Annotated in this window: 51 protein-coding genes (1 of these 51 only partly in view); 25 read left to right on the top strand and 26 right to left on the bottom strand. The window is 64.5% G+C overall.

The genetic code is table 11. The annotated features are described in order from the left end of the window. Nucleotides 1-730, bottom strand: partial view of an ADP-forming succinate--CoA ligase subunit beta gene (gene sucC, locus AADJ04_RS00775; protein ID WP_341238423.1) — the 5' portion only. It extends 431 nt beyond the left edge of the window; the window shows 730 of its 1,161 coding nt (coding positions 1-730); it begins with the start codon at nt 728-730; the stop codon falls past the left edge of the window. Between the two features lie 206 nt (nt 731-936). Between sucC and argC the strand changes: the two genes are divergently transcribed. Then, nucleotides 937-1,869 (top strand): N-acetyl-gamma-glutamyl-phosphate reductase, encoded by a 933-nt coding sequence (argC, locus tag AADJ04_RS00770; protein WP_341238422.1) that lies wholly within the window; start codon nt 937-939, stop codon nt 1,867-1,869. 45 nt (nt 1,870-1,914) lie between these two features. On the opposite strand, the gene recX is transcribed toward argC, so the two are convergent. Next, complete coding sequence (recX, locus tag AADJ04_RS00765; RefSeq protein ID WP_341238421.1) at nt 1,915-2,373, bottom strand: recombination regulator RecX; 459 nt, start codon at nt 2,371-2,373, stop codon at nt 1,915-1,917. 303 nt (nt 2,374-2,676) lie between these two features. Continuing rightward, nucleotides 2,677-3,747: a recombinase RecA gene (gene recA, locus AADJ04_RS00760; protein ID WP_044395078.1), complete on the bottom strand. Its 1,071-nt coding sequence runs from the start codon at nt 3,745-3,747 to the stop codon at nt 2,677-2,679. Between the two features lie 169 nt (nt 3,748-3,916). Between recA and AADJ04_RS00755 the strand changes: the two genes are divergently transcribed. After that, nucleotides 3,917-4,414: a MarR family winged helix-turn-helix transcriptional regulator gene (locus AADJ04_RS00755; protein ID WP_341238420.1), complete on the top strand. Its 498-nt coding sequence runs from the start codon at nt 3,917-3,919 to the stop codon at nt 4,412-4,414. Between the two features lie 206 nt (nt 4,415-4,620). Continuing rightward, entirely contained in the window at nt 4,621-5,487 is an 867-nt protein-coding gene (locus AADJ04_RS00750) for an N-formylglutamate amidohydrolase (protein ID WP_341238458.1), read from the top strand. 93 nt (nt 5,488-5,580) lie between these two features. Here AADJ04_RS00750 and AADJ04_RS00745 read toward each other — a convergent pair whose 3' ends face one another. Beyond that, nucleotides 5,581-6,075 (bottom strand): hypothetical protein, encoded by a 495-nt coding sequence (locus AADJ04_RS00745; protein ID WP_341238419.1) that lies wholly within the window; start codon nt 6,073-6,075, stop codon nt 5,581-5,583. Between the two features lie 465 nt (nt 6,076-6,540). Here AADJ04_RS00745 and AADJ04_RS00740 point away from each other — a divergent pair, with 465 nt between their 5' ends. Further along, nucleotides 6,541-7,215, top strand: coding sequence for a response regulator transcription factor (locus AADJ04_RS00740; RefSeq protein ID WP_198846067.1), 675 nt, complete (start codon nt 6,541-6,543; stop codon nt 7,213-7,215). A 98-nt stretch (nt 7,216-7,313) separates the two neighbouring features. Further along, nucleotides 7,314-8,774, top strand: coding sequence for a sensor histidine kinase N-terminal domain-containing protein (locus AADJ04_RS00735; protein WP_341238418.1), 1,461 nt, complete (start codon nt 7,314-7,316; stop codon nt 8,772-8,774). A gap of 9 nt (nt 8,775-8,783) precedes the next feature. Here the strand turns inward: AADJ04_RS00735 and AADJ04_RS00730 are convergent, their stop codons facing one another. The 5 genes from AADJ04_RS00730 to AADJ04_RS00710 form a co-directional block, all read right to left on the bottom strand. Further along, nucleotides 8,784-9,530, bottom strand: coding sequence for a DUF6882 domain-containing protein (locus tag AADJ04_RS00730; protein WP_341238417.1), 747 nt, complete (start codon nt 9,528-9,530; stop codon nt 8,784-8,786). A 103-nt stretch (nt 9,531-9,633) separates the two neighbouring features. Beyond that, nucleotides 9,634-10,095 (bottom strand): GGDEF domain-containing protein, encoded by a 462-nt coding sequence (locus AADJ04_RS00725; RefSeq protein WP_341238416.1) that lies wholly within the window; start codon nt 10,093-10,095, stop codon nt 9,634-9,636. 23 nt (nt 10,096-10,118) lie between these two features. Further along, complete coding sequence (locus AADJ04_RS00720) at nt 10,119-10,763, bottom strand: hypothetical protein (protein ID WP_341238415.1); 645 nt, start codon at nt 10,761-10,763, stop codon at nt 10,119-10,121. 186 nt (nt 10,764-10,949) lie between these two features. After that, on the bottom strand, nt 10,950-11,693 hold the full coding sequence (locus tag AADJ04_RS00715; protein WP_341238414.1) for a 16S rRNA (uracil(1498)-N(3))-methyltransferase: 744 nt from the start codon (nt 11,691-11,693) through the stop codon (nt 10,950-10,952). 79 nt (nt 11,694-11,772) lie between these two features. After that, nucleotides 11,773-12,918, bottom strand: coding sequence for a phosphotransferase (locus tag AADJ04_RS00710; protein ID WP_341238413.1), 1,146 nt, complete (start codon nt 12,916-12,918; stop codon nt 11,773-11,775). On the opposite strand from AADJ04_RS00710, the gene AADJ04_RS00705 reads away from it, so the two are divergent. The 3 genes from AADJ04_RS00705 to rsmA all read left to right on the top strand — a co-directional run bounded on the left by AADJ04_RS00705 (nt 12,917) and on the right by rsmA (nt 17,777). Beyond that, on the top strand, nt 12,917-15,436 hold the full coding sequence (locus AADJ04_RS00705; protein WP_341238412.1) for an LPS-assembly protein LptD: 2,520 nt from the start codon (nt 12,917-12,919) through the stop codon (nt 15,434-15,436). The two genes, AADJ04_RS00710 and AADJ04_RS00705, sit on opposite strands and share 2 nt — an antisense overlap. 12 nt (nt 15,437-15,448) lie before the next feature. Further along, nucleotides 15,449-16,882, top strand: coding sequence for a peptidylprolyl isomerase (locus AADJ04_RS00700; RefSeq protein WP_341238411.1), 1,434 nt, complete (start codon nt 15,449-15,451; stop codon nt 16,880-16,882). Between the two features lie 118 nt (nt 16,883-17,000). Beyond that, complete coding sequence (gene rsmA, locus AADJ04_RS00695) at nt 17,001-17,777, top strand: 16S rRNA (adenine(1518)-N(6)/adenine(1519)-N(6))-dimethyltransferase RsmA (RefSeq protein ID WP_341238410.1); 777 nt, start codon at nt 17,001-17,003, stop codon at nt 17,775-17,777. Nucleotides 17,778-18,252: 475 nt separating this feature from the next. On the opposite strand, the gene AADJ04_RS00690 is transcribed toward rsmA, so the two are convergent. The 5 genes from AADJ04_RS00690 to AADJ04_RS00670 all read right to left on the bottom strand — a co-directional run bounded on the left by AADJ04_RS00690 (nt 18,253) and on the right by AADJ04_RS00670 (nt 24,953). Continuing rightward, entirely contained in the window at nt 18,253-18,678 is a 426-nt protein-coding gene (locus AADJ04_RS00690) for a barstar family protein (protein WP_044395098.1), read from the bottom strand. Nucleotides 18,679-18,817: 139 nt separating this feature from the next. Next, nucleotides 18,818-19,228 (bottom strand): ribonuclease, encoded by a 411-nt coding sequence (locus AADJ04_RS00685; RefSeq protein WP_044395099.1) that lies wholly within the window; start codon nt 19,226-19,228, stop codon nt 18,818-18,820. A gap of 155 nt (nt 19,229-19,383) precedes the next feature. Continuing rightward, on the bottom strand, nt 19,384-21,699 hold the full coding sequence (locus AADJ04_RS00680) for an NADP-dependent malic enzyme (RefSeq protein ID WP_044395100.1): 2,316 nt from the start codon (nt 21,697-21,699) through the stop codon (nt 19,384-19,386). A 312-nt stretch (nt 21,700-22,011) separates the two neighbouring features. After that, nucleotides 22,012-23,529 (bottom strand): CoA-acylating methylmalonate-semialdehyde dehydrogenase, encoded by a 1,518-nt coding sequence (locus tag AADJ04_RS00675; protein WP_341238409.1) that lies wholly within the window; start codon nt 23,527-23,529, stop codon nt 22,012-22,014. Nucleotides 23,530-23,597: 68 nt separating this feature from the next. Next, nucleotides 23,598-24,953: an aspartate aminotransferase family protein gene (locus AADJ04_RS00670; protein WP_341238408.1), complete on the bottom strand. Its 1,356-nt coding sequence runs from the start codon at nt 24,951-24,953 to the stop codon at nt 23,598-23,600. A gap of 121 nt (nt 24,954-25,074) precedes the next feature. On the opposite strand from AADJ04_RS00670, the gene AADJ04_RS00665 reads away from it, so the two are divergent. Next, nucleotides 25,075-26,043, top strand: coding sequence for a LysR family transcriptional regulator (locus tag AADJ04_RS00665; protein WP_341238407.1), 969 nt, complete (start codon nt 25,075-25,077; stop codon nt 26,041-26,043). A gap of 73 nt (nt 26,044-26,116) precedes the next feature. Continuing rightward, on the top strand, nt 26,117-26,419 hold the full coding sequence (locus tag AADJ04_RS00660) for a flagellar basal body protein (RefSeq protein WP_044399549.1): 303 nt from the start codon (nt 26,117-26,119) through the stop codon (nt 26,417-26,419). Between the two features lie 92 nt (nt 26,420-26,511). Here AADJ04_RS00660 and AADJ04_RS00655 read toward each other — a convergent pair whose 3' ends face one another. The 7 genes from AADJ04_RS00655 to rpmH form a co-directional block, all read right to left on the bottom strand. Then, nucleotides 26,512-27,468: a hypothetical protein gene (locus AADJ04_RS00655; RefSeq protein WP_341238406.1), complete on the bottom strand. Its 957-nt coding sequence runs from the start codon at nt 27,466-27,468 to the stop codon at nt 26,512-26,514. A 111-nt stretch (nt 27,469-27,579) separates the two neighbouring features. Continuing rightward, nucleotides 27,580-28,071, bottom strand: coding sequence for a cyclic nucleotide-binding domain-containing protein (locus AADJ04_RS00650; protein ID WP_341238405.1), 492 nt, complete (start codon nt 28,069-28,071; stop codon nt 27,580-27,582). Nucleotides 28,072-28,155: 84 nt separating this feature from the next. Continuing rightward, nucleotides 28,156-29,583 (bottom strand): tRNA uridine-5-carboxymethylaminomethyl(34) synthesis GTPase MnmE, encoded by a 1,428-nt coding sequence (gene mnmE / locus AADJ04_RS00645; protein WP_341238404.1) that lies wholly within the window; start codon nt 29,581-29,583, stop codon nt 28,156-28,158. 122 nt (nt 29,584-29,705) lie between these two features. Continuing rightward, entirely contained in the window at nt 29,706-31,409 is a 1,704-nt protein-coding gene (yidC, locus tag AADJ04_RS00640; RefSeq protein WP_341238403.1) for a membrane protein insertase YidC, read from the bottom strand. Beyond that, nucleotides 31,406-31,699: a membrane protein insertion efficiency factor YidD gene (yidD, locus tag AADJ04_RS00635; RefSeq protein ID WP_084601360.1), complete on the bottom strand. Its 294-nt coding sequence runs from the start codon at nt 31,697-31,699 to the stop codon at nt 31,406-31,408. The genes yidC and yidD overlap by 4 nt, the downstream gene beginning before the upstream one ends. Next, entirely contained in the window at nt 31,696-32,184 is a 489-nt protein-coding gene (locus AADJ04_RS00630) for a ribonuclease P protein component (RefSeq protein WP_341238402.1), read from the bottom strand. Before AADJ04_RS00630 ends, yidD begins: the two co-directional genes overlap by 4 nt. Before the next feature lie 63 nt (nt 32,185-32,247). Beyond that, the gene (rpmH, locus tag AADJ04_RS00625; RefSeq protein WP_005798102.1) at nt 32,248-32,382 is read right to left on the bottom strand and encodes a 50S ribosomal protein L34; all 135 of its coding nucleotides are present in this window, start codon (nt 32,380-32,382) and stop codon (nt 32,248-32,250) included. Between the two features lie 420 nt (nt 32,383-32,802). Between rpmH and dnaA the strand changes: the two genes are divergently transcribed. The 3 genes from dnaA to gyrB all read left to right on the top strand — a co-directional run bounded on the left by dnaA (nt 32,803) and on the right by gyrB (nt 38,340). After that, nucleotides 32,803-34,278, top strand: coding sequence for a chromosomal replication initiator protein DnaA (gene dnaA / locus AADJ04_RS00620; RefSeq protein WP_341238401.1), 1,476 nt, complete (start codon nt 32,803-32,805; stop codon nt 34,276-34,278). A 142-nt stretch (nt 34,279-34,420) separates the two neighbouring features. Further along, nucleotides 34,421-35,539, top strand: coding sequence for a DNA polymerase III subunit beta (gene dnaN, locus AADJ04_RS00615; protein ID WP_341238400.1), 1,119 nt, complete (start codon nt 34,421-34,423; stop codon nt 35,537-35,539). 176 nt (nt 35,540-35,715) lie between these two features. Beyond that, nucleotides 35,716-38,340 (top strand): DNA topoisomerase (ATP-hydrolyzing) subunit B, encoded by a 2,625-nt coding sequence (gene gyrB, locus AADJ04_RS00610; protein WP_341238399.1) that lies wholly within the window; start codon nt 35,716-35,718, stop codon nt 38,338-38,340. A 62-nt stretch (nt 38,341-38,402) separates the two neighbouring features. Here gyrB and AADJ04_RS00605 read toward each other — a convergent pair whose 3' ends face one another. Beyond that, nucleotides 38,403-39,164, bottom strand: coding sequence for an NYN domain-containing protein (locus tag AADJ04_RS00605; RefSeq protein WP_341238398.1), 762 nt, complete (start codon nt 39,162-39,164; stop codon nt 38,403-38,405). Nucleotides 39,165-39,235: 71 nt separating this feature from the next. Between AADJ04_RS00605 and AADJ04_RS00600 the strand changes: the two genes are divergently transcribed. The 9 genes from AADJ04_RS00600 (at nt 39,236) to AADJ04_RS00560 (ending at nt 49,119) form a co-directional block, all read left to right on the top strand. Next, nucleotides 39,236-40,732 carry a DUF3375 domain-containing protein gene (locus AADJ04_RS00600; RefSeq protein ID WP_341238397.1) on the top strand — a complete coding sequence of 499 codons (1,497 nt, stop codon included), beginning with the start codon at nt 39,236-39,238 and terminating at the stop codon, nt 40,730-40,732. Further along, nucleotides 40,732-41,514 carry a DUF4194 domain-containing protein gene (locus AADJ04_RS00595; RefSeq protein ID WP_341238396.1) on the top strand — a complete coding sequence of 261 codons (783 nt, stop codon included), beginning with the start codon at nt 40,732-40,734 and terminating at the stop codon, nt 41,512-41,514. Before AADJ04_RS00600 ends, AADJ04_RS00595 begins: the two co-directional genes overlap by 1 nt. Beyond that, nucleotides 41,511-44,828, top strand: a complete 3,318-nt coding sequence (locus AADJ04_RS00590) for an SbcC/MukB-like Walker B domain-containing protein (protein WP_341238395.1) — start codon at nt 41,511-41,513, stop codon at nt 44,826-44,828. Before AADJ04_RS00595 ends, AADJ04_RS00590 begins: the two co-directional genes overlap by 4 nt. Continuing rightward, nucleotides 44,825-46,018, top strand: a complete 1,194-nt coding sequence (locus AADJ04_RS00585; protein ID WP_341238394.1) for a Wadjet anti-phage system protein JetD domain-containing protein — start codon at nt 44,825-44,827, stop codon at nt 46,016-46,018. The genes AADJ04_RS00590 and AADJ04_RS00585 overlap by 4 nt, the downstream gene beginning before the upstream one ends. 116 nt (nt 46,019-46,134) lie before the next feature. Continuing rightward, nucleotides 46,135-46,536, top strand: a complete 402-nt coding sequence (locus tag AADJ04_RS00580; RefSeq protein ID WP_341238393.1) for a YkgJ family cysteine cluster protein — start codon at nt 46,135-46,137, stop codon at nt 46,534-46,536. A 27-nt stretch (nt 46,537-46,563) separates the two neighbouring features. Next, on the top strand, nt 46,564-46,806 hold the full coding sequence (locus AADJ04_RS00575) for a 4Fe-4S binding protein (RefSeq protein WP_207373541.1): 243 nt from the start codon (nt 46,564-46,566) through the stop codon (nt 46,804-46,806). Nucleotides 46,807-46,858: 52 nt separating this feature from the next. After that, complete coding sequence (locus AADJ04_RS00570; protein WP_207373540.1) at nt 46,859-47,296, top strand: OsmC family protein; 438 nt, start codon at nt 46,859-46,861, stop codon at nt 47,294-47,296. Nucleotides 47,297-47,453: 157 nt separating this feature from the next. After that, nucleotides 47,454-47,582 (top strand): hypothetical protein, encoded by a 129-nt coding sequence (locus AADJ04_RS00565; protein WP_276490502.1) that lies wholly within the window; start codon nt 47,454-47,456, stop codon nt 47,580-47,582. A 133-nt stretch (nt 47,583-47,715) separates the two neighbouring features. Further along, nucleotides 47,716-49,119 (top strand): homoserine dehydrogenase, encoded by a 1,404-nt coding sequence (locus AADJ04_RS00560; protein WP_341238392.1) that lies wholly within the window; start codon nt 47,716-47,718, stop codon nt 49,117-49,119. Nucleotides 49,120-49,232: 113 nt separating this feature from the next. Here the strand turns inward: AADJ04_RS00560 and AADJ04_RS00555 are convergent, their stop codons facing one another. Both AADJ04_RS00555 and AADJ04_RS00550 read right to left on the bottom strand, forming a co-directional pair. Beyond that, nucleotides 49,233-49,868 (bottom strand): FMN-binding negative transcriptional regulator, encoded by a 636-nt coding sequence (locus tag AADJ04_RS00555; RefSeq protein ID WP_207373538.1) that lies wholly within the window; start codon nt 49,866-49,868, stop codon nt 49,233-49,235. Nucleotide 49,869: 1 nt separating this feature from the next. Then, entirely contained in the window at nt 49,870-50,352 is a 483-nt protein-coding gene (locus tag AADJ04_RS00550; protein WP_341238391.1) for an OsmC family protein, read from the bottom strand. Nucleotides 50,353-50,428: 76 nt separating this feature from the next. Here AADJ04_RS00550 and AADJ04_RS00545 point away from each other — a divergent pair, with 76 nt between their 5' ends. Beyond that, complete coding sequence (locus AADJ04_RS00545) at nt 50,429-51,901, top strand: PLP-dependent aminotransferase family protein (RefSeq protein ID WP_341238390.1); 1,473 nt, start codon at nt 50,429-50,431, stop codon at nt 51,899-51,901. 11 nt (nt 51,902-51,912) lie between these two features. Here the strand turns inward: AADJ04_RS00545 and AADJ04_RS00540 are convergent, their stop codons facing one another. Beyond that, a complete protein-coding gene (locus AADJ04_RS00540) occupies nt 51,913-52,770 on the bottom strand; it encodes a Sir2 family NAD-dependent protein deacetylase (RefSeq protein ID WP_341238389.1) in 858 nt (285 codons plus the stop codon). Between the two features lie 120 nt (nt 52,771-52,890). Here AADJ04_RS00540 and AADJ04_RS00535 point away from each other — a divergent pair, with 120 nt between their 5' ends. Next, the gene (locus AADJ04_RS00535) at nt 52,891-53,478 is read left to right on the top strand and encodes a gamma carbonic anhydrase family protein (RefSeq protein ID WP_341238388.1); all 588 of its coding nucleotides are present in this window, start codon (nt 52,891-52,893) and stop codon (nt 53,476-53,478) included. A 55-nt stretch (nt 53,479-53,533) separates the two neighbouring features. After that, a complete protein-coding gene (locus AADJ04_RS00530) occupies nt 53,534-55,456 on the top strand; it encodes a radical SAM protein (RefSeq protein ID WP_341238387.1) in 1,923 nt (640 codons plus the stop codon). 134 nt (nt 55,457-55,590) lie between these two features. Here the strand turns inward: AADJ04_RS00530 and AADJ04_RS00525 are convergent, their stop codons facing one another. Further along, complete coding sequence (locus tag AADJ04_RS00525; RefSeq protein ID WP_244939043.1) at nt 55,591-55,941, bottom strand: hypothetical protein; 351 nt, start codon at nt 55,939-55,941, stop codon at nt 55,591-55,593. Nucleotides 55,942-56,364: the final 423 nt, after the last annotated feature.

The raw sequence follows: 56,364 nt of genomic DNA, 5'->3' as shown, positions 1-56,364 counted from the left end.
CCACTTCGGCGGGATCTTCTTCGTCCAGATCGCGGTAGGCCACGATTTCGGGGTGGCGGAACAGGGCGTTGGCGTCAAAGTTGAACTTCGCGTCCAGGGCCATCAGGTTGCCCTTGGAGTCGCAGTTCAGCGGGTTGATTTCCACCAGCGACGCATCGGTGTCCATGTAGCACTTGTAGATCTTGGCGAAGATGTCTACGGCTTGGTCGATGGAAGCGCCAGTCAGGCCGATGGCGGCTGCCACCTTCTTGCTCTGCTCGGCAGTGATGCCGACCAGCGGGTCGATCATCTCGGTGACGATCTTCTCGGGAGTGGAGTGAGCCACTTCTTCGATGTCCATGCCGCCTTCGCTCGAAGCGATCAGGGCCACCTTCTGCGTGGCGCGGTCGGTCACCAGGGACACGTACAGTTCGTTCTTGATGTCGGCGCCGTCTTCGATGTACAGGCGTCGAACCTTCTGGCCTTCGGGGCCGGTCTGGTGCGTGACCAGTTGCATGCCCAGAATTTGCTCGGCCAGCTTCTTGACGTCGTCGATATTCTTGGCAACCTTCACGCCGCCGCCCTTGCCACGGCCACCGGCGTGGATCTGGGCCTTGACCACCCACACGGGGCCGCCGAGCTTTTGTGCAGCTTCCACGGCTTCTTGCACCGTGAAAGCGGGAATGCCGCGCGGAACGGGCACACCAAATTGACGCAAGATTTCCTTGCCTTGGTATTCGTGAATCTTCATGAGGTCTCTCTCAGGGAAGGATGGTAGTTACCCGTTTGCCATGAACAGATTGTCTGGCCGCGGGCTTGGGACATGGCAACCCGCGACTGTATCATGCTGCAACGCACCATCCTTGTGGGAAACTTACGGCCCCCACGCACCCGGGCAAGTCATACAGGGCAAGCGCCTGTCGCAGCCCCCTCTCTTTTTCGCAGGAGCACACCCCCATGTCCAAAGTCTTTATCGATGGCGAAGCCGGCACCACGGGCCTGCAGATCCGTGAACGCCTGCAAGCCATGCCGCAAATCGAGCTGGTGAGCATTGCCCCCGAACTGCGCAAAGACCCCGCCGCCAAGCGCGACCTGATTGCGGGCGTGGACCTGGTGGTGCTGTGCCTGCACGACGACGCAGCCCGCGAGACCGTGGCCATGGTCGATGAGATTGAGCGCAGCACGGGCCGCACGGTGAAAGTGATTGATGCCAGCACCGCGCACCGCACGGCCGATGGCTGGGTGTACGGCTTTCCAGAACTGGCCGCTGCACAGGCCCAGGCTGTGCGCGAAGCCTCGCGCGTTTCCAACCCTGGCTGCTATGCCACTGGCGCCATCGCACTGCTGCGCCCCTTGGTGGATGCAGGCTTGATTCCTGCCGACTACCCCCTGAGCCTGCCCTCGGTGTCGGGCTACTCGGGCGGCGGCCGCACCATGATCGAAGCCTACGAGGCAGGCACGGCCGCGCCGTACGAAGCCTATGCCCTGGGTCTGGCACACAAGCACATCCCAGAGATCCTGCGCTACACCGGCCTCACACGCCGCCCTGTGTTCATCCCGGCGGTGGGCAACTTCCGCCAGGGCATGCTGGTGCAACTGCCGCTGCAGTTGGACTTGCTGCCCGGCGCGCCCAAGGCCAGCGACCTGCACGACGCACTCGCCAGCCACTACAGCCGTACCAACACACCCGAGCAGTGGGTCAGCGTGCTGCCCCCTACCGATGACTTGAAACTGGCCGCCGACACGCTGGCTGACACCAACAAGCTGGAATTGCGCGTGTTTGCCAACGAGCAGTACCGCCAGGCCGTGGCCGTGGCGCGCCTGGACAACCTGGGCAAAGGCGCCAGCGGCGCTGCTGTGCAGAACCTGCAATTGATGCTGGGCGTTTAAAACGCCCCTTGGCGCCGGGCGTGGATGCATTGCGCATTCACGGACTCAATCCTCGTCGCCACCCCTAGCGCCCTGCACCGCACGGCGCACCACGTCGCCAGAAAACCCCCGGGCCAGCAAAAACCGCATGTGCTTGGCTCGGGTTTGCGGGTCTGCTGCAGGCTCGCCAAACTTGCGGCGCCACACCTCGCGGGCACGTTCCAGCTCAGTATCTTGCAGCCGGGCCACGGCTTGCTGCACCGCCTCTGCACCCAAGCCCTTGGCATGCAGCTCTTGCCGGATGCGCGCAGCGCCCAGGCGACTCGCGCGCCGGTTCAGCACCGAATCGACCACCCGCTCCTCGCTGATGAAGCCCTTGGCCTGCAAGCCATCGAGTACCGCGTTCAAGTCCTCGCCCTCTTGCACATGGGGGCCGAGCTTGCGCTGCAACTCGGCCCGTGAATGCTCCCGCTGGCTCAGCAAGCGCAGCGCGCGACCCGTGAGCGATAGCGTGGTGAAACCCATGGCAGATGAAATGCTTCTGTTTTGATAGCTGCCAGCGCTTACAAATCAAGCGCTAGCGGGCTATTTTTCTTAAAACTCAGGCGCAGCCGCACACTCACCGGCTGCGGCAGGGGCCTGCAGCGCGCCGGGCAGCAGGGCGATGCCCAGGCCTTCGCGCACCTTGTTCTATTGATCCGGCACGGTTTATTGCAGAGTCCCGATGCCGTTCAACTTGAGCCCGTCGAGGGGCTTCGACACCTCAGCCCGAGCAAGGTTTACGAATAAAGCCTGCCGGATCAATAGTGAAACTGCGGTCCACTCGGCTTACGCCTCGTCTGCAGCACTGGCTGCCGCCAATGCCGCAGGCAACAGGGCGATGCCCAGTTGCTCACGGACCTTGTTTTCAATCTCATGCGCCAAGTCGGGGTTCTCGCGCAGAAACTCGCGGGCGTTGTCGCGGCCCTGGCCGATCTTCTCGCCGTTGTAGGCATACCAGGCACCGCTCTTTTCGATGATCTTGGCGCTCACGCCCATGTCGATGATCTCGCCCTCGCGGCTGATGCCCTCGCCAAACAGGATGTCGAACTCCGCCGTCTTGAAGGGGGGGCTGACCTTGTTCTTCACCACCTTCACCTTGGTTTCGTTGCCGATGGCTTCATCGCCCTTCTTGATGGTGCCGGTGCGGCGAATGTCCAGACGCACCGAGGCGTAGAACTTCAGCGCGTTACCGCCCGTGGTGGTTTCGGGGCTGCCGAACATCACGCCGATCTTCATGCGGATCTGGTTGATGAAGATGACCGTGCAGTTGGTCTTCTTGATCGTGGCCGTGAGCTTGCGCAGCGCCTGGCTCATCAGGCGGGCCTGCAGGCCGGGCAGGGCGTCGCCCATTTCGCCTTCGATTTCGGCCTTGGGGGTGAGCGCTGCCACCGAATCCACCACGATCAGGTCCACAGCGCCCGAGCGCACCAGGCTGTCCACAATCTCCAGCGCTTGCTCGCCGGTGTCGGGCTGGCTGATGAGCAGGTCAGACAGTTGCACGCCCAGCTTCTGGGCGTATTGCACATCCAGCGCATGTTCGGCATCGACAAACGCGCAGGTGCCGCCCTGCTTTTGCATCTCGGCAATCACCTGCAGCGTCAGGGTGGTCTTGCCCGACGACTCAGGGCCATAGATTTCGATGACACGGCCACGGGGCAGGCCGCCCACGCCCAGCGCAATGTCCAGGCCCAGCGAGCCGGTGGAAACCACCTGGATGTCCTCAATGGCCTCGCCTTCGCCCAGGCGCATGATGGTGCCCTTGCCAAACTGCTTCTCAATCTGCGCCAGCGCTGCGGCCAAGGCCTTGGCCTTTTCGGTGTTCACGGGCAGGGCGGGGTTGGTACCTTTGACGTCCATGGAAGGGCTCCTGAATAAAACGAAGTGATCGGGTGGGCCAGTGATCAAAATACTGTTATTAACAACAGCACTGGCTGCTTGACCAGTAATGTAGATGCGCAAAATGACTAAGTAAACAATTTTTTAGTCAGTTTACCTTACCATCTACCAACCACTCCTTTAGCCCACCATGCACCCCACACCCCCCTGCACCACCCCACCCGACGATGCCTGGCGCCAGACCCACCTGGGCCGCCTGCTGGGCCACGCCATGCGGCGCTTTGATACACGGGTGCTGCAGCTCATGGCGCGCAATGTGGAAGTGCCCCTGGCCCTGTCCAACCTGGCCGCACGCGACCAGGTGGGCGCCGCGCACATCCACCTCACGCGGCACTTGTCCCTGGGGGGCGACCGGCTGACCGACCTGGCCCAGCGCGCGGGCATGACCAAGCAATCCATGGCGCAGCTGGTAGACCAATGCGAGGCCTGGGGCCTGGTCACCCGCGGGCCCGACCCGCACGATGCCCGGGCGCGCCGCGTGCTGTTCACCCCCACCGGGCTGGCGTGGCTGCAAGGGTTTCGGGATGCCGTAACGCAGGCCGAAGCAGAGTTCCGCGCCGAAGTGGGCAACGACGTTGCCACCGTGGTGGCGATTGGACTGGAGGCCTATGCGGGGGGCAGCGACTGACCCATGCCCCCCAACTAACCCCATCACCCCCCTGGCCACAAACCGGCATACTGGGCAACACAGTTCATGCCCCAATGCCGGTCCGGGCGGCCCGGCCAGCCGCCCCCACCCACACAGCCTTGCCTATGCATGCAGCCTTCCCGTTGATTCACCCACCCCTCCAGCAAGCCCAGCCCGGTGCCACCGGCACGCCTGGGCAGCCCGCCATGGTCAGCACCGTGCCCGGCACCACACCGCTGGTGTTTGACTCCCCCCACAGCGGTACGCACTACCCGCCGGACTTCCGCTCCGCCTGCAGCCTGCCCACCCTGCGCCGCGCCGAAGACACGCACGTCGAAAAAATCTACGCCTTCGCCCCCGCCTTGGGCGTGGCCTGGGTCGAAGCCCACTTCCCCCGCATCTACCTGGACGCCAACCGCGACACCCTGGAGCTGGACACCACCCTGCTCGACGCCCCCTGGCCCGACGCAGTCGCAACAGACCCCGCCGTGCTGAACAAAGTGCGCCTGGGCAAGGGCCTGATCTGGAAGTTCACCGACGAAGGCGAGGCCATCTATAACCGCCTGCTCAGCGTGGAAGAGGTGCGCGCCCGCATCGACCGCTGCTGGCGCCCCTACCACGCCGCCGTGGCCCAGGCCATTGACGCCGCCCACGCCCGCCACGGTTACAGCATTCACATCAACTGCCACTCCATGCCCGCCATATCGGCCAGCCACGCCACCGACTTTCCGGGCCTGGTGCACGCCGACTTTGTGGTGGGCGACCGCGACGGCACCACCGCCAGCCCCGCCCTGTCGGCCCTGGTGTGCGAGCACCTGCGAGAGCGGGGCTACAGCGTGGAATACAACCACCCCTACAAAGGCGTGGAACTGGTGCGCCGCTACAGCGCCCCCGCCCAGCACCGCCACAGCATCCAGCTCGAAATCAACCGCAAGCTCTACATGGACGAAGGCACGCTGGCGATCCACCCGGAGGGCATGGCGCGGCTGCAGGCGGATTTGAAGGCGTTGACGGAGAAGTTGTTGGGGACCGATCCGCGGGGGTATACCGCAAGGCGTAGACCGAGCAGGTGAAATCATTCACTCGAAGTACTATCTCAGCCTACGGGAAATTGCAAATCTTTTTGGCAGTAGGCTGAAGCGTCGATTTAGAATTTAGATGGAAAATTACTGCTTTACAAACTCGTTATTGACAAGTTTGAGCGAGTATGAAACTACTTTGGTAGGGGCGTTCTGCTGATCCTTTGGGCCATAGGTAATACCCTTAACCAGCAGCTGCCCATTCTTCCCAGAAATGCTAGTTAATCGAACGAGATCCATTTCAGGAAATTTGTAATCGGTTCTTACAACAGGTGCTGCGGAGGAGAAGCCACTGTGTTCTACAACAGTGAAGTTGGGGACAATCGTGCCACTGCCTCCCGCGCAACCTACATCCCCTTCCCAATAAACAACAAAAATGGCTCCCAAGCCACCGAAATCGGCCATCCCCGATTTAATTTTGACCGCTTTATATTGGTTTTTTTGATAATCACCAATCTCTTCCAACTGACAGGCTACCACTTCACTATATTTTTTTGCTATACGTGACGCATCGCGCTCGTCCGCAGCATATGCATTAATGGCGATTGCGGCAAAAGACAAGAAAGCAACAGACTTCTTCATTGAAATTTCCTGATTAAAAATGTGCACAAAGCAGTGTAGACGCGAAAAATCCATAGGATAACCAGAGCGCCTTAAATATTCCGGATATAAAATTCACCTAAAAATGTCTTGCAGCAATATTTTGCACACAGGCACGATTATAAAAATCTAGGCATAAACTATCGAAACCCGGCGAGCGTCAGGCTTCGCAGACTATAGCGTGCTAATAGGCTGCGCCGAGCGCGACTTCTGTACGCTTGTGGCGCCGATTAATCTGAGTCAAGGACTGGGTTTGATAGGGCAAACCTCTGAAGACTCAAGGCCGGTCACAACCCGTGCGCATTGCCTTGTCCTACGCACGCAAGGTTTTTTGCAACCCAGAACCAGCCCACTTGCACGTCCTTCGCCACCCTAGAATCTGTGGCAGTAAATGCCGCCTCGGAGCCATCGGCGGCGCCGCCCCAGACACCCCCAGGAGACCCTTTCATGCGCATCCTTATCGCCGAAGACGACCAAGTGCTGGCCGATGGCCTGTTGCGCACGCTGCGAGCCTCGGGGGCGGTGGTGGACCATGTGGCCAGTGGCAGTGAGGCCGATGCGGCGCTGCTGACCAACAACGAGTTTGACCTGCTGATTCTGGACCTGGGCCTGCCCAAGATGCATGGACTGGAGGTGCTCAAGAAGCTGCGCAGTCGCGGCTCGGCGTTGCCGGTGCTGATCCTCACGGCGGCCGACAGCGTGGAAGAGCGCGTGAAGGGGCTGGACTATGGCGCGGACGACTACATGGCCAAACCGTTCAGCCTGCAGGAGCTGGAGGCCCGCGTGCGCGCCCTCACGCGCCGGGGCATGGGCGGGGCCAGTAGCGCCATCAAGCACGGGCCGCTGGTGTACGATCAGGCGGGGCGCGTAGCCACCATTGACGGCAAGATGGTGGAGCTATCGGCCCGCGAACTGGGCCTGCTGGAAGTGCTGCTGCAGCGCGCTGGCCGCCTGGTGAGCAAGGAGCAACTGGTGGAGCGCCTGTGCGAGTGGGGCGAAGAGGTGAGCAACAACGCGATTGAGGTCTACATCCACCGCCTGCGCAAGAAGATCGAGAAGGGCCCGATCCGCATTGCCACGGTGCGCGGGCTGGGCTATTGCCTGGAAAAGATCCCGGGCTAGCCGCATTCACCCAGAGCGCATTTAACTATGAAATTGATAGCTGCTAGCGCTTTCCCAATAAGCGCTAGAGCCGTATTTCACTACAAACCGGGCGTGCGGTGAAGATTTTCCAGCGCGAGCAGCGCTCCCTCTTCGGCGAAATCCTCGACTGGATGCTGACGCCGCTGCTGCTGCTGTGGCCGGTGAGCCTGGCGCTGACCTGGCTGGTGGCGCAGGGCCTGGCCAACAAGCCGTTTGACCGCGCGCTGGAATACAACGCACACGCCCTGGCCCAACTGGTGGGCGTGCCCGCGGACGGCGGCAAGGGCGGGGTGCAGTTCAACCTGCCGCAGCCGGCCAGCGAGATCTTGCGCGCAGATGATTCCGACATCGTTTACTACCAGGTGATGGGGCCGGGGGGTGAATTCCTCTCGGGCGAGCGCGAGTTGCCCGAGCCCCCCGCCGAAGAAACCCCCTTGCCCGGCGAGGTGCGCCTGCGCGATGCGGAGCTGCGCGGGGTGGAGATTCGCGTGGCCTACATCTGGGTGCGGCTGCCGCTGCAGGGCGGGCCGCTGGCGCTGGTGCAGGTGGCCGAGACGCGCGAGAAGCGCAGCGTGCTGGCCACCGAAATCATCAAGGGCGTGATGCTGCCGCAGTTCGTCATCTTGCCGCTGGCGGTGCTGCTGGTGTGGCTGGCGCTGGCGCGGGGCATTCAGCCGCTGAACCAGCTGGAACAGCGCATTCGCGCGCGCAGCCCGGACGACCTTTCGCCCCTGGACGACCGCACCGTGCCGCTGGAGGTGGCGCCGCTGGTGTCGTCGGTGAATGACCTGCTCACGCGGCTGAACGAATCGCTGGCCACGCAAAAGCGCTTTCTGGCCGACGCCGCCCACCAGCTGAAAACGCCGCTAGCGGGCCTGCGCATGCAGGCTGATCTGGCGCAGCGCGAGGGCACGAGCACGGAAGAACTCAAGCGCTCGCTGCAGCACATCGGGCGCTCCAGCATCCGCGCCACGCACACCGTGAACCAGTTGCTGGCGCTGGCGCGGGCCGAAGGCAGCAGCGCGGGCATTGCACGCCAACCGTGTGATCTGGCCGAACTGACGATTGAGGTGGTGCGCGATTCCGTGCCCCGCGCGATGGACAAGCACATCGACCTGGGCTACGACGGTGCCGAGCCTGGCTCGCCCGGCGTGCAGCTCAGCGGCAACCCCACGCTGCTCAAGGAGCTGGTGCGCAATCTGGTGGACAACGCGATCAACTACACGCCGTCTACCGCCGACAAGCCGGGGGTGGTCACGGCCCGCGTGCTGGCCGACACCTTTGGCCATGTGCTGATGCTGCAGGTGGAAGACTCCGGCCCCGGCGTGCCCGAGGCCGAGCGTGAGCTGGTCTTCCAGCCCTTTTACCGGGTGCTGGGCAGCGAGGCCGATGGCTCGGGCCTGGGCCTGCCCATCGTGATGGAGATTGCGGCCAAACACCATGCCGAGGTGCTGCTGGAAGACGCCCACCCCGGCCAGAACCCGCCAGGGGCGCGCTTCAGCGTGCGGTTTCCGGCGGACGCGGAAGATGCGGGCTGACCCGCCCGCCTACGCAGCGCTGCGGATGCCCATGATGGCCATGAACAGGTAGCCGTTGTCGGTGGGCGCGCGGTACACGCCCTGGGCCTCGAGCACATAGGCCGCCACGCCTGCCAGCTCCCAGGCATCGACCACGTCGGCCTTCCACTGCGGCACCACCAACGGGGCAAAGTGGTGTTCCCGCCCGTATTCGCGTACGGCGCTGATGCGTCCCACCACGTTGGGGTGCAGGTGGAAGTTGGCCCACGACCAGCGCCAGGTGCCGCTGGTGTTCGAGATGGAGCCGATGAACTCCACATCAGCCACCACCGCTGGCACGCCCGCGTTGGAGAAGGTGAGCGTGGCGCTTTCCTGGTCGTAATCCCAGCGCTCGTGGGTGGCCAGCTTGTGCACGGCGGTGAGCAGCGCCTGGCGTTCGGAGAGCCTTTCATGGCAGGCGGTGACGGCATCCACCCACAGCGCCTGGGTTTCGGAGGACATGGCCTTCACGCTGGCGGCGCGGGCATCTTCGTAGCAGTGGTGGCACACGGCGCGGATGTCGAGCCCGCCTTCGTTGCGCTCGTTCCATTCGCCTTCTTGCTGGAACAGCCGTTCGCACGCGGCGCACCAGGCATCGGGGTGGGGCTTGTCGGCAGAAGGTGGGTCGCAATACCAGGTCTGCACCGGCTGCTCCAGCAGGTGGGCGCACAGGTAGGTGGCCTCGGCAGGGCCGTGGGTGTCGCACTGGAATTCAGACGGAGAGGTGCTTTCGGTCATGGGAGCGAAGGTGAAAACGGCCAGGGGATAGGTGAGGCGCTGCGAGGCGGCATTGTGGCCCAGCGCCACAGGGGCCCACGCTACCGCATGCCGATGACAGGCATCAACGCAGGCAAGGTGCAGGCACCACGCGGTTGCGCCCCCCGGCCTTGGCAGCGTAGAGCGCCTGGTCGGCACGCTCCAGGGTGCCCGCCAAGGGATCGGCAGGGGTGTGCCGCGCCAGGCCAATGGACACCGTCACGGTGATGGGCCCATCGCCCTGCGGCACTGGCACCTGCATGGCTTGCACGGCCTGGCGCAGGCGCTCCATCAGGGCCACGGCTGCTGCGGCGGGGGTGTCGCACAGCAGCAGCACAAACTCTTCGCCACCCCAGCGGGCCAGCTCATCGGTGTCGCGCACATTGCGGCGCACGGTGTCGGCAAAGCTCTGCAGCACCAGGTCGCCAGCGGCGTGCCCGTGGGTGTCGTTGACGACTTTGAAGTGGTCAATGTCCAGCTGGGCAATCAGCAGCGGCGAGCCGCTGCGCAGGCTGCGGCGCTGCTCGAGCTGCATGCGATCGAGCATGGCGCGGCGGTTGAGCAGGCCGGTCAGGCATCGTGCGTGGCCAGCTGGCGGATTTGCTCCAGCGCCCGCGCCAGCTCGGCCTTCTGGCGGCGCAGGTGCTGGCGGGTGGATTGCACGCGGGTGGTGAGGAAGGTGCTGCTGAGCAGCACCACGACCACCATGCCCACGTAGGCTGCAGCGACCACGGTGGGGTAATCAGGCTCGTCGCGCGCGGCCACCACGCCCGATGCCACGCCAAACGCCACCAGGCTGTAGACCAGCACGCCCAGCATCTGCCGGGTGGTGAGCCCGAAGATGCCGAACATGAGGATGATGGCCAGGATGGGGAGCGTGACGCCCCGCGCAGGCCCGGCGATCACAAACGCTGCCGCACAGCAGGTGATGGCGTAGAGGATCTGCGCCAGGGTGAGGGCCGGGTCTTTGAAGCGGCGCGACCAGCCGCTGCGAATGGCTGCGTACACGGCAATCAGCCCCAGAACCGAGCACGCCGTCCACACGCGCACCTCGGACGTGGATGCCAGGCCGGCAGCGGCCACGGAGTTCATCACCACCAGGCAGAACACCATCAGCAACGCCGCGAGCCCCGACATGGCCAGGCGGATGCGCTGGCGCTTGTCGGTGGTCAGCATCCAGTCGGCCCAACGGCGGAAATAGGGGCGCAGCTGCAAAGGGGTGTCTCCGTCGCGTGGTCGATAGCGGCCCGGGGCTTGGCTGCGCGCGGCACGCTGCAGCACTATCGGTGCTTCGGGCAAATTCTACGGAGCACGACTCCTAGGGCAAGCAGGGCTTACACCCTGGCGCAACGCCATTCCATGACCGCCTGCGCCGCTGCAAGCGCCAGGTCGATGGACGAATCAGGCCAGCGTGAGGGCCGCGAGGGCGGCCAGCGGTGCGGTTTCGGCCCGCAGAACGCGGGGGCCCAGCGTGGTGGGCGCAAAGCTGTGCTGCACGGCCAGGGCTTCTTCAGCGGCACTCAGGCCGCCTTCAGGGCCCGAGAGGAACCACACCGGGCTCGCTCCGGCCGCCGCCTGCAGCAGGGGGCGCGTGCCTTCGCGCAGCGACAGCAGCAGGCGCAGGGCCGCTGCAGGGTCTGCAGGCGGCTGCGGGTGGGCGCGCACCCAGCCCGCCAAATCCACCGCATCGTGCACCACGGGCACGCGGTTGCGCCCGCATTGTTCGCACGCGGCCACGGCCACGGCCTGCCAGTGGGCGAGCTTCTTGTCGGCCCGTTCACCTTTGAGCTTGAGCACGCTGCGCTCGGCCACCAGCGGGGTGATGCTGGCCACGCCCAGTTCGGTGGCTTTTTCGACCAGCCAGTCCATGCGCTCGTTGGCCGTGATGCCTGCCAGCAAGTGGATGGCGCGGGGCGCCTCGCGTTCGATGGCGTGGTGGGTGCCCACCTGCACGCGCACGTCGCTGCGGCCCATGCGCAGCACAGTGGCCTCGAATTCGCCGCCCGGGCCGTCGGCCCCGCCGTTAAAGAGGGTGATGCCATCGCCCGGCTGCAGGCGCAGAACCTGCACATGGCGCGCAGCGCCGGGGGGCAGGTCGATTTCGGCACCGGGGGCCAGGTCAGCGGGGCAGTGGAAGCGGGGCATCTACTATTACTTTCATAGCTGCCACCGCTTGCTCAATAAGCGCTGGAGGCCAATTTGACTCAAAACCAGAAGGGCAGCCTCACATGCGGCCGTACGCGAAGCCGGTGACGGGCGTGGTGCCCTCGATCTCATCCACCAGCTGCAGCAGCGGGCCCAGCTGGCGGTAGCGGTTGGCGGTGGAGCGGATGTAATGCAAAAAGCGCGGGGCGTCGGCCAGGTACTTGGGCTTGCCGTCGCGCAAGGTGAGGCGGGCGAAGATGCCGGCCACCTTCAAGTGGCGCTGCAGGCCCATCCATTCGACCGCGCGGTAGAACTCGCCAAAGTCCGCACCCCAGCCGCTGGCGCTGTTGGCCCCTAGCAGCCCGGCCTTGCGGGCTTTTTCCCAGTAACGCACGGTAACGTCGATGACGAATTCCTCTTCCCAGCTGATGAAGGCGTCGCGCAGCAGGCTGGCGATGTCATAGGTGATGGGGCCGTAGACGGCGTCCTGGAAGTCAAGCACCGCCAAGGGGCCGCCCTCTTGCAACGGCACCATCAAGTTTCGGGTCATGAAATCGCGGTGCACAAACACGCTGGGCGCGGCCAGGTTGTGCGCCACGATGAGGTTGAAGGCGTTGTCCAGCGTGGCCTGCTGCTTGTCGGTCAGCGTCACACCGCGGTGGCGGGCCAGGTACCAATCAGGGAACAGCGACAGCTCGCGGCGCAGCAAGGGCTCGTCGTACGCAGGCAGCACGCCGGGGCGCGAGGCCTTTTGCCAGTCCAGCAGCACATCGGTGGCTTGCAGATACCACTTCAGCGCGGCCTGGGGTTTCTCGGGCTGCAGCAGCTCGATCAGGGTCTGCTTGCCCAGGTCGGTCAGCAGCATGAAACCACCGGCTTCGTCCCAGGCCAGGATCTGCGGCACGTTCAGCCCGGCCTCGGCCATCAGGGCCTGCACCTGCACGAAGGGGCGGCAGTTTTCCTTGTCGGGCGGGGCGTCCATGACGATGCAGCTGGCGCCCTGGGCCGTGTCGATGCGCAGGTAGCGGCGAAAGCTCGCGTCGGCCGAGGCGGGGCGCAGCGTGGCTGGCAGCAGCTGGTGGCTGGCCACCAGCGGGGCCAGCCAGGCCTCAAAAGCCGCACGGCGGGCAGGGTCGGCCCAGACCACCGGGGCAGGCGCAGCAGCGCTGCCAGCGGCAGAAGAATCAGGGCGGGAAGGAGAAAGGGGGGAAGAGGGGTGGCTCATGGATAATCGGATTTTAAAACCCGCCTCGCGGCCCCTGCGGCCGGCGCGGGTGATTCCATCTGCCCTCGCCCCCAACGCCCACGTGCCACGCAGCCAGTCCATCACCGCGCAGACCTCCACCCCCCGGACCCGGCCCGCTGCGGCAGCCGCTTTGCGGTTGCGCCCGCCTGTTCCCCGGGCCCTGGCGTATTGCATCGCGCTGGCCTGGTGCGGGCTGCCGCTGGCCGCGCAGGCGCAGGCCGCTGCCCCCAGCGCCTGGGACGAGCCACTGACGCTGCGCAAGTCGCCCGCGCTGCAGGAAACCATTCCCGAATCAGTGCGCACGCAACTGCCGGTGTTCGTCACCGGTGACCGCATCAGCGGCCAGACGGATCTGAACGCCACCATCGAAGGCAACGCCGAACTGCGCCGGGGCGATACCGTCATCCGCGCCGACCGGCTCGACTACAACGTGCCTGAAGACTTGGCCAAGGCGCGCGGCAACGTGCGCATCAACCGCGCAGGCAACAGCTACGAAGGCTCGGCCCTGGATTTGCGGGTGGATGCGTTTGAAGGCTTCTTCACCGACGCGCGCTACCGCCTGCTGGCCACCCAGGCCCACGGCGAGGCGAACCGGGTCGATTTCATTGACCGCGACCGCGCGCTGGTGCACAGCGCCACCTACACCACCTGCCAGCGCGATAACGAAGCCAGCTGGAGCCCCGCCTGGGTGCTGCGCGCCGACAAGATCCGCATCGACAACGAGGAAGAGGTGGGCACAGCCGAGGGCGCGGTGCTGGAGTTCCAGGGCGTGCCGGTGCTGCCCATTCCGTACATCACCTTCCCGCTGTCGGACAAGCGCAAGTCCGGCCTGCTGCCGCCCACCATCGGGCTGGACAGCCGCGACGGGCTGGACTACACGCAGCCCTATTACTGGAACATTGCCCCCAACCGCGACGCCACGCTGCGCGCGGCGCTCATGTCCAAGCGCGGCGCCAACCTGGGCGGCGAGTTCCGCTACCTGGAGCCCACCTACCAGGGCGAGATCAACGCCGACGTGATGCCCAGCGACCGCCTGCGCGACCGCGAACGCTGGGGCATCACCGCCAAGCACCAGGGCGTGATTGATTCGAGCATTGGCGGGCTGGGTTTGAACCTGAACCTCAACCGGGTGAGCGACGACAACTACTGGCGCGACTTTGGCCGCGCCTCAGAGCCGCTGCGCCAGCGCCTGCTGCCCAACGACGCCATGCTGAGCTGGGGCTCGGGCGATTTCTCGGCCCAGGTGCGCACCCTGAAGTGGCAAACCCTGCAGGATGTCACCTCGCCCATCGTCCCGCCGTATGACCGCATGCCGCAGCTGAGCTGGCGCTACACGCCATCCGCCCTGCCCGGCGGGCTGGACGCCAGTGTGGAGCTGGACACCACGCGCTTTGAAGCGGCACGCGCGCTGACCGGCCAGCCTAACGCAGACCGCTCGTATGCACTGGCCCAGATCAGCCGCCCCTTCCTGTCGCCCGGCGGCTTCGTCACGCCCAAGCTGCAGCTGCACACCACGCAGTACCAGTTCGACAGCGCCCTGTCCAACGGCTCGCGCTCGGCCAGCCGCACCCTGCCTACGTTCAGTGTGGACAGCGGGCTGGTGTTTGAACGCGACGCGAATTTCTTCGGCCGCTCGTTCCTGCAAACGCTGGAGCCCCGGGCCTTCTACACCTACACGCCCTTCAGCGACCAGAGCCGCCTGCCGGTGTATGACACCGCCGCCAACGACTTCAACTTTGCCACGGTCTACACCGAGAACGCCTACGGCGGCAATGACCGCATCGCCGACAACAACCTGCTGACGCTGGGCGTGACCACCCGCCTGCTCGACCCCGACACCGGGGCCGAGAACGTGCGCTTTGGGGTCGCTCAGCGCCTGCGCTTTTCCGACCAGGACGTGACCCTGCCGGGCATGGCACCGGTGAGCGAGCGCCTGTCGGACGTGCTGGTGGGCGCGGGCATCAACTGGACGCAGAAGTGGGCGTTTGACTCGCTGGTGCAGTACAACCCCAAGACGCAGCGCTCCATCCGCTCCACCCTCAGCGCCCGCTACAGCCCCGGCAATTACCGCACCGTCAGCGCCGCCTACCGCTTCCAGCGCGGCACCAGCGAGCAGATCGATATCGGATGGCAATGGCCTCTGAACGACCTGTGGGGCGACAAGGGCCAGGACCTGGGAGCCGGGCGCGGGCAAGGCGGCGGCCGCTGGTACAGCGTGGCGCGCCTGAACTACAGCATGCAGGACCGCAAGCTGGTGGACACCGTGGTGGGCCTGGAATACGACAGCTGCTGCTGGATTGGCCGCGTGGTGCTCGAACGCCTGCAAAACAGCACCTCCACCTCCAACACCCGGCTGCTCTTCCAGATCGAATTCGTGGGCTTCTCTCGCCTGAGCCTGGGCTCCAGCACGCTGGAAACCTTCAAGCAACACGTGCCGCGCTACCAGTACCTGCGAGACCAGGTCAGTGCGCCCAGCCGTTTCAGCAACTACGACTAAACCAACACAGCCATGAACCACCGCGTGATGACCTTGGCCCTGGCGGCCAGCCTGGCCTGCCTCGCATCCCAAAGCGCCTTGGCGCAGGGGCTGCGCCCCTCCAGTGGAGCCAGCAAGGGCCTGGCACAAACCCCGGGTGCCGCCGCGCCAGCCGGCACGGCGCCCCTGGCACTGCCCACCCCTTCTGCGGCAGACACCGGCCCCCGCTCGGCCGACTTCATCGTGGCCATCGTCAACTCCGAGCCCGTCACCAACTACGAAGTGCGTTCGCGCGTGGCCCGCATCGAGCAGCAACTGGCACAGCAGGGTGGCAACGCCCCCCGCCCCTCACGCGAACTGATCGCCCGCGAGGTGCTGGAACGCATCATTCAGGAAAAGGTCCAGCTGCAACTGGCCCGCGAAATGAACCTCAAGGTGGACGACTACGCCGTCAACCAGGCCGAGGCGGCCGTGGCCCAGCAAAACGGCCTGACGGTGAGCGAGCTGCAACGCCGCCTGGTCAGTGAAGGCCTGAACCGCGACCGTTTCCGTGAAGAGCTGCGCAACCAGCTGCTGCTTCAGCGCGTGCGCGAGCGCGAGGTGGACGCCAAGGTTCGCGTGAGCGACCGCGACATTGACCAGTTCATCCGCGAGCAGCAGGGCAGCGAAGTCAGCGCGGCAGAAATCAACCTGGCCCATGTGCTGGTGCGCGTGCCCGAAGACGCCAGCCCCGACGTGGTGGCCGAGCGGCAGGCGCGCGCCCAGCAGGCGGCCGACAAGGTGCGCGCGGGCGAAGACTTTGCCAAGGTGGCCCGGGAATATTCCGACGCCCCCGAAGGCCGACGCGATGGCGGCCTGCTGGGCCTGCGGCCGACCGACCGCTACCCCGAGCTGTTCGTCACCTCCACCCAGAACCTGCCCGTGGGCGGCGTGGTGGGCCCCGTGCGCTCGCCCGCCGGGTTCCACATCCTCAAGGTGGTGGAACGCTCCGCTGCGGGCTCCGGGCCTACGGTCGTGCAGACCAACGCCCGCCACATCCTGCTGCGCACCGGTCCCCAGCTCTCTGAAGCAGCGGCTGCAGAGCGCCTGAACGAATACCGCCGCCGCATCCAGGCCGGTCAGGCCGACTTTGCGACGCTGGCACGCGAACATTCGCAAGACGGCAGCGCCAAGCAGGGCGGTGACCTGGGCTGGGCCAACCCCGGCCGCTACGTGCCTGAGTTTGAACAGGCCCTGAGCACCCTGCGCCCCGGTGAAATCAGCGAACCCCTGGTGTCGCGCTTTGGCGTGCACCTGATCCAGCTGGTGGACCGCCGCGAGGCCAAGCTGAACCAGCGCGAGCAGCGCGAGCAGCGCGACATGATGCGCGACGCCGTGCGCGAGAAGAAGCTGGAAGAAGCCTACGCCACCTGGGCGCAGGAACTGCGTGGCCGCGCCTACGTGGAATACCGCGAGCCCCCCCAATGAACGTGACCCCCACTGTCGCCCACTGCGTGTGGCTCCATGCCCCCACACGCAGGCGTTCCCTGCGCTTTGCGAGTGCCTGGGGCTGGTTTTTGCCTTGGGACAGCCCGGCGACAAAACCATGAAACACATCCCACGCAAGCGCTTCGGGCAGCACTTCCTGTCCGACCAGGGCATCATCGACGGCATCGTCCAGGAGATTGCCCCCCAGCCGGGCGACCCCATGGTCGAGATCGGCCCCGGTCTTGCCGCCCTCACGCAGCCCCTGGTGGAACGCCTTGGCCGCCTCACCGTGATCGAGCTGGATCGGGATCTGGCTGCGCGGCTGCGTTCGCACGGGCAGTTGGATGTGATCGAGTCGGATGTACTCAAGGTCGATTTCACCGCGCTCGCCCAAACCTTTCGCGAGCGCCTGAACCAACCGACCCTGCGCCTGCGCGTGGTGGGCAATCTGCCGTACAACATCTCCACACCCATCCTGTTCCACTTGCTGGAGCATGTGGACGCCATCCAGGACCAGCACTTCATGCTGCAAAAGGAAGTGATCGACCGCATGGTGGCCAGCCCCGCCACGGGCGACTACGGCCGGCTGTCGGTGATGCTGCAGTGGCGCTACGCGATGGAAAACGTGCTGTTCGTGCCGCCAGAGAGCTTCGACCCGCCCCCGCGCGTGGACAGCGCAGTGGTGCGCATGGTGCCGCGCGAGGCACCCGCGCCGGTGAACGTCGCGCTGCTGGAAGAACTGGTGCAAGTCGCCTTCAGCCAGCGCCGCAAGCTGCTGCGCCACACCCTGGGCCGCTGGCTGGAAGAGCGCCAGTTCACCGGAACCTTCGACACGCAACGCCGCGCCGAAGAAGTGCCTGTGGACGAATACGTGGCACTGGCGCAGCAGGCGTGAATTTGCTCTTAAATTGATAGCTGCTAGCGCTTGAAGGATAAGCGCTAGTGGCATATTTGACTAAAACAGGTGCGACCTCAGACACCAGTCGCATTGGGCCAGGGTTTTGGCAAGCGCAATGCCAAAGAAGGACACCGGCACTGAGCCCCCAGTGCACTCAGCAAGGCGGGTTCAGTGATGCCAAGCAAGGGCCGCCCCGCAGCGAGGGCATCGTCCCCCTTCCCGGAGCGCGAAGCGCGCAGAGAGAAGGGGGAAGGCGCAAAGCGCCTCAGGGGGAAGTACCAAATTCAGGCTGCGCTCAGCCAATACCCCGCATTGAACGGACTGCTCATGCGCAATGCCAGGGGCGACACATCGACCAGTTTGTCGGTAGGCATCTTCTCTTCGGGCTCTGCTGCAATTTCAATCCGTTGGACCTTGGGTGCTTCACTAGCCTCGTTCGCCCGTTCTGCCTGGCTGTTGGATGCAGAACGGGCTACAGAAAAGAATAGAAACACCGGAAGGGAATTTTCCGGTCGCTCCAGTAGTCCGCCGCGTCGCGGAAGATGTCCAGCAGCTGCTCGCGCGCTTCCTTGTCGAACTTGGCGGTCGTAGGAATCTGTTCCAGCACCACGATGAAACCAGGCTGCGGGCCCGATTTGTGCAAAGGGTCTGTCATGCAGTCATACAACGCATCAAAGTTCTTGCCAAAGTGCGCTGGAAAGGTGAACTGCGTGGCAATCAGGTCCAGCACATCCTGCTTGGTCTGTGCATGGGCCAAATTGGCATACAGAAAATGGTGACCGATGGAAGTGGCGGCATCCTGCAGGTCTTGCACGCGAAAGGCGCGAATCGACTGCACGATGTTGGGTCGCACGCCACGCAGGGGCGTTTCCAGGTCTTTACGAAGTGGCGTTTGCATCTCCGCTACTCTTTCTTAATAAAGTCCACAAACTTCTGGCATTCCGCAAAGCCGTGCAGGCACCTGGCGGTCGGGGGAAATCAAAGGTCACGCCGCGCACCGCCAAAAACTGGCTGGCACACACCGCTGCGGGGGAGGGTCAATTGACGATCACGCGGAAACTGGCATAGTGGTCGCTGGTGTAGTAGCAGGCGTCCGGCATCCGGGGCTGCTGGCCTCCACACACTATGCGGCGTGCACCCCGGTTACGCGCACCTGGCGTTTTGACGGTGTACTCGCGGTAATAACCGCGCTTTTGTGCCGGCAAGATGCGTTCGCGGTTACCAAACACTGTGCCGTCTTTCTCGTAGGGAAAGGGCCCACCCTCGTGGATGAGGGCATAGGTGGCCCTCCCTTGTGCAGGCAGATCGGCCAACGCAATGGAGGAGAGCGAACCAGCATCCGACGGATTTTGGCGGGCCTGACCCGCCACCGGAGCCAACACAAACGCAGCACCAAGAACCCACAAAACTCCAGCCTTGCGAACCCGTGCGGCAATAGCCTTCAGCATCAACGACACCTTTCAGAAACCACGGGTAAACCCCGAAATTTCGAGACCGTAGTGTGACGCAATACCCCCCAAAAAGCAAGCGCCTGCCCAAATATTGGGCAGGCGCTGCAGGGGGCAAGACCAAACAAAGTTGGTCTTTACTATCTTTTAATGCGTTATCGCGACGCGTTGGCGTCCGCAACGGTCAAAGCCGTCATATTCACGATCCGGCGCACCGTGGTGCTGGCGGTGAGAATGTGCACGGGCTGTGCGGCACCCAGCAGCACGGGGCCAATGGCGATGTTGCCGCCCGCCGCGGTCTTGAGCAGGTTGTAGGAGATGTTGGCCGCGTCGATGTTGGGCAGCACCAGCAGGTTGGCATCGCCAATCAGGTCGCTGTTGGGCATGAGCGCCGCGCGGGCCTTGCTGTCCAGCGCCACGTCGCCGTGCATCTCGCCATCCACTTCCAGCCAGGGGGCCTGCACACGCAGCAGTTCCAGCGTCTGGCGCATCTTGACGGCGCTTGGCTGGTTGCTGGAGCCGAAGTTGGAGTGCGACAGCAGTGCCGCCTTAGGCTTGATACCGAAGCGCATCATTTCCTCGGCTGCCATCACGGTGATTTCGGCCAGCTGCTCGGCGGTGGGGTCATAGTTGACGTGCGTATCGACCAGGAAGACCTGGCGGTCAGGCAGCATCAGGCCGTTCATGCAGGCGTAGGTGGTCACGCCTGCGCGCTTGCCAATCACCTGATCGATGTAGTTCAAATGCAGGCTGGTGTGGCCCCAGGTACCGGCGATCAGGCCATCGACCTCGCCCTTGTGCAGCAGCATGGCACCGATCAGTGACAGGCGGCGGCGCATTTCGATCTTGGCAATCGGCACCGTGACGCCCTTGCGTTCGGTCATGCGGTGGTAGGTTTGCCAGAAATCGCGGTAGCGGTGGTCGTTCTCGACGTTGACCACGTCGTAGTCGCGCCCTTCCTGCAGGCGCAGGCCAAATTTTTCGACGCGCTCGGCGATTACCTTGGGGCGGCCAATCAGCGTGGGGCGGGCAATTTTTTCGTCCACCACGATTTGCGCGGCGCGCAGAACGCGCTCTTCCTCGCCCTCGGCATAGGCCACACGCTTTTTGGCGGCGCTCTTGGCGGCGGTGAAGATGGGCTTCATCGTGGTGCCGGAGGCATACACGAAGGTCTGCAGATGCTCGCGGTAAGCGTCCATGTCGGCGATGGGGCGCAGCGCCACACCGCTGTCGGCAGCCGCCTGGGCCACGGCCGGGGCAATCATCATCATCAGGCGCGGGTCAAACGGCTTGGGGATGAGGTATTCGGGGCCAAACGCCAGGGGCTCGCCCACGTAGGCGGCTGCCACCACTTCGCTTTGCTCGGCCTGGGCCAGCTCGGCGATGGCGTGCACGGCGGCAATTTCCATCTCCAGCGTGATGGTGGTGGCGCCGCTGTCGAGTGCGCCGCGGAAGATGTACGGGAAACACAGGACGTTGTTGACCTGGTTGGGGTAGTCCGTGCGGCCCGTGGCGATGATGGCGTCGTCGCGCACGGCCTTCACGTCTTCAGGCTGGATTTCTGGATTCGGGTTGGCCAGGGCGAAGATCAGGGGGCGCGTGGCCATTTTCTTGACCATGTCCTGCTTGAGCACGCCACCCGCAGACAGGCCGAGGAACACATCGGCACCGTCGATCACTTCACTCAGGGTGCGCAGGTCGGTTTTTTGCGCAAACTGGCGCTTGTCCTCGTCCATCAGCTCGGTGCGGCCTTCGTACACCACACCCGCCAGATCGGTCACCCAGATGTTTTCACGCGGAATGCCCAGCTTGACCAGCAAGCCCAGGCAGGCCAGGGCGGCTGCGCCAGCGCCCGAAGTGACCAGTTTCACTTTCTTGGGGTCTTTGCCCGCGACCTTCAGGCCGTTGAGGATGGCCGCACCCACCACGATGGCGGTACCGTGCTGGTCGTCGTGGAAGACCGGAATCTTCATGCGCTCGCGCAGCTTGCGTTCGATGTAGAAGCAGTCGGGGGCCTTGATGTCTTCGAGGTTGATGCCACCGAACGTGGGCTCCAGGCTGGCGATGATTTCGACCAGCTTTTCGGGGTCCTTCTCGTTGATTTCGATGTCGAACACATCGATACCCGAGAACTTCTTGAACAGAACGCCCTTGCCCTCCATCACTGGCTTGCCGGCCAGCGGGCCAATGTCGCCCAGCCCCAGCACGGCAGTGCCATTGGTGACCACGCCCACCAAGTTGCCGCGGCTGGTGTACTTGAAGGCGGCGTTGGGGTCCTTGACAATTTCTTCACACGGCGCTGCGACACCCGGCGAGTAGGCCAGTGCCAGATCGTGCTGGTTAACCATCTGCTTGGTGGCAGCGATGGCGATCTTGCCGGGCTTGGGGAACTCGTGGTATTCGAGTGCCGCGCGGCGCAGCTGGGCACGTTTGTCTGGGTTGTTGTTCTGGGCCGTGGTGTTCTCGGGCATGCAGTGTCTCCAGCTTGGGGATAAGGCGCAGCAACCACCGGACACATGCCCGGCGAAGGCTGTCAGCTCTGTAAGGGTCTGCGATTGTAGGCGTCGTTACGTGAAAACCCTAGTAAGCGTATCTGCTTACGGGGTTAGCGCCAGCTCAAAGGGCAGGGCACGCATTGTGCTCCTGTGCAGGCGGGTTTTCGGGTGGGGCCAATGCATAAAAGCTATGGACCGCCGCCGCCAGCGCATAGGGCCCCAGCGCCCCACCAATCAGCCATGAAAAAACGGCCCGCGAGGGGCCGTTCGTGCTGGCGACCAGCGTGCTCAGCGGCTGCTGGGGAAGCTGAACACCGCGCCTTCGCGCACGCCCGCCGAGGGCCAGCGCTGGGTGATCGTCTTGCGCTTGGTGTAGAAGCGCACGGCGTCCGGCCCGTAGGCGTGTAGGTCGCCGAACAGGCTGCGCTTCCAGCCGCCGAACGAGTGGTAGGCCACGGGCACCGGCAGGGGCACGTTCACGCCCACCATGCCGACCTGGATGTGGTCGGTGAAGTAGCGGGCAGCTTCGCCGTCGCGCGTAAAGATGCAGGTGCCGTTGCCGTATTCGTGGTCGTTGATCAGCTGCATGGCTTCCTGCAGTGTTTTCACGCGCACCACGCCCAGCACGGGGCCGAAGATTTCTTCCTGGTAGATCTTCATGCCGGGCTTGACGTTGTCGAACAGGCAGGCGCCCAGGAAGTAGCCTTCCTCGTGGCCCGCCACCTTCACGCCACGGCCGTCCACGACCAGCGTGGCGCCTTCGGCCACGCCGCTGTCCACATAGGCCTTCACCTTCTCGAAGTGCGGCTTGGTGACCAGCGGGCCCATGTCGTTTCTGTTGTCGGTGCCGGGGCCCACCTTCATCTTGGCGATCTCGGTTTTGAGGCCCGCGATCACGGCGTCACCCACCGCGTCGCCCACGGCCACCAGCAGCGGGATGGCCATGCAGCGCTCGCCGCACGATCCGTACGCTGCACCCATCAGGGCGCTCACGGCGTTGTCCACATCGGCGTCGGGCATGAGCACGGCGTGGTTCTTGGCGCCACCCAGGGCCTGCACGCGCTTGCCGTGCTTGCAACCTTCGCTGTAGATGTATTCGGCAATGGGGGTGGAGCCCACAAAGCTCACAGCCTTGACGCGCGGGTCTTGCAGCAGCGTGTCCACGGCCAGCTTGTCGCCGTTGACCACGTTGAGCACGCCGGGCGGCAGGCCCGCTTCCAACGCGAGCTGGGCAATGAACAGCGTGGAGGAGGGGTCGCGCTCCGACGGCTTGAGCACGAACGTGTTGCCACAGGCCACGGCCATGGGCCACATCCACAGCGGCACCATTGCCGGGAAGTTGAACGGCGTGATGCCTGCCGTCACCCCCAGCGCCTGGAATTCGCTCCACGAGTCGATGCTGGGGCCCACATTGCGGCTGTGCTCGCCCTTGAGCAGCTCGGGCGCGTAGCTGGCGTATTCCACGTTTTCAATGCCGCGCTGCAGCTCGCCATGTGCATCGGCCAGCACCTTGCCGTGCTCGGCGGTGATCAGGGCGGCGATCTTTTCCGCGTTTTCTTCCAGCAGCACCTTCAGCTTGCTCATCACCCGCGCACGCTTGAGCGGAGGCGTGTTGCGCCAGGCGGGGAAAGCGGCCTCGGCAGAGGCAATCGCGGCCTCCACCGTGGCCTTGCTCGCCAGCGCCACACTGGTGGTCGACTGGCCGGTGGCGGGGTTGAACACGGGTTGCGTGCGCTCAGTGTCTGCAACGAGCTTGCCGTCGATCAGGTGGCCAATGGTGTTGGTGACGTTCTTGTCGTGGTTCATAGTGATTTCAAGTAAAAATTGCCTCTGGCGCTTATCTATCAAGCGCCAGCAGCTATCAAATCAGGAGTTCAGGCGGTTTCGTGCAGGGCGTCGCCCAGGGCGCTGACCAGGCGGTCGATTTCGGCCTGGGTGCTGATGAACGGTGGCGCCAGCTGGATGGTGTCGCCACCGTAGCGCACGTAAAAGCCCTTCTTCCAGCAGTTCATGGCAATTTCATAAGGGCGGCGGGCAGGCTCGCCGGGAAGCGCTGCGATGGTGAAGCCAGCAGCCAGGCCAAAGTTGCGGATGTCGGCCACATGCTTGGCGCCCTTCAAGCTGTGCACGGCGTTCTCAAAGTACGGGGCCAGCGCCTTGACGCGGCCGATCATGTCTTCCTTTTGCAGGATGTCGAGCGCCGCAATGCCTGCAGCGCACGCCACGGGGTGGGCTGAGTAGGTATAGCCGTGCGGGAATTCGAGCATGTACTCGGGGCCGCCTGCCGCCATAAAGGTGTCGTAGATCTCCTTGCTGGCAATCACGCCACCCAGGGGCTGCGCGCCGTTGGTGACCTGCTTGGCAAAGTTCAGGATGTCAGGCGTCACGCCAAAAGCCTCAGCCCCGGTGAACGCACCCGAGCGGCCAAAACCACTGATCACCTCATCAAAAATCAGCAAGATGTTGTTTTGCGTGCAGATCTCGCGCAGACGCTGCAGGTAGCCCACGGGCGGAATCACCACGCCGGCCGAGCCGGAGAAGGGCTCGACGATCACGGCAGCGATGTTGCTGGCGTCGTGCAGCCCGATCACTTCCAGCAAGCGGTCGGCCAGCTCCTTGCCCGTGGGCGGCATGCCCTTGTGGAACGAACCTGCGGGCGGCTGGGTGTGGGGCAGGTGGTCGGCCTCCACGCCCTGGCCAAACAGCTTGCGGTTGGCCACGATGCCGCCCACCGAGATGCCGCCGAAGTTCACGCCGTGGTAGCCCTTTTCGCGGCCGATCAGGCGCGTCTTGGTGCCCTGGCCCTTGGCGCGCCAGTAGGCGCGCGCCATCTTGAGAGACGTGTCGGCCGACTCGGAGCCCGAGCCGGTGAAGAACACATAGTCCAGACCCGCAGGCGTCAGCTCTTTGACGCGGTTGGCCAGCTCAAACGACAGCGGGTGGCCAAACTGGAAGGCGGGCGCGTAATCGAGCTTCATCGCCTGCTTGCCAATGGCCTCGGCGATCTCGCGGCGGCCATGGCCCAGGCCCGCGCACCACAGGCCCGAGAGGCCGTCAAAAATCTTGCGGCCTTCGGAGTCGGTGTAGTAGGCACCGCTGCCCTCCACGATCATGCGCGGGTTGGCCTTGAACTGGCGGTTGCCGGTGTAGGGCATCCAGTGGGCGTCTAGCCAGGCGGCGTCGGTGCGCACGGGGGCTGTGGGGGTAGGGTCGGTGACGGCGAAGCTCATGGCTCTCTCCTGGCAATATCCTGGCAATAGAAACGGTCGGACACGGTGGTCACGAAGCGCCATTGTTGGGGGCGGTGTTAATCTCTCAAATGAAGCAATATCCATGTTTACTTGAGGATTTATGCAAGTAAAAACCCCGACCGCACTGCCCGTGGCAGCCCCCGCCAAACACCGCGCCGTGCTGGGCCAGCTCAGCGACATGGACCTGCGCCTGCTGCAGGTCTTCAAAAGCGTGGCCGAGTGCGGCGGCATGGCTGCGGCCGAGCTGGAATTGAACATTGGCACCAGCACCGTAAGCCGCCACATGAAAGACCTGGAAACGCGGCTGGGCCTGACGCTGTGCCGGCGCGGGCGCGCGGGGTTTGCCCTGACAGCCGAGGGCCAGCGGGTGTACGACGAGACCCTGCGCCTGCTCAGCGCGGTGGACGCTTTTCGCAGCAGCATCGACGACATCCATTCGCGCATGGGGGGGCAACTGGCGGTAGCGGTGTTTGACAAAACCGCCAGCAACCCGGCCGCGCGCATCAGTGAAGCGATTGCGGCCTTTGCCGAGCAGGCACCGGGGGTCAACCTGCAATTGCATGTGGGCTCCATCAACACCATTGAGCGGGGCGTGATGGACGGCAGCTACCACGTGGGCATCATCCCGGCCCACCGCAGCTCCCAAAGCCTGATCTACACCGACCTGTTCACCGAAACCATGCTGCTGTATTGCGGTGCGGGCCACCCCCTGTATGGCGCGCAACATCCGGCCCTGGATTGGGACAGCCTGCGCAGCTATCCGTTTGCGGGGCTGGGCTACCACTCGCCCAACATGGAGCTGAGCCACCGCGCAGAACTGACCCGCACCGCCACCGGGTTTGACCAGGAGTCGATTGCCACGCTGATCCTGTCGGGCCGTTTTCTCGGCTTTCTGCCAGACCATTACGCAGAAGCTTTTGAGCGCACCGGCCGCATGCAGGCCGTGCAGCCCGACCAGTTCCATTACGAGTGCAAGTTCGTGAGCATGGTGCGGCGCTCTCCCACCCCCTCGCGGGCCACGCAAGCATTTCAGGACTGCCTGGCCCGTGCCCATGCCGCTCAGCGCTAGTGCAGCAGCCGCTTGCCAGCGCCCGTGAGGGGGCGGACAATCCAGGTTCTATACACCCTTTGCGAGTCACACCGTGGCAAGTCTTTCATCGATTGGCAATTCTGGCCTGCAGGCAGCACAGTTGCGGCTGGATGCGTCGGCACACAACGTCGCCAACCTGAACACGCCCGGCTTTCGCCGCCAGGTGGTTGAGCAAACCGAAAGCCCTGGCGGCGCTGGCGTGCAAGCCAGCGTGCAGCGGTCGCCGCAGGAAGGCTCAGCCCTGGAACAGGATGCGGTTGAGCAGATGGCCGCTACTTATGCCTTCAAGGCCAATGTGCAAGTGCTCAAGACCAATGACCGGATGATGGGCGCGTTGCTCGACACCAAGGCTTGAGCACCTCGCCACATCACTGAAGCACGACTAATAAAAAAGGGAGCCCGTGGGCTCCCTTTTTTACTGGCACAGCAGGCAAGGAACGCAACCGTTCAGTTCAACTCACCGTACTGGGTAGTGCTCAGCGCGGTACTCTGCCCATCCGATCCTGGCATCTCCGTGTCTGCAAAATCAGTGGAATGGGACGGAGGCAGCAAGGGGCCTGAGCGTACGGCCACACCAGGGCGCGCAGCGGCCGCAGGCGCTACTGGCGCACGGCCTGCAGCGTCAGCCAATGCCCGTTTGAAGGCGGCCACCTCGTCAGCCTCGATCGGCTCAAACCGCGCTGGCGCACTGGCGGGCGCCAAAGGAGCAGGACCGGTATTGGACGCGGGCAGCAGCGGGGCGGGCGCAGTGGTGCCCGAGGGCGTACGGCCAAGCGCCGTGGGCGTGGTGGGGAAACGGGCAGCGGGCTCGGCCGGAAACAGCAGCGACGATGCTGGCGCGGCCACCGGTGCGGGTGCTGCAGGGACGGGCGCTGGCACCGGCTTGCGAACGACCCCTTGCGGCGCGGCAGCAGACGGCACCGGCGTGGGGGTGATACCCTTTTGCGGCAGGCCGACGGCCACATGGTCATTGATGCGCCAATAGACCGCAGTGACCAGAATGTCATAACGGGTCTTGGCCGTCTGGGCGATCAGCGCCTCGATCTCGCTCAAACGGGCAGTCTCACCGCCGTACTCGCGGGCCAAATCCATCATCACCAGAAACTGGCGACCCCGCTGATCCAGCGACAAGACCTTGAACTTGTAGCTGGCCGACAGCACGCCTGCACGCACCATGGCATCGCGCACCACGGTGTAGAGCAATTCGCGCCGCTCCATGCGCTCGTTCTTGCGGTTGGCCGCATGTTCTGGCGGGACGGGCTGCAGCAGCGGCTGCCCTGGCCGCCCCGGAGCCAGAGGCACGGTGGCATCGGCATTCAACAAACCGGATGGTTCAGCCCCCGCACTGCGAGGTTTGGCCTTGGGTGGTGCAGGTTTGCGACTGAACCAACTGAACAGAGACATGGCTTGCTTTCTTCGAAGGGGCGCTCGTGATCAATCCGGTGCGAGTGTAACTGGGGGTACAGACAGCTTGGTTACCTTGCCTTGGCAGCAACGCCATCAGCGTCGCTAATGTCAGGTGGCTGCAACGCGGCGCTTGCGGTTGCCCAGGCGTTTGGCCAAAACAGACCCAACCGCCATCGTCAACGCCAAAGCAACGGCCGGCTGGCGGTTGGCCAGCTCGGTGAAGCGCAGGGCGTGCAGTGCCCACAGCTTGCACGGCGCGCTGGTCTGCACGGTGGCAGAGCGTGGGCGGTGCGAGAAGAATGCACCTTCGCCCACCACCGAGCCAGGGCCCACCACGGCCAGGCGCAAACGTTCTTTTTCGTCCTGGTAGTGCACGCTCAGGGTGCCGCTTTCCACCAGATACAGGGTGCGGTCTTGCGCTCCCTGGCTGAACACGGTGTGGCTCGCCGGGAACACCGTGGGCTGCAGGTAAGGCGCAACCACCTCCCACTGCGCAGGCGACAGAGGGTTGGTCATGGCATCGTCTGCGCTGGCTTGGGCGATGGCATCAACCAGGCCGCGCAGATCAACGCGAGGGGATGTAGACATTAGGGCATTCATAGTGGGTCTGAAAGTACCTGCGTTACAGCGTAGACACAAGCAACGCTTACGTCCCTTTACAAAGAAGCTCCCCGGTGGAGAGCGCTACTTGCCAATACAAAAGCTGGAGAAGATCACGCCCAGCAGATCGTCGGAGGAGAACTCTCCGGTGATCGCACCCAAGGCGTTCTGGGCCAGCCGCAACTCTTCTGCCAGTAAATCCAGGGCAGGCGAGGAAATGAGCAACTGGGCTGACGCTTGCGCCAAATGGGCGTCCACCTGCGCCAGCGCCTGCACGTGGCGCGCGCGCGCGATGTAGACCCCCTCAGGCGCCGACTGCCAGCCAGCGACTTCCAGAAGTATGCGCCGCAGGGCTTCCAAACCATCGCCCGTACGCGCAGAAATTCGAACCGAACGTCGATTCACAACCCCAGAGCCAGCCGCATCCGCCACGGCGGCACTGGTGCAATCGGTCTTGTTCCACACATCGATCACCGGGACGGAAGCAGGAATCTTTTGCTGCATGGAAGCCGTCACGGCCGCATCTGCAGCCAAATAGTCAGGCTGGTTCGTGCGCGACAAATCATGCAAGAAGAGAACGGCGTCTGCCCCCTCAATCTCTGACCATGCCCTCGCAATGCCGATGCGCTCCACCTCGTCGTCGCTGTCGCGCAGGCCAGCTGTGTCAATCACATGCAACGGCACGCCTTCGATCTGGATGGTTTGCTGCACCTTGTCGCGGGTCGTGCCCGCGATGGGGGTGACGATGGCTAATTCAGCCCCCGCCAGCGCGTTCAGCAGCGAACTCTTGCCCGCGTTCGGCTGGCCCGCAATGACGACTTTGATCCCCTCGCGCAGCAACGCGCCTTGTTGCGCACGCTGGCGCACTTGAGCCAATGTGGCCTGCAGGCGCTCCAGCTGTCCCCGGGCGTCGGCTTTCTCCAGGAAATCAATGTCTTCTTCCGGGAAGTCCAGCGTGGCCTCCACCAGCATGCGCAGGTGGATCAGGGCGTCGCGCAGTGCGTGAATCTCGTGCGAAAACGCGCCGGTCAAAGACCGGCTGGCGCTGCGCGCTGCAGCCTCGGTGCTGGCGTCGATCAAGTCGGCAATTGCCTCGGCCTGGGCCAGGTCGATCTTGTCGTTCAAAAATGCCCGTTCGGTGAACTCGCCTGGCTGCGCCACGCGCAGCCCCGGCAGCACCGGGCTTGCGCTCGCGGTGCCTTGCGCTGCTTCCAGGCAGCGCGCCAGCAGCAACTGGAGCACCACGGGCCCGCCATGGGCCTGCAACTCCAGCACGTCCTCGCCCGTGTAGGAGTGGGGGGCGGGAAAGTACAGCGCCAACCCTTGGTCTATGGCCTGCCCCTGCGCATCACGAAACGGCAGGTAGGTGGCCTCGCGCGGGCGTAATGCTCGCCCGCACAACGCCTTCACCAGAGGCTCCAAACCTTTGCCAGAGACGCGGACAATGCCCACCGCCCCCCGGCCGGGAGCGGTGGCAATGGCGACGATGGGATCAACGTGACGGGCAAGCATGGCAGGCACTTTACACAAGACAGGCCCTTGCCATCGCGGTACGGCAGGCCCTTCGGGAATGAAAAAGGCCGCTTGCGCGGCCTTGGAGGTTCTGAGAACGCATTCTCGCGATCAACAAAGGATCACTTGAACTTGGGCAGGTTGAACTGCGGTGGCACGCCCATGCGGGTGTTGATGATCCACTGCTGGGCAATCGACAGGATGTTGTTCGTCAGCCAGTACAGCACCAGGCCGGCGGGGAAGAAGAAGAACATCACGCTGAAGATCAGCGGCATGAACCACATCATCTTGGCCTGCATCGGGTCCGGCGGCGCAGGGTTCAGGGCGGTCTGCAGCAGCGACGACAGCGTCATCAGCAAAGGCAGGATGAAGAATGGATCGGGAGCCGACAGGTCGTGGATCCAGCCAATCCAGGGCGCATTGCGCATTTCCACGCTGGACAGCAGCACCCAGTACAAGGCGATGAACACCGGGATCTGGATCATGATCGGGAAGCAGCCCCCCATGGGGTTGACCTTCTCCTCACGGTAGATGCGCATCATCTCTTGCTGCATCTGCTGCGGCTTGTCCTTCAGGCGTTCACGCAACTCCATGATCTTGGGGTTGATGGCCTTCATCTTGGCCATGCTGGCGTAAGCCTTGGCATTGAGCCAGTAGAACGCGATCTTGAGCAGGAACACCAGCGCGACGATCGCCCAGCCCCAGTTGCCCAGCACTTTGTGAAGCTGGTCCAGCAGCCAGTACAGCGGCTTGGCCAGAATGGTCAGCCAGCCATAGTCCTTGACCAGTTCCAGGCCGGGGTACAGCTTTTCCATCATGGTCTCGATCTGCGGACCGGCGAACAGGCGGGCATCCACCGCCTTGGTCGTGCCAGGGTCGATGTTGCCCAGTGGCGTGATCATGCCGACCGAGTACAGGTTATCGCTCACCTTGCGGGTGAACAGTTCACGTTGCACGCCGTCGGCCAACAGCCAGGCGCTGGCGAAGTAATGCTGCACCATGGCTACATAACCGTTGGGGGACTCCTTGGGAATGTCCACCTTGCCGTTTTCGATGTCCTTGAACTCGATCTTCTGGTACTTCTTGGCATCGGTGTACACCGCAGGGCCTGTGAAGGTGGAGTAGAACGAAGACTCTCCTGGCGGCTTGTTGCCATCGCGCACCAGTTGCAGATACAGCTGGGGCGAAACTGCGGTGCTGCCCACGTTCACCACTTCATGCTTGACGGCGATGTCGTAAGCGCCACGCTTGAGCGTCCAGGTCTTGACCAGCTTGACGCCGCCTTGCTCAGGCGATTCAAAGCGAATGGTCAGCTCGTTTTCACCGTCCTTGAGAGCACGGGGGCCAGGCAAGGCAGTCATCACCGTTTTGTGGGTGGGGAAGCTGCCACCGATCAGGCCCGTTTGTGCGACGTAGACGCGCTGTGTGCTCTCGTCAAACAGCACAAAGTTCTTCGCCTTGTCGGTCATGTCCGCGTGCTTCAACAACTCAGCGTGCGTGAGCGAGCCGCCTTCGCCGTCAAACGTCAAGCGGTAGACGTCGGTGGTGACTTCGATTTTTTCACGCGCGGCAGGAGCTGCTGGCGCAGGCGTTCCGGGAACGGCCGAGGCGCCGATGGACGCGACTGCAGGCGCGGTGGAAGCTGGCACGCTGGCTGCACCGGCCAGCGGCGCCGAGGCTCCGGCTGCCGGGGCTGCGGCTCCCACCGCGGCAGGCGACGGGAAGAATGTGGCCTTGTTGCCGTTGTGCAATTGCCATTTGTCCCACAGCAAAACCATGGAAAAGCCAAAAATCACCCACAAGATGGTGCGGCGAATGTCGTTCATGAAGACTTCTTTGGTGAAGATGGTTGGGTGTTGGAAGGGTTCAGCCGCGAAAACAATCGCATGCCACGCGGTAATTCCGCAGGCACGGGATCGCAGCCGCCGTCACACCAGGGGTGGCAGCGTACCAGCCTGCGCAGCGTGAGGTAACTGCCAGCGGCAGCGCCATGCTGCTGCAAGGCTTGCAAAGAATACGCTGAGCAGGTGGGCTCAAACCGGCAGGCAGATCCCAGCCAGGGGCTGAGTATCAGCCGATAGCCTTTGACCACACCGATCAGCAGGGCTCGCATCATGGCGCAGTCTCTGCCGTGGTGTCCCGCTGTGCACTGCTGCCAGCAACCGGCGGACGCTTGGCTGCCTGACCAAACAATTGCAAAAGTTCAGCGCGCACAGCCTGCTTGAGCTGGTCCGAGCTGGCGCTGACGAATTGCTTGCGATCAAACGCCGTGCGCAGGCGCACCACATGGGCGGCCTGCGGCAAACGGGCTTCGAACAAAGCACCCACCGCGTAAATCTGCCGCTTGATGGTGTTGCGCGTGACGGCACGGCGGGCCCAACGCTTGGGCACCATAGCGCCTAGCCAAACGCCAGAAACGGCAAACAGGGCCTGCGGCCCTTGCTCTAGAAGCAAAGAACCGGGCCCTGAAGGTGGCGCGGAAACCACTGGCACGTCGCTGGCAGTGAGTGCCAGGCGGTGCAACGCAAAATGCGCTGTACGGGAGACAGTGCCCCCCGCCATGGCTGCCTGGAACTGCGGACGGGTTTTCAGCCGTTGCATGCGAGCACCCCGTTCAGGACCTGACGGTACAAACCGGGGAGCAGGCCGGTGGGTGGTTTGGCCTTAGACAGCCAGGCGCTTGCGGCCCTTGGCGCGGCGTGCGTTGATCACAGCGCGGCCACCGCGGGTCTTCATGCGAACGAGGAAGCCGTGGGTGCGGGCGCGACGGGTCTTGGAAGGCTGGTAAGTACGTTTCATGTTGCTATTCCTTGAGGTTCAGTTCCGGACTGCTGCTCTTGAACCCCCTCAAACCCGTGCCCGGCAGCTGCGATTGCAGTGCGGTGTGCACAGACCTCTGGGGCAGAAATAACGGCGCGCCGGGTCAAATCACCCTGAACACATTCAGGGAAACCCAAAATTATCGCAGCCTCTTTGGGTTCTGGCAATGCCCCTGGCAATTTTCCTTCCCTCCAGCCATAGGGGGTCAGTGGAATTTCCATTCGATTCCCGCACCTGCTGGCCGTCGCATGAAGGCCCTTCGCGGACTCAACATGGCCCACAAAGCCCCGCAGCACAGCCCCCAAGTCACCGCCCGGCAAATTGTGGATAACTCCTTGACAAGCTACAATCGCACCCCTCTTCCCGTTCCTCCTATCCACAATAAAAACACTTCTTGCAATGACCGAGGAACCTCACCGCAATCCCAACGCACCCTCAGGCTCAGATGCCGGACAAGGCCTGTGGCAGGCGTGCGTGGAACAGCTGGCCCAAGACCTTCCTGAGCAGCAATTCAACACCTGGATCAAGCCGCTGGTGGCCCAGGTGGCGGAAGATTTTTCCAAGGTCACCTTGCTGGTGGCCAACCGTTTCAAACTCGACTGGATCCGTGCCCAGTACGCAGGCCGCATCGCCGCATTGCTCGAAGGCTTGTATGGCCAGCCAGTCACGCTGGAGCTGGCCATTGCCCAGCGCGAAGCCGTCACCCGCACCTACGTGCGCCCGGCATCGCAGCCCCAAGACCAGCGCGCAGCACCATCCTCCAGCCAAGCCTCTGACACCACCCACGGACAAGGCGGGCAAAGCACGCCCGGGGCCAACAATGGAGGCGGCGATGACAGCAGCGCAGGCGCTTTCCGCAACCGGCTGAACCCCGCACTCACGTTTGAAACCCTGGTGGAAGGCACGGCCAACCGCATGGCGCGCTCTGCAGCAATGCACGTCGCAGGCATGCCTGGGCACCTGTACAACCCCCTGTTCATCTACGGCGGTGTGGGCCTGGGCAAGACCCACTTGGTGCACGCTGTGGGCAACCGCCTGCTGCAAGACAAGCCCGACGCCAAGATCCTCTACATCCACGCCGAACAGTTCGTGTCCGACGTGGTCAAGGCCTACCAGCGCCGCACCTTTGACGAGTTCAAAGAGCGTTACCACTCGCTCGATCTGCTGCTGATCGACGACGTGCAGTTCTTTGCCAACAAGGATCGCACGCAGGAAGAGTTCTTCAACGCCTTTGAAGCCCTGCTGGCCAAAAAGAGCCACATCGTGATGACTTCGGATACGTATCCGAAGGGCTTGGCCAACATTCACGAGCGGCTGGTGTCGCGCTTTGATTCGGGCCTGACGGTGGCGATTGAGCCGCCCGAGCTGGAAATGCGCGTGGCCATCCTGATCAACAAGGCGCGCGTTGAAGGCACGGAGATGCCCGAGGAAGTCGCCTTCTTCGTGGCCAAGAACGTGCGCTCGAACGTGCGTGAACTGGAAGGCGCGCTGCGCAAGATCCTGGCGTATTCGCGCTTCAACCAGAAGGAAATTTCGATCCAGCTGGCGCGCGAAGCGCTCAGAGATCTGCTGTCCATTCAGAACCGGCAAATTTCTGTGGAAAACATTCAGAAAACGGTGGCCGACTACTACAAGATCAAGGTCGCCGACATGTACAGCAAGAAGCGCCCGGCCAGCATTGCGCGGCCCCGGCAGATTGCGATGTACTTGGCCAAGGAGCTGACGCAAAAAAGCCTTCCAGAAATTGGTGAATTGTTCGGCGGGCGCGACCACACCACCGTGTTGCATGCGGTTCGCAAGATTTCTGGGGAGCGCCAGCAGCTGACAGAGCTGAATCAGCAGCTGCATGTGCTGGAGCAGACGCTCAAAGGCTGACGCCTCCGTGCAAACCACGCCCACTACAAACACTTTGCTGCCCCTGTTCAAGGGCAAAATGGCGTGCTGTGCAGCACGGGGAGGCGCGACCGGCGCCGCTGCTGTCCAAGCACCGTCCTAAAAACCACAAGAGGTTGATGACATGATCGTCCTGAAGGCAACACAAGACAAGGTTCTCGCGGTACTCCAGTCCGTGGCGGGCATCGTGGAGCGTCGGCACACGCTGCCCATCCTGGCCAACGTGCTGATCCGCAAGACCGGCAATGCGCTGCAGCTGACCACCAGCGACCTCGAAATCCAGATCCGCACCACCGCCGAACTGGGTGGCGACACGGGCGACTTCACCACCACCGTGGGCGCGCGCAAGCTCATCGACATCTTGAAGACCATGCCCGGCGACCAGACCGTGAGCCTGGAGTCGAGCCAGTCCAAGCTGATCTTGAAGGGTGGCAAGAGCCGCTTCACGCTGCAAAGCCTGCCTGCTGAAGACTTCCCGCTGGTGCAGGAATCTGCCGCCTTCGGCCCCGTGTTCGCCGTGCCACAAAAAACGCTGAAGGACCTGCTGGGCCAAGTGTCGTTTGCCATGGCGGTGCAGGACATCCGCTACTACCTCAACGGCATCCTGTTCGTGGCCGAGGGCAAGACTCTGAGCTTGGTCGCTACCGACGGCCACCGCCTGGCCTTTGCCAGCGCCACGCTGGATGTGGAAGTGCCCAAGCAGGAAGTCATCCTGCCGCGCAAGACCGTGATCGAGCTGCAGCGCTTGCTGTCTGACGCGGGTGGCGAGAACCAGCCGCACATCGAGATGCAGTTCGCCAACAACCAGGCGAAATTCACGTTTGGCGGCATGGAGTTCGTCACCAAGCTGGTCGAGGGCAAGTTCCCTGACTACAACCGTGTGATCCCCAAGAACCACAAAAACAGCGTCACCCTGGGCCGCGCCCCGCTGCTGGCCAGCCTGCAGCGCACGGCCATCATGACCAGCGACAAGTTCAAGGGCGTGCGCCTGAACCTGGAGCCCGGCACCCTGCGCGTGGCATCGAACAACGCCGAGCAGGAAGAGGCCGTGGACGAGCTCGACATCGACTACGGTGGGGACACCATCGAGATCGGTTTCAACGTGACCTACCTCATCGACGCCCTGGCCAACATGGGCCAAGACATGGTCAAGATCGACCTGCAAGACGGCAACAGCTCGGCGCTGATGACCATCCCCGACAACGACACCTTCAAGTACGTGGTGATGCCCATGCGCATTTGACCGGCGCGCCATGCGTGATGCGGCACCTTCGGGTGCCGTATCCCCTTTTGCAAGCCACCGAAATTGCTATTTAATTTGTAGCTGCTAGCGCTTATCTTACCTGCCCTAGAAGCTGATTTGACTCTTATTGACCAATTGCGAGACTCCCAAAGTCTCCACGGATTCCAAGGCCCACCATGACCGTTGACAACATTCCTTCCGAGCCCGAAGCCACCGGCGTCTCCGGCCATGTGGAGCCCACACTCACCAAGATCGACACCAACCAGGCCGGGGCCAGCGAGAGCTATGGCGAAGGCGCCATCACCATCCTTGAGGGCCTGGAGGCCGTGCGCAAGCGCCCCGGCATGTACATCGGCGACACGAGCGACGGCACCGGCCTGCACCACCTGGTGTTCGAGGTGGTCGACAACTCCATCGACGAAGCCCTGGCCGGCCACTGCGACGACATCGTCGTCACCATCCACACCGACAACTCCATCAGCGTCACCGACAACGGCCGCGGCATCCCCACCGGCGTGAAGATGGACGACAAGCACGAGCCCAAGCGCTCGGCTGCAGAAATTGCCCTGACCGAGCTGCACGCGGGCGGCAAGTTCAACCAGAACAGCTACAAGGTGTCCGGCGGCCTGCACGGCGTGGGCGTGAGCTGCGTGAACGCCCTTTCCAAATGGCTGCGCCTGACCGTGCGCCGTGAAGGCAAGGTGCACCAGCTCGAATTTGCGCGCGGCTTTGTGCAAAACCGCCTGCTCGACACCGTGGACGGCTTTGAAGTCAGCCCCATGAAGGTGACTGGCGAGACCGACAAGCGCGGCACCGAAGTGCACTTCCTGCCCGACACGGAAATCTTCAAAGAGAACAACGACTTCCACTACGAGATCCTGGCCAAGCGTCTGCGCGAACTCTCGTTTTTGAACAACGGCGTGCGCATTCGCCTCAAGGACGAGCGCAGCGGCAAGGAAGACGACTTCTCGGGCGCCGGTGGCGTGCGCGGCTTTGTCGAGTTCATCAACAAGGGCAAGACGGTGCTGCACCCCACGTCGTTTTACGCCGCAGGCGAGCGCCCTGCTGAGACGTATGGCGGCATCCCCGGCACGCACATCGGCGTGGAAGTGGCCATGCAGTGGAACAGCGCCTACACCGAGCAGGTGCTGTGCTTCACCAACAACATCCCCCAGCGTGACGGCGGCACCCACCTGACAGGCCTGCGCGCCGCGATGACCCGCGTCATCAACAAGTACATCGAAGAAAACGAGCTGGCCAAGAAGGCCAAGGTCGAAGTCACCGGCGACGACATGCGCGAAGGCCTGTGCTGCGTCTTGAGCGTGAAGGTGCCCGAGCCCAAGTTCAGCAGCCAGACCAAGGACAAGCTGGTGTCGAGCGAAGTGCGCGCGCCGGTGGAAGACATCGTGGGCAAGCTGCTCACCGACTACCTGCAAGAAAAGCCCAACGACGCCAAGATCATCTGCGGCAAGATCGTCGAAGCCGCCAAGGCCCGCGAAGCCGCCCGCAAGGCCCGCGAAATGACCCGCCGCAAAGGCGTGCTCGACGGCATGGGCCTGCCCGGAAAGCTGGCCGACTGCCAGGAAAAAGACCCAGCCCTGTGCGAGATCTACATCGTCGAGGGTGACTCCGCCGGCGGCTCTGCCAAGCAAGGCCGCGACCGCAAATTCCAGGCCATCCTGCCCCTGCGCGGCAAGATCCTGAACGTGGAAAAAGCCCGCTACGAAAAGCTGCTCACCAGCAACGAAATCCTCACCCTCATCACCGCCCTGGGCACCGGCATCGGCAAGGCCGGTGGGGCCGACGGCAAGAGCGGCGCAGACGACTTTGATGTGGCCAAGCTGCGCTATCACCGCATCATCATCATGACCGACGCCGACGTGGACGGCGCCCACATCCGCACCCTGCTGCTCACCTTCTTCTACCGCCAGATGCCCGAGCTGGTCGAGCGCGGCCATATCTACATTGCCCAGCCGCCGCTGTACAAGGTCAAGGCCGGCAAGGAAGAGCTGTACCTGAAGGACGGCCCTGCGCTCGACAGCTTCCTGCTGCGCATTGCGCTGAACCACGCCAGCGTGACCACCGGTGGCGCCAACCCGCAAACCCTGACCGGCGAGACCCTGGCCGAACTGGCGCGCAAGCATCAGATCGCTGAAAGCGTCATCGCCCGCCTGGGCAACTTCATGGACGCCGAAGCCCTGCGCGCCATTGCCGACGGCGTGAGCCTCAAGCTCGACACCGTGCAAGACGCCGAGGCCAGCGCCGTGGCACTGCAAGCCAAGCTGCGCGAACTGAACACCACCGGCGCCCCCGCCGAAGTGGCCGGTGAATTTGACGCCCGCACCGACAAGCCTCTGCTGCGCATCAGCCGCCGTCACCACGGCAACATCAAGAGCAGCGTCATCACGCAAGACTTTGTGCACGGCGCCGACTACGCCGCCCTGGCCGAAGCCGCTGAAACCTTCCGTGGCCTGCTGGCCGAAGGCGCCAAGGCGATGCGCGGCGAAGGCGACAAGCAGAAGGAAGAAAAAGTGGGCGACTTCCGCCAGGCCATGAAGTGGCTGATCAGCGAAGCCGAACGCACCACCGCCCGCCAGCGCTACAAGGGCCTGGGCGAAATGAACCCCGAGCAGCTGTGGGAAACCACCATGGACCCCACCGTGCGCCGCCTGCTGCGCGTGCAGATCGACGATGCGATCGAGGCGGACCGCGTGTTCACGATGCTGATGGGGGATGAGGTGGAGCCCCGCCGGGACTTCATTGAGACCAACGCCTTGCGCGCTGGAAACATCGACGTTTGACGAAAACGATTCACCATGAAAATCGAAAACGCCATTTTCGATTTTCATGGTTCGCGTGGCTTTTACACCGTTGGCTTCTCCGTTAGTCGGGCAGTCCAGTGCCCTCCTGTCTCTTGTTGGACCTTCAACAAGTCGTAGGTCTTGAGCATGTCGAGCAGTCCTGAGTGACCATAGCTCTTGGGAGAAAACGACGGATCCGCGCGCTTGAGGTAGGAACCCAACCCTCCTACGCTCACCTTGCCTTCCGGGGTGTCTGCTGCCAAGAGCGTGACTGCTTCCACAATGAACTTGGGGCGCAGCTTGGGGGCTGGCTTGACTAGCTCAGCCTTGCTGGGTTGCTTGAGCGCGACAGACTCTGCTGCCGTAAGCTCGGATTCCGGCGCAGGTTTCACCCATTCAAAGAACTGGTCGCTCGCGTTGCGCAGCGCATCGGGCGACTTGGCCTCACCCACGATATGCACCGTCGCGCCCCGTTCTCGCAACTTGCGGCACAGATAGGCAAAATCAGAGTCGCTGGTGACGATGCAGAACGTCGTCGCGCGGCCGTCGAACAGCGCTTCCATGGCATCCAGCGCCAAAGCAAGGTCGGACGTGTTTTTCCCCGCCGCGTACTGGTACTGCAGGCATGGAGTGAACGCCAGGCGCACCAGCGCTTCCTGCCACTTGTTGGCCAGCGTACTGTGGTTGCCATAGCCCCTGCGCAGAACTACACGACCAAACTGCGCCACAACGCGCAGCGCGTACTCCAAAATCTCAGGGCTGGTGTTGTCGCAGTCCACCAGCACTGCGACACGCGACTCCGCATCGCCCATGTGATTTGCCATCGTGTGTGTCCTCCCGTGTGAAAAGTGTTGAATACTTGGCGCAAGCCATTGGAACATCTCCGGCTTCGCACATGCCCACCCTCAACCAGCAGCGCACCCACCAATACATCGCCGCCCGCCAGCAGCACCCGGCGTGGCTGCTGCTGGCCTCGCGGCGGGCGCCGCTGGTGCTCAGTTGCCTGGACGCGCTGTTTGAGCACCAGCGCGATGGCGTGCCGTTCGATGCCGCCGTGCAGGCGCTGGCCGACATGCTGGCCGTGCATGCCAATGAGGTGGACTTTGAGATCGACAGCACCGACACCCTGAGCCAGGCCCGGCGCGAGGTGCGCGAGTGGATACGGCGCGGGCTGGTGGTGGAGCGCGAGGGGCGGGTGTTTGAGACCGATGCGCTGAAAACCGCGCTGCGTTTTATCGCGCAGCTCGATGGGCGCATGATGACCTCCACCGCATCGCGCCTGGCCGTGGTGCAGCGCGAAATCGACAACCTGGCCGCCGCGCTCAACCCCGACCCGCAAAGCCGCGCCGAGCATTTGCAGCGTCGCATCGCTGACTTGCAGCAGCACCTCGACGATGTGCAGGCAGGGCACATCGCAGAACTCACGCCCGAGCAGGCCGTGGAAGGCATTCGCGAGGTGTACGCGCTCTCCGTCAGCCTGCGGGCGGACTTTCGGCGGGTGGAGGATTCGTGGCGCGAGGCAGACCGTGCGCTGCGCGAGGCCATCATCAGCGCCCGTCACCACCGGGGCGCGGTGATGGACCAACTGCTGGACGGTCACGCCAACTTGCTCAACACGCAAGAGGGCCGCGTGTTTGACAGTTTCCACCAGCAACTTTCCAACCAAACCGAGCTGACCGAGATGCGCCAGCGCATCCGCCAGATCCTGGCGCACCCGGCCGCAGACAAGGCGCTGGATGGTCTGCAGCACAGCACGTTGCGCTTGCTGGTGCAACAGCTCATCAGCGAAGCCAAGGCCGTGCAGACTGTGCGGGCGCGCAGCGAGCGCGAAGTCAGCCAGTTCATGAAGACCGGCCAAGCGGCCGAGAACCAGCGCGTGGGCCAGTTGCTCAACGACGTGCTGGAGCAGGCCCTGCGCATCGACTGGCAGCGCCAGGCGGTGCGTCGCCAAAGCGCGCCGCTGCCCCCGCTGGGCGTGGCCCTGGGCAGCGTGCCGCTGGTGGAGCGGCTGCGTACCAAATCACTCGACGGCGGCGAGCAGACAGAACTGCTGCTGACCGCGGCCTACGCCGACCTGGGCCAGATGGACAGCGAGTTTTGGCAGGCCTTTGAAGGGCTGGACCGCGACGCCTTGGTGCAGCGCACTTTGCAAACGCTGGCAGACCGTGGCCAGCCCATGACCTTGGCCGAACTGGCCGCCGCGCTGCCACCGGGCGAACACGACCTGGAGACCTTTGCACTGTGGCTGGCCATGGCACGCGAGGCGGGGGTGGAGTTGCAGCCGGGTGAGGAACACATCGAAACGCAGGATGGCGACCAGCACTGGCGCTTCACGGTGCCGCGCGTGGCACTGGATGGCACACAGTTGGCGCACAGGGAATGGGAGCTGTGATGGCGCAAGGACAACCCCAAGAACAACCGCACGAGCCGGATATTTTTGACCGATTGGCCGCACACGCCGAAGGCGTTGAGGCAGCACAGTCACTATCAAAAGAAGAGCTGCCTGCGCTTGCTGAAAGCCCTTTGGCGGCAAAAAACGCTTCAAAAACCCCGCCCAACGTGCGCCAGGCGCTACAGTTTTTGCTGGCACACGGCTGGATCGAATCGGCCACCAAGCCCAAGCTGTTCCAGCTGATTGCGGCGCACACCACGCTGCTCGATGCGCTGCTGGAGCCGCTGGACTTGCGCGTGCTGGTAGACGACGTGCGCGGCCTGGCCTTTTTGGCCGTGGTGCCTGACTATGCGGGCGACGACACCGACGAGAGCGAGCAGGACGACTGGACGCACCCGCTGATGAAGCGCCAGCGGCTGACGCTGGAGCAATCGCTGCTGCTGGCCCTGTTGCGGCGCGAGTTTTTGCAGCGCGAGCAAGAAAGCGGCACCGGCGCGGTGGTGCGCGTCACGGTGGATAGCCTGCTGCCGCAGCTCGAAACCTACCTGGGTAGCACGGGCAGCGACATGCAAGAGCGCAAGCGCCTGACCCAGCTGCTGGAGAACCTGCGCACACACGGCATGGTGAGCGAGGTGGATTCGCAAGACTGCATCACCATCCGCCCGATGATCGTGCACCTGCTCAACCCCGAGAACCTGCAAACGCTGCTGCTGCGCCTGCGTGCGCTGGCCGAACAGGGCGGTGCCCAGGGCAGCGCAGGCAACGCAGAAGGCACACCATGAGCGCCAACGCCTCCTTCATACTGCAAGAGCTGCACCTGTACCACTGGGGCGCGTTTGCAGGCCGCCACCAGGTGGCCATTGACCCCGGCAACAGCGCCATCATCGGCCCCACGGGCAGCGGCAAGACCACGCTGGTGGATGCGCTGATGACGCTGCTGTGCGCCAGCCCGCGCTACAACCTGGCTTCGACCGGCGGGCACGAGAGCGACCGCGATCTGGTGAGCTATGTGCGCGGTGCCAGCGGCCAGGGCAACGACAGCGGCGACCACATTGCACGCGCCGGGCGCTGCACCACAGGCGTGGCCGCCAGGCTGGTGCGCCAGGGTGCGGCGGGCCAAGAGACGGTGTGGCTGGGCGCGCTGCTGTGGTTTGACGGCAGCAGCCAGTCGGCCAGCGACATGCAAAAGCGCTGGTTCTTTGCACAAGGGCCGCAACACAGCCTGGACCTATGGCTGGAAGAGCAGCACAGCGGCGGTGCCAAAGCCCTGACCCGGTTGGCTAAAGACACCGACGGCCTGCAGATGTTCAGCAGCAAGGCACCCTACCTGGCCAAGCTGCACAGCTTTTTTGAAGTGGGCCCCAACGCCTTCACGCTGCTCAACCGGGCGGCGGGCCTCAAGCAGCTCAACAGCATCGACGAAATTTTTCGCGAGCTGGTGCTGGACGACCACTCGGCCTTTGACGATGCGCAGAAGGTGGTCGATGGCTTTGCCGAGCTGGCCTCCATCCACGCCGACCTGGAACTGGCCAATGCGCAGTATGTGTCGCTGCTGCCGCTGCGCGATCTGGCCACGCGCGAGCAGCAGCAGGCCCAGCACCTGGCGCACCTGCAGGCGCTGCAGCAGCAGCTACCGCACTGGTTTGCAGCGCAGGGCGTGCAATGGTGGGGCCAGCGCGTGGCACAGTTGCAGGCACAGATGGCGCAGCGCGATGCACTGTTGCAAGCCGCGCAGCAGCATGTGGATACCGCACGCAAGCACGAGCAGGACTTGCATGGCCTCTACCTGCAAGCCGGTGGCGCCAACATCGATGTGCTGCGCGAGAACATGGACCACGCCCGCCAAGCGCTGGCCCGCATCGAAGGCCATCTGGCCCAGTACCAAGCGCTGGTGCGCAACCTCGGGCTGGGTGACAACGCCAGTGCCAACGACCTCGCCCACCACCAGGCCCAAGCCCAGGCGGCGATGGCGCACATCGACGCACGCCAGGCCGAGCTGCAGGCCAGCGCCGAACACGCCATCGCCCAGGCCCACAACGCCCACACCCGCCTGCGCGAGACCCAGGCCGAATACGAGGCCGTGCGCCAGCGCCCTGGCTCCAACTTGCCGATGGAGTTCCAGCGCTTTCGCGCCGAGCTGGCCGAGCACCTGGGCTTGCCCGAAACCGACCTGCCCTTTGCTGCCGAGCTGGTGGAAGTGCGCCAGGCCGAACAAGCGTGGCGCGGCGCCATCGAGCGCGCACTGGGCAGCCACCGCCTGCGCATTTTGGTGCCGCAGGCGGCAATGCACACCGCGCTGCAATGGGTGAACCAGCGGCACAACCGCTTGCATGTGCGCCTGCTGGAAGTGCGCGATGCCACGCCCGCAGCGTTCATGCCCGACGGCTTTGCGCGCAAGCTCAACCTCAAGCCCGCTACCCCCGCCGCGCACCTGAACACGCTGCGCCACCTGCTGCACGGCCTGGACCGCCACTGCGTGCCCGATGTGCAAACGCTGGAGCGCACACCCCACGCCATGACGGCGCAGGGCCTGATGTCCAGCCAATCGGGCCACTTCGACAAGCAGGACCAAAAGCGGCTGGACCAGGACTGGATGACGGGGTTTGACAACCGCGACCGGCTCGCGCATTTGCTACAACAAAGAGAGCAGCTTGCGCTGGAATATCAAGCGCTAGAGGCCCAAAAGACCCAAACCCTGAACGCCCAGCGCCAGGCGCACGAACAACGCCAACTGTGGGCCGCCCTGCAAGCGCTGCAGCACGACGACCTGGACACGGCGGCGGCCGAGGCACAGTGGCAGCACAAAGCGCAGCAACTGCAGGCGCTGCTGCACCCCGGCTCAGACACCGCGCAGGCCAAACACCGCTGGGACGCAGCGCAAGCGCACACCCGCGCGGCAGAGGAGCAACTGCGCGAACTGCAAACAGCCCAAACGCAAGACGACACCTTGCGGGCCGCCGCGCAAAAGAAGCACAGCGCCTACCAGGCACGCAGCGCTGGCGGGGCCGTGGTGGCGGCGGACTTGGCCGCAGACTTTGCGGCGAATCTGGCCCGCGCCGGGCACCGCCTGCCCGCGCTGGATGGCGACAACCTCGAAACCCAGGAGCGCGACGCCAGCGCCACCGTGCAAGCCAAAGCCGCCGAGGCCAGCAAAAAGCTGAACACCCTGCACACCGACATCGTGCGCCAAATGGGCAAAGCCAAGCACGAAGACCGGGGCGCACTGGCCGACCATGGGCCAGAGGTGGAGGCGCTGCCCCACTACCTGCAGCGCCTGCAAGCGCTGGAAGAAGAAGCCCTGCCGCACAAGCGCCAGCGGTTTCAGGAATACCTCAACAACACCTCGCAGCAGGGCGTGGACACGCTACTCAATGGCATCGCCGCGCAGGTGGCAGACATTGAAGAGCGCATTGCCCAACTCAACGACACGCTCCAGCGCGTGGACTTTCAGCCGGGCCGGTATTTGCAGCTAGAGCCCCGCGCCGTCGTCCACCAAAGCCTGCAAGAGCTCAACCGTGCCCAGGCCCAGCTGCGCACCGAAAGCCTGCGCGACGATGGCGGCCAAAGCCACTACCGGGCGCTGCGCGCCATCGTGGAGATGCTGCAAACCCACGCCAGCAACCGCCGCAGCAAGGCCGCGCAAGCGCTGCTGGACGCCCGCTACCGCCTGCAATTTGCCGTGCTGGTGCTCGACCGGGCCAGCGGCCAGATGCTGGAGCGGCGCACCGGATCGCAAGGCGGCAGCGGGGGCGAGAAAGAAATCATCGCCAGCTACGTGCTCACCGCCTCGCTGAGCTACGCGCTGTGCCCCAGCGGCGCCAGCCGCCCGGTGTTTGGCACCATCGTGCTGGACGAAGCGTTTTCCAAAAGCTCGCAGGCCGTGGCCGCGCGCATCATCCAGGCGCTGCGCGAGTTTGGCCTGCACGCGCTGTTCGTCACCCCCAACAAAGAAGTGCGCCTGCTGCGCAACCACACGCGCAGCGCCGTGGTGGTGCACCGGCGCGGCGCACAGGCCACGCTGGCATCGCTGCGCTGGGAGGAGATTGACGCCTTTCGCCGCAGCGCGCAAAGCACTTCCTCTGGCAATGCGGCATGAAGTCGCCACAAGTCCTGGCCGCCAAACTGGCCCAGCAATGGCACAGCGCCGATTGGCGTGAGCGCCAGCTATTGGGCGGTGGCACGGCATGGCCGCTGACCCTGCCCATCGGCCAGCCCGACACGGCCGTTTTTTTGAACGACGCCGCCGCGCTGCGCAGCCATTTGCAGCAGTGGCGGGCGGTAGAGCAGGACGGCCTGGGCCATGTGCAATGGCAAGAGCGGCGCTACCGGGGCAGCAGCGACGCCATTGCCGTGCCCACCCACTGGCAACTGGCCAAACCCTCGCAGTGCATCGCCGCCATCCGCCACTTCAAGGTGCTGGGGCATGCGCAAGTCCACAGCGACTACGCCCGGCTCAGCACCCTCATCGCCGGGGTAGAGCGCCCCGGCTTTCAGCGCCTGCTGGTGCGCCGCCTGGTGCAGTGGCGCGATGTGCCCGTCGATGCGGTCATGGCCGCAGCGCACATGGCCCTGCAACTGGAGCCCGGCTGCGCCCAAGGCAAACCCCTGCGCGCACTGGCGGTGCAGGGCAATGACACCAAGTTTTTTGAACGCCACGCCAGCCTGCTCACCGCCCTGCTGGACGAGCGCTTTGACGGCGAAGCCAGCCGCCAGGGGCTGGTGGGCTTTTTGGGCGCGCTGCCCGAAGACGACCACTGGCTGCTCATCGCCCCGCTGGCCCCCGGCCTGCTGCCCTTTGCGCAAATGCGCGTGCGCGCCAGCGAGCTGCAGACCACGCCTCTGCCCGCCCGCCGCATCCTGCTGGTAGAGAACGAACGCAGCCTGCACCAACTGCCCGCGCCAGTGCAGGACACGATCGCCGTGTTGGGCGCGGGCCTGAACCTGGGCTGGCTGGCCGCACCCTGGCTGCAAGAGCGCAGCGTGGCTTATTGGGGCGACTTGGACACCTGGGGTTTGCGCATGCTGGCCACGGCCCGCCACCACCTGCCACACCTGCACGCGCTGCTGATGGACCGCGCCACCTTTAGCGCCCACCAACACCTGGCAGTGGCCGAACCGGTGCATGCCCCCGAGCCCATTTCAGGCGCACAGACGCCCGAAGAAGCCGCACTGCAAGCGCACCTGCGCGCGCAAGCCAGAGGACGGCTGGAGCAGGAGTTCTTGCCCACAGACACCGTACACCGCGCTGTGCGAACCTGGGTGAATGACAATGATGGCCTGGCCTGAGAACCTGTTCAAGTGCTGCGCAAGGCTTCGACAAGCTCAGCCCGAACGGATGTTGCAAGTTCAAAGATCCCGACTCAATCTGTTCCAAAAGACCCAACCGATAGCCCCATCACCCCATGCGCTCCCCCATCTCCATCGTTGACGTCGACCGCCTCGACACCTGGACCCGCTACCGCGCGGGCCTGTGCGAGACCTGTGCGGCCAACTGCTGCACCATGCCGCTGGAGGTGCAGCTACCCGACCTGGTGCGGCTGGGGCTGGTGGATGCGTTTGAGGCCGAGCACGAAGAGCCCCGCCACATTGCCAAGCGGCTGCAAAAGGCGCGGCTGATTGACCACTTCAACCACAAGAACGTGGTGTTCACCATGGCGCGGCGGGGCAGTGGGGATTGCAACTTTCTCGACCCCAAGACGCGGCTGTGCACGGTGTATGACCAGCGGCCCGAAACGTGCCGCCTGCACCCGCAGAAGAAAAGCCCCAAGCCGGGTTACTGCGCGTATGGGCGGCGCGGGGGCTGAGGTAATCCTCGGCACACCGCCACGGCCATGAAGGCAGTCGCTCTGCCGGTGATTGACCCGGCCCGGTGCACGGGTTGTGGCTGGTGCGTGGCGGTGTGCCCGCCGCATGTGCTGTCGCTGCAAGTGCAGGGGGACAGCCGCTGGGGGCCGAAGCGGTCGGTGCTGGACGATGCGCAGGGCTGCACGGGCTGTGCGCTGTGTGCGGTGCGCTGCCCTTTTGATGCGATTGCGATGCGGCGTTGTCCCACAGCCAAGCCAGCGCAGCCGTGATGAGATGGGGCCTTTGGGAGCCCCAGGGCTCCAGCACACCAAGGAGTTCACCATGTCTGAAAAGAAAGCCAGCGTTCATTGGGAAGGGGCCGGCAAGGCAGGCCAGGGCCAGATCAGCACCGAGACGGGCGCGCTGGAGCGTTACCCCTACGGCTTTGCGAGCCGGTTTGGCGACGACCGCAAGGGCACCAACCCCGAAGAGATTCTGGGCGCGGCCCATGCGGCCTGTTTCACGATGGCGTTTTCATTCGCGGCCGAGAAGGCGGGCGTGGCCACCGAATCTGTGGACACCACAGCCTGCGTGCGCTTGAGCAAGGATGGCGACGGGTTTGTAATTGACCGCATTGCGCTCACGCTGAAGGCCAAGGTGCCGGGCCTGGACGACGCGGCGTTTCAAAAACTGGCGGCCGATGCCAAGGCCCATTGCCCCTTGTCGAAAGCGCTGGCTGCGGTGCAAGAGATCACGCTGCAAGCACAGCTGGTGCCCTGAACGGGCCCTGGCCACAGCGGCTTCAAGCAAAAACAGCCACCGGCGCCCGCATAGCAAGCGCCGCTAGCTCTTAAAACAATAGCGACGATTGCCTGCAAGCGCCCTCGCGCCGTGCGCAGGTGACGGGGCTGGGGCGGTGCGCTACACTGACCGCCTCATGTCGTTCACTCCATCTACCGTCATCGCACCTGCCGCAGCCTTTGCGTGCATGGGCATGATGCTGCCTGCGTTCACGCGGGCGATGGGTGCACGAATGATGATCACCATTACCACCGCGGCCACCTGAGCGCAGCGCAGGTGGCCGTTTCGGCAGCCACCTGGTGATCGCTCTCTCTTCCCCCACAAGACGAATGCACGAAACCCAGCTCTGGCAGCTGGGTTTTTTTGTTTGTTCGTTCGTTTGATGTTTGGAGAAGCCGATGTACCGCGATCCTGTCGAGAGTCTTGAGCCCCAGTCCAGCCACGCCGCCGCGTTGGCACCCCGCCCGCTGCGCGTGGGCATGATTGGCATTGGCACCGTGGGCTCGGGCACGTTCCGCGTGCTGGCACGCAACCAGGCGGAGATTGCGGGGCGCGCGGGGCGGGGCATCAAGCTGGTGATGGTGTGCGCCCGCAGCCTGGCCCGCGCGATGCGCGTGGTGGGCAGAGATGCCGCGCTGACCAACGACCCGATGCTGGTGGCCACGCACCCCGATGTGGATGTGGTGGTGGAAGTGGCGGGCGGCACCAGCCCCGCACGCGAATGGGTGCTGGCCGCTATCCGTGCGGGCAAGCATGTGGTCACGGCCAACAAGGCACTGCTGGCCACGCACGGCAACGAGATCTTTGCCGCCGCCCGCCAGCACGGCGTGACGGTGGCGTACGAAGGCGCGGTGGCCGGGAGCATCCCCATCATCAAGGCGCTGCGCGAGGGCCTCACGGCCAACCGCATCGAGTGGGTGGCGGGCATCATCAACGGCACCACGAATTTCATCCTGAGCAAGATGCGCGAAGAAGGGCTGGGCTTTGCCGAGGCATTGGCGCAAGCGCAGGCGCTGGGCTATGCCGAAGCAGATCCGACCTTCGACATCGAAGGCATCGACGCGGCCCACAAGATCACCCTGCTGGCGGCCAATGCGTTTGGCATGCCGGTGCGTTTTGTCGATGCGCAGGTGGAGGGCATCACCCGCCTGCAGGGGCTGGACGTGGCTTGTGCCGAACAACTGGGCTATCGCGTCAAGCTGCTGGGCGTGGCGCGGCGGCGCAAGGAGGGCGATGCCGATGGCGTGGAGCTGCGCGTGCAGCCCGCGCTGGTGCCTGCCACGCATTTGCTGGCGCAGGTCAACAGCTCGATGAACGCGGTGATGGTGAAGGGCGATGCGGCGGGTGTGACGATGTTTTACGGCGCGGGCGCAGGGTCAGAGCAGACCGCATCGGCCGTGATTGCCGACCTGGTGGACGTGGCCCGCCTGCAGGGCACCACGCCCGCACAGCGCGTGCCGCACGAGGGCTTTCACGCCCACGCGGTGAATGAGCAACTGGCCGTGCTGCCACGCGCAGCCGTGCACACCCGCCACTACCTGCGCGTGCCCGTGCACACCGCACAGCAGCTGGACGAGGTGAGTGCATGGCTGGCAGCGCAGCAGGTGCCGGTGCAGCGCGTGGAACTGGCTCGCGACCAGGCGCTGCCCGCTGGCAGCGGCCCCGAGGCGCAAGCGCAAGTGCTGGTGCTGACCGACGCCGTGGCCCAGGCCACGGTAGACCGGGCCGTGCACGCGCTGGCCGACCACCAAGCGGTAGCGGGGCCAGTGGTGACGCTGCGGGTGGAAGTGCTGGAGGGTTGAGGGCGGGGCGGCAGGGTGCCACACACTGCACCATATTCAATCAAAAACAGGCTACAGCGCTTTCCCATCAAGCGCTGGCAGCTATTGATTCAATAGCAAATTCACCACACACCTCAGCCCATCAACCGCCCCAGCACCAGCGCCGCCATGTCTTCGGCGGCGGGGGTGCCTTCGGCCAGCAAGCCCTGCACCACGCCCGCACGGTCTTCGTCGGTGCGGTTCTGGCTCACCTTCCATACGCCTTCCCAGCGCTGCACTTCCAGCGCCACGCCCACAATGGCGCGCTGCATTTTTTCCAGGTAATCAGGCGGGGCGTCGTCCACGCGCCAGGGGTGGGGGCGATGGGCTTCTTGCGCATCGCTCAGGCGGCGCAGCATGTCGCGCAAAGGGCCTTCGCCGTCGAGCACGCGCAGGGTGCCGTGGGCGTGCACGGCGGCGTAGTTCCAGGTGGGCACCTGCTTGCCGTCCACCGCCTTGGACAGGTACCACGATGGCGAGATGTACGCCTGCGGCCCGTGGAAGACGGCCACGGCGTGCTGCGGCAGCAGGGGCCACACGCCATTGGCCCGCGCCACATGGCCCAGCAGCGTGCCGTGCGGGCCCTGGTGCGGGTCGAGGAACAAGGGGATGTGATTGGCGTGCAGCGCCCCCTCGTGCGCAATGACCAGAGTGGCCAGCGGCTGGGCGCGCACTAGCGCCTGCAGGGTGGCAGGGTCCGTCACCTGAAACTGGCGGTTGGGGTTGGCCATGTCAGGCGCCTTCCGTTTGCAAGACGGGCGCGCAGTCGATCTGCGTCTTGACCGAGTTGGCCAGAAAGCACGCTGCATGCGCCTGGTGGTGCAGGTCGGCCAGCACCACCGCGGTGGGCGCGTGGGCTGCATCAAACACCGTGACCGGGCGCAACTGCACATGGCGGACCACCAGGCGGCCTTCGGCATCCTGGGCCATGGTGCCCTCAGCAGCGTCGGTGTAGCGGTTCACGCGCCAGCCCGCGCGGCTGGCAATGTCCAAAAACCACAGCATGTGGCAACTGGCCAGGGCGGCGATGTAGGCCTCTTCAGGGTCCACCGCCGCGGCATCAGAGTAGGGCAGGGGCACCAAATGGGGCGACGAGGACGCCGCCACGGTGGCACCGCCATCAAACTGCCACTGGTGGCTGCGGTGGTAGCGCTGGTCCAGAAAGTCATCGGTGCCACGGGTCCAGACGACGGTGGCTGTGTGCGGTGCGGCCATGGGTGAAGTTCCAACGGGGGTTTTTACAATGGTTCTTCAGTTTAGGTGCCGTAGGGCATCCACAAGGAGCCAATTCGTGCCCATTGCCAGAGCCAATTCCACACCCAGCGCCGCGCCTTCATCGGCCACCTTGCGCCAGCAGGTGTATGCGCAATTGCGCAGCGCCATCGAGCAAGGCCGCTGGCCTGCGGGCACGCGGTTGCCGTCTTCTCGCACCCATGCGGGGCTGCTGGGCGTATCGCGCAACACGGTGCTGTGGGCCGTGCAGCGCCTGCTGGCCGAGGGCTATGTCGAGGCCCGCGTGGGCGATGGCACCTATGTGGCGCAAGCCCTGGCCCCGCGCCCGCGTGCCAGCGCGCCCGCGCTGGCAATGCCGCCCCGGGGCCTGTCGCAGCGCGGGCAGCTGGTGGCCGACACGGCCGCACGCTGGCGCCCGCCGCTGGTGCCGGCGCGGGCCTTTCGCATTGGCGCGCCCGAGGTGGCCAGTTTTCCGTTTGCCGTGTGGGACCGCCTGGCGCGCCAGGCCAGCCAGGCCCAGCGCACCGCCCGCGCCCACTACCTGGACCCGGCGGGCGACCCGGATCTGCGCCAGGCCGTGGCGCAGTGGCTGTGGGCGTCGCGCGGCATTCGGTGCGATGCGGCGCAGGTGGTGGTGTGTTCAGGTTCGCAGCAGGGCATTGACCTGATTGCGCGCCTGCTGCTGGATGTGGGCGACGAGGTGCTGGTGGAAGACCCTGGCTACCCCGGCATCCGCGCCAGCCTGCTGGGCCACGGCGCGCTGGCACGGCCCGTGCCGCTGGATGAAAGCGGCCTGTGCATTGCGCAGGGCGCTGCGCAGTGGCCTGCCGCGCGCATGGTGGTGGTGACGCCCACGCACCAGTTCCCCACCTGCGTGCGCATGGATTTGCCACGCCGCCAGGCCCTGCTGCAATGGGCGCGCGAGCACGATGCCTGGGTGGTGGAAGACGACTACGACGGCGAATTTCAATACGGCAATGCCGCCCAGCGCGTGCCTGCGCTGTGCAGCCTGCCGGGGTCGGAGCGCGTGCTGTACGTGGGCACCTTCAGCAAAACGCTGCACCCCGGCCTGCGCCTGGGCTTTGTGGTGGTGCCGCCCGCGCTGGTCGAAGCCTTTGCCATGGCCCGCGCCATCACCGACCGGCACGCACCCGGCGACACGCAGGCGGTGCTGGCCCGCTTCATTGCCGAAGGGCACCTGCTGCGCCACTTGCGCCGCATGCGCGAGCTGTACCTGCACCGGCAGCAATGGCTGATCGACACCCTGGCCGATGCCAGCGACGGCACACTGCAATTGCAGCCCAGCGACCGGGGCATGCACCTGCTGCACGAAGTGCCGGTGGGCACCGACGACGAACCCCTGGCCCGCAGCGCGCAGGCGGCGGGCGTCATGCTGGGCCCGCTGTCGCGCTACGCCGTGCAATCACCGCGCCGGGGCTGGCTGTTCGGCTACGCAGGCTATGGCGACGAAGAAATCTGCGCCGCAGCGCGGGTGGTGGGGGCGCTGGCGCGACGCGCTAGCAAGGCCTGAACACTCCCCTGTCACGCAGCGCTCAGGGCCTGCTCCACCAGCGCCAGCCCTTGCGCCGCGCCCAGGCGCAAGCCCACGTCGCTGCGGGTGGGCACCTCGCATTCACGGGGGTTGATGCGAATGAGGCGGCCACCGTGCGCGTGAAGAATGCGGTGGCTGAAGTGGCGCACGGACGGAATGGCCGTGCCCGCCCCCAGCTCGATCACCACAGGGCGGCGCACGCGCTGCAGCCAGCGCTGCTGGTGTGCGTGCTGGGCGGCGGTGCGCGCCTCCGCCCAATCCCAGTCGTTGAACATGAGGATGTTGGGCCGCGCCAAGCCACCGCAGTGGGGGCAGCGCGGGGGTGCGTTGCGCAGGCGGCAGGTGGCTTCGTCCACATCGGGCACAAAGTCATCGGCGGGCCAGATGGCGTCGCTGCAGCCTGCCAGGCACTGCAGATGGTGGATGGAGCCGTGGCATTCATGCACCGCGTCGGCAAAGTAGCCTGCCATCTGGAACTGCCCGTCCACATTGCTGGTGAAAACGCTCAGGCCCTGGTGCATGCGCGCGCCCCAGCGCTGCAGTTGCGCAAAGCCCGCGTGGGGCACCGTGCGGCGGTACAGCGCCAGCCGGTGGCCGTAGAAGCCCCAGGCCAGCTCGGGCGCCTCACGAAACGCTGCGGGCGAAGCGATGGAGGCAAAGTCCAGCCGCGCCTGCGCCAGCGCAGGGTAGGCACGCCAGAACCCTTCATTGCCCCGGAAGTCGGGCAGGCCGGAATCCACCCCCATGCCGGCACCAGCGGCCACGATGAGGGCGTCGGCCTGCTCCAGCAAAGCGGCCGCGTGCTCGGCAGCAGCGCGTGTGGCGGGGTCGGTGGGGTGGGTGTGCATGGGGGTCTCCTGGGGCGCCAAGGATAAAGCCGGGCACCGCACGGGCGCGGTGTTTTGCACTACGCTGTGGACCACGGCCCCGCTTGCGCCAGGCTTTTTGTTCAAACACCCCTGATGCCCATGCCCCTGGAACCTTACCTTGACGCCGCGCCCCAACTGGGCAGCCATGTTTTCGTGCACGCCAGCGCACAGGTGATTGGCGATGTGCAACTGGGCGATGACAGCTCGGTGTGGTGCAACGCCGTGCTGCGCGGCGATGTGAACCGCATCACCGTGGGCCGCTGCAGCAACGTGCAGGACCTGACCATGGGCCATGTCTCGCACCGCAACGCGAGCAAGCCCGAAGGCTCGCCGCTGGTGATTGGCGACTACGTGACCGTGGGCCACTCGGTCATCCTGCACGGCTGCCGCATTGGCAACGAATGCCTGATCGGCATGGGATCCATCGTGATGGACGACGCAGTGATCGAAGACCGCGTGATGCTGGGCGCAGGCAGCCTGGTGCCGCCGGGCAAGGTGCTGGAAAGCGGCCACCTCTACATCGGCCGCCCCGCCGTGCGCCAGCGCGCGCTGACCGAAGCAGAGATCGCCTACCTGAAGTATTCGGCCGAACACTACGTGCGCGTGAAGAACAACTACCTGGCGGGCAGCCCCGCCGCACCGTTGCCAGAGGCAGCGGCCAGCAAGGGGCAAGGCACACCCGGATAATCCGGGGCCTGCACCGACCTTTTCACGGCGGCATCGCTTGCTTTCCGTATCCACCATGTCCGCCGTCACGCCCACGCCACCCGCCCTACGCGTCCTGTCCGTCATCCCGCCGATGACGCAACTGAACACGCCCTACCCGTCTACCGCCTACCTCACGGGGTTCTTGCGCTCGCGCGGGGTGGATGCAGCGCAGGAAGACCTGGCGCTGGCCCTGGTGCTGCGCCTGCTCTCACCCGAAGGGCTGCGCGCCATTGCAGCCAAGGTGGATGCGCTGCCGCCCAAAAAGCGCAGCGCTGCTGTGCAGAGCTTTGCCGAGCAGCAAGACCGCTACCTCGCCACCATCGGCCCCGCCATCGCCTTTTTGCAAGGGCGCGACAGCACGCTGGCGCACCGCATCGTGGGCCGCCACTACCTGCCCGAGGGGCCCCGCTTTGCATCGCTGGATGTTTATGTCGATGACGAGGGCGGCGACCCGCTGGGCTGGGCCTTTGGCGCCCTGGGCCTGACGGACAAGGCCAAGCACCTGGCCACGCTGTATTTGAACGACCTGGCCGATGTGCTGCGCGATGCGGTGGACGAGCGTTTTGAGTTTGTGCGCTATGCCGAATCGCTGGCGGGCAGCCAACCCACGTTCGACCCGCTGGCGAACGCACTGGCTGCGCCGCCCACGCTGGTCGATGAGTTGCTGGAGCAACTCACGCACGAAGCGATCGCCAAGCACCAGCCCAACGTGGTGCTGCTATCCGTGCCCTTCCCCGGCTCGGTGTATGCGGCGTTTCGCATTGCGCAGGCCATCAAGGCGCGGCACCCGCACATCACCACCGTGCTGGGTGGCGGCTTTGTGAACACCGAGCTGCGCGAGCTGGCCGAGCCGCGCGTGTTTGACCACTTTGACTACGTGACGCTCGACTCTGGCGAACGCCCGCTGCTGGCGCTGCTGGAACACCTGCGCGGCGAACGCGGCCGCCAGCGGCTGGTGCGCACCTTTGTGCGCAACGACGGGCAGGTGCAGTACATCAACATGATGGAAGCCGACATCGCCTTTGCCGAGGTGGGCACCCCCACCTGGGACGGACTGCCGCTGGACCGCTACCTGTCGCTCTTGGACATGCTCAACCCCATGCACCGCCTGTGGAGCGACGGGCGCTGGAACAAGCTCACCGTGGCGCATGGCTGCTACTGGAAGAAGTGCAGCTTTTGCGACGTGAGCCTGGACTACATCAGCCGCTACGAAGGCGCGAGCGCCGCCGTGCTGGCCGACCGCATCGAGCAGATCGTGCGCGAAACAGGGCAGACCGGCTTTCACTTTGTGGACGAAGCCGCACCGCCCAAGGCGCTCAAGGCACTGGCCAGCGAAATGATTGCGCGCGGCACTGGCATCAGCTGGTGGGGCAATGTGCGGTTTGAAAAAACCTTCACGCCCGAGCTGGCCGAACTGCTGGCCGACAGCGGCTGCATCGCCATCTCGGGTGGTCTGGAAGTCGCGTCAGACCGGCTGCTAAGCCTCATGAAAAAAGGGGTGTCGGTGGACCAGGTGGCGCGCGTGACCAAGGCCTTCACTGACGCTGGCATCCTGGTGCATGCGTACCTGATGTACGGTTTTCCGACGCAGACGGTGCAAGACACCGTGGACGCGCTCGAATACGTGCGCCAGTTGTTTGCCAATGGCTGCATCCAGAGCGGGTTCTTTCACCGCTTTGCCTGCACCGTGCATTCACCCGTCGGCAAAAACCCCGAGGAATACGGCGTGACCCTGGCCCCGCTACCGTCGGGCGACTTTGCCAAGAACGATGTGGCCTTCATCGACCCCACAGGCGTAGACCACGACGCGCTGGGCGCGGGGCTCAAGAAAGCCATCTACAACTACATGCACGGCATCGGGCTGGAAGAAGACGTGCGCCTGTGGTTCCCGTTCAAGGTGCCCAAGACCACGGTGCGGCGCGACCGCATTGAGCGCGCGCTGCGCGAGCGCGGCTGACCGCATCCGGCATTTAAGCTTTTTTGGCCTGTAGCGCCCGCCTAGCAAGCGCTAGTAGCTATTGAATTAATAGCGTCTAACATCGTCTGGCCTTGAGGCACACGCCTGCGCCGTGCAGGCCCTGATCCATCCCATCACTTCTTTTGCTGCTGGTAGGCGCGGTGCATGGGCGGGCCCTTGTCGGTGTCGGTCAGGCCCCGGGTCACATCCTCGTAGGCCTGGCGCACTTCGCGCGACGGAATACCGCCCGTCATGTCCGTCGCTTCATCGCGTTCGTGCGGCAAGCGGGCTTCGGGCTCTTGCAAGGCTTCCGGGTGGCTCTTGGGCGTTTGCGCCTGCGCTTCGGGGCGCTGGGTGGTGTCCACCCGCCGCTCGGAGCGCACCGGCACGGGCGAGGCAGGCTCCTTGCGCTCGTCGGGCAGGGCATCTGGCGCGGGGCCGGGGAGGTTGGCGGGCGAAGGGGTGGGGTGTGGAGGGTTTTTCATGGCCTCCACGCTAAAAGCCGATTTACGTCAGCCCTGTAGGTGGGAGCGCACTCTGTGCGCAGGAAAATCACTTCGGAGAATATAAAAATACGGGGATGCGCATATACCCCCATCGAAGCCAGCGATTTTCAGTGATTATTTCGTGGGAGCCACATTTCGTCCCTCAAACAAATCAACGCCTCACCGGAACATTATTTTTCGAATATCGGATCAAGCAATTTCATTGAAAAGCGACACACGGCCTCTGCCTTGGCGTTTGGCGTCGTAGCAGGCGGCATCGGCTTTGTTGCATAAATCGGCCATAGGCCAAGGCATCCCCAATCCCAAAAAGATTTACGCAGCAGCGACCGTCTGGGGCGTGCCCAGATCGGTAAATTGATTGAGGATTGAAGCTCGGATGTGCAGCTCGGTCACCTGGCGCTC

The sequence above is a fragment of the uncultured Acidovorax sp. genome (genome assembly GCF_964021665.1).
Lineage (GTDB): Bacteria > Pseudomonadota > Gammaproteobacteria > Burkholderiales > Burkholderiaceae_C > Acidovorax > Acidovorax temperans.
The sequence above is the reverse complement of the archived record's forward strand: the minus strand, read 5'-3'. Positions and strand labels throughout refer to the sequence as shown.

What these genes read in the sequence shown, in the direction of transcription:
- AADJ04_RS00600 (WP_341238397.1), top strand. Translation starts at nt 39,236, where the DNA reads ATGCCCACCCTCAACCAGCAGCGCACCCACCAATACATCGCCGCCCGC.
- AADJ04_RS00650 (WP_341238405.1), bottom strand. Translation starts at nt 28,071, where the DNA reads ATGAATGCCCTAATGTCTACATCCCCTCGCGTTGATCTGCGCGGCCTG.
- dnaN (WP_341238400.1), top strand. Translation starts at nt 34,421, where the DNA reads ATGATCGTCCTGAAGGCAACACAAGACAAGGTTCTCGCGGTACTCCAG.
- AADJ04_RS00595 (WP_341238396.1), top strand. Translation starts at nt 40,732, where the DNA reads ATGGCGCAAGGACAACCCCAAGAACAACCGCACGAGCCGGATATTTTT.
- yidC (WP_341238403.1), bottom strand. Translation starts at nt 31,409, where the DNA reads ATGAACGACATTCGCCGCACCATCTTGTGGGTGATTTTTGGCTTTTCC.
- AADJ04_RS00715 (WP_341238414.1), bottom strand. Translation starts at nt 11,693, where the DNA reads ATGCCCCGCTTCCACTGCCCCGCTGACCTGGCCCCCGGTGCCGAAATC.
- argC (WP_341238422.1), top strand. Translation starts at nt 937, where the DNA reads ATGTCCAAAGTCTTTATCGATGGCGAAGCCGGCACCACGGGCCTGCAG.
- AADJ04_RS00525 (WP_244939043.1), bottom strand. Translation starts at nt 55,941, where the DNA reads ATGAAAAACCCTCCACACCCCACCCCTTCGCCCGCCAACCTCCCCGGC.
- AADJ04_RS00740 (WP_198846067.1), top strand. Translation starts at nt 6,541, where the DNA reads ATGCGCATCCTTATCGCCGAAGACGACCAAGTGCTGGCCGATGGCCTG.
- AADJ04_RS00710 (WP_341238413.1), bottom strand. Translation starts at nt 12,918, where the DNA reads ATGAGCCACCCCTCTTCCCCCCTTTCTCCTTCCCGCCCTGATTCTTCT.
- AADJ04_RS00585 (WP_341238394.1), top strand. Translation starts at nt 44,825, where the DNA reads ATGAAGTCGCCACAAGTCCTGGCCGCCAAACTGGCCCAGCAATGGCAC.
- AADJ04_RS00680 (WP_044395100.1), bottom strand. Translation starts at nt 21,699, where the DNA reads ATGCCCGAGAACACCACGGCCCAGAACAACAACCCAGACAAACGTGCC.
- AADJ04_RS00665 (WP_341238407.1), top strand. Translation starts at nt 25,075, where the DNA reads ATGCAAGTAAAAACCCCGACCGCACTGCCCGTGGCAGCCCCCGCCAAA.
- AADJ04_RS00560 (WP_341238392.1), top strand. Translation starts at nt 47,716, where the DNA reads ATGTACCGCGATCCTGTCGAGAGTCTTGAGCCCCAGTCCAGCCACGCC.
- AADJ04_RS00590 (WP_341238395.1), top strand. Translation starts at nt 41,511, where the DNA reads ATGAGCGCCAACGCCTCCTTCATACTGCAAGAGCTGCACCTGTACCAC.
- AADJ04_RS00535 (WP_341238388.1), top strand. Translation starts at nt 52,891, where the DNA reads ATGCCCCTGGAACCTTACCTTGACGCCGCGCCCCAACTGGGCAGCCAT.
- AADJ04_RS00555 (WP_207373538.1), bottom strand. Translation starts at nt 49,868, where the DNA reads ATGGCCAACCCCAACCGCCAGTTTCAGGTGACGGACCCTGCCACCCTG.
- AADJ04_RS00700 (WP_341238411.1), top strand. Translation starts at nt 15,449, where the DNA reads ATGAACCACCGCGTGATGACCTTGGCCCTGGCGGCCAGCCTGGCCTGC.
- AADJ04_RS00605 (WP_341238398.1), bottom strand. Translation starts at nt 39,164, where the DNA reads ATGGCAAATCACATGGGCGATGCGGAGTCGCGTGTCGCAGTGCTGGTG.
- yidD (WP_084601360.1), bottom strand. Translation starts at nt 31,699, where the DNA reads ATGATGCGAGCCCTGCTGATCGGTGTGGTCAAAGGCTATCGGCTGATA.
- AADJ04_RS00675 (WP_341238409.1), bottom strand. Translation starts at nt 23,529, where the DNA reads ATGAACCACGACAAGAACGTCACCAACACCATTGGCCACCTGATCGAC.
- AADJ04_RS00570 (WP_207373540.1), top strand. Translation starts at nt 46,859, where the DNA reads ATGTCTGAAAAGAAAGCCAGCGTTCATTGGGAAGGGGCCGGCAAGGCA.
- AADJ04_RS00575 (WP_207373541.1), top strand. Translation starts at nt 46,564, where the DNA reads ATGAAGGCAGTCGCTCTGCCGGTGATTGACCCGGCCCGGTGCACGGGT.
- AADJ04_RS00750 (WP_341238458.1), top strand. Translation starts at nt 4,621, where the DNA reads ATGGTCAGCACCGTGCCCGGCACCACACCGCTGGTGTTTGACTCCCCC.
- AADJ04_RS00690 (WP_044395098.1), bottom strand. Translation starts at nt 18,678, where the DNA reads ATGCAAACGCCACTTCGTAAAGACCTGGAAACGCCCCTGCGTGGCGTG.
- recA (WP_044395078.1), bottom strand. Translation starts at nt 3,747, where the DNA reads ATGGACGTCAAAGGTACCAACCCCGCCCTGCCCGTGAACACCGAAAAG.
- AADJ04_RS00580 (WP_341238393.1), top strand. Translation starts at nt 46,135, where the DNA reads ATGCGCTCCCCCATCTCCATCGTTGACGTCGACCGCCTCGACACCTGG.
- AADJ04_RS00685 (WP_044395099.1), bottom strand. Translation starts at nt 19,228, where the DNA reads ATGCTGAAGGCTATTGCCGCACGGGTTCGCAAGGCTGGAGTTTTGTGG.
- AADJ04_RS00755 (WP_341238420.1), top strand. Translation starts at nt 3,917, where the DNA reads ATGCACCCCACACCCCCCTGCACCACCCCACCCGACGATGCCTGGCGC.
- AADJ04_RS00725 (WP_341238416.1), bottom strand. Translation starts at nt 10,095, where the DNA reads ATGCTCGATCGCATGCAGCTCGAGCAGCGCCGCAGCCTGCGCAGCGGC.
- recX (WP_341238421.1), bottom strand. Translation starts at nt 2,373, where the DNA reads ATGGGTTTCACCACGCTATCGCTCACGGGTCGCGCGCTGCGCTTGCTG.
- rpmH (WP_005798102.1), bottom strand. Translation starts at nt 32,382, where the DNA reads ATGAAACGTACTTACCAGCCTTCCAAGACCCGTCGCGCCCGCACCCAC.
- mnmE (WP_341238404.1), bottom strand. Translation starts at nt 29,583, where the DNA reads ATGCTTGCCCGTCACGTTGATCCCATCGTCGCCATTGCCACCGCTCCC.
- AADJ04_RS00730 (WP_341238417.1), bottom strand. Translation starts at nt 9,530, where the DNA reads ATGACCGAAAGCACCTCTCCGTCTGAATTCCAGTGCGACACCCACGGC.
- AADJ04_RS00540 (WP_341238389.1), bottom strand. Translation starts at nt 52,770, where the DNA reads ATGCACACCCACCCCACCGACCCCGCCACACGCGCTGCTGCCGAGCAC.
- AADJ04_RS00745 (WP_341238419.1), bottom strand. Translation starts at nt 6,075, where the DNA reads ATGAAGAAGTCTGTTGCTTTCTTGTCTTTTGCCGCAATCGCCATTAAT.
- AADJ04_RS00565 (WP_276490502.1), top strand. Translation starts at nt 47,454, where the DNA reads ATGTCGTTCACTCCATCTACCGTCATCGCACCTGCCGCAGCCTTTGCG.
- AADJ04_RS00630 (WP_341238402.1), bottom strand. Translation starts at nt 32,184, where the DNA reads ATGCAACGGCTGAAAACCCGTCCGCAGTTCCAGGCAGCCATGGCGGGG.
- AADJ04_RS00705 (WP_341238412.1), top strand. Translation starts at nt 12,917, where the DNA reads ATGGATAATCGGATTTTAAAACCCGCCTCGCGGCCCCTGCGGCCGGCG.
- dnaA (WP_341238401.1), top strand. Translation starts at nt 32,803, where the DNA reads ATGACCGAGGAACCTCACCGCAATCCCAACGCACCCTCAGGCTCAGAT.
- AADJ04_RS00670 (WP_341238408.1), bottom strand. Translation starts at nt 24,953, where the DNA reads ATGAGCTTCGCCGTCACCGACCCTACCCCCACAGCCCCCGTGCGCACC.
- rsmA (WP_341238410.1), top strand. Translation starts at nt 17,001, where the DNA reads ATGAAACACATCCCACGCAAGCGCTTCGGGCAGCACTTCCTGTCCGAC.
- gyrB (WP_341238399.1), top strand. Translation starts at nt 35,716, where the DNA reads ATGACCGTTGACAACATTCCTTCCGAGCCCGAAGCCACCGGCGTCTCC.
- AADJ04_RS00530 (WP_341238387.1), top strand. Translation starts at nt 53,534, where the DNA reads ATGTCCGCCGTCACGCCCACGCCACCCGCCCTACGCGTCCTGTCCGTC.
- AADJ04_RS00655 (WP_341238406.1), bottom strand. Translation starts at nt 27,468, where the DNA reads ATGTCTCTGTTCAGTTGGTTCAGTCGCAAACCTGCACCACCCAAGGCC.
- AADJ04_RS00550 (WP_341238391.1), bottom strand. Translation starts at nt 50,352, where the DNA reads ATGGCCGCACCGCACACAGCCACCGTCGTCTGGACCCGTGGCACCGAT.